The organism is Listeria immobilis, from assembly GCF_014322845.1.
In the GTDB taxonomy this organism is placed as follows: Bacteria; Bacillota; Bacilli; order Lactobacillales; family Listeriaceae; genus Listeria; species Listeria immobilis.
Genome location: NZ_JAASUA010000008.1, coordinates 57,672 through 107,569, shown reverse-complemented (window position 1 = coordinate 107,569; position 49,898 = coordinate 57,672). Strand labels below are relative to the sequence as shown.

The 49,898-nt window shown below is 34.8% G+C and carries 54 protein-coding genes and 1 tRNA gene (1 of these 55 only partly in view); 37 read left to right on the top strand and 18 right to left on the bottom strand.

The genetic code is table 11. From position 1 onward, the window contains the following. Positions 1-510: 510 nt before the first annotated feature. A complete protein-coding gene (locus tag HCJ45_RS11215; RefSeq protein ID WP_120236599.1) occupies positions 511-2,253 on the bottom strand; it encodes a hypothetical protein in 1,743 nt (580 codons plus the stop codon). Beyond that, complete coding sequence (locus tag HCJ45_RS11210; RefSeq protein WP_120236601.1) at positions 2,243-5,422, bottom strand: serine/threonine-protein kinase; 3,180 nt, start codon at positions 5,420-5,422, stop codon at positions 2,243-2,245. The genes HCJ45_RS11215 and HCJ45_RS11210 overlap by 11 nt, the downstream gene beginning before the upstream one ends. Before the next feature lie 522 nt (positions 5,423-5,944). Here HCJ45_RS11210 and HCJ45_RS11205 point away from each other — a divergent pair. Next, a complete protein-coding gene (locus HCJ45_RS11205) occupies positions 5,945-6,526 on the top strand; it encodes a recombinase family protein (protein ID WP_120236603.1) in 582 nt (193 codons plus the stop codon). Positions 6,527-6,600: 74 nt separating this feature from the next. Then, positions 6,601-7,464, top strand: coding sequence for a hypothetical protein (locus HCJ45_RS11200; RefSeq protein ID WP_069011807.1), 864 nt, complete (start codon positions 6,601-6,603; stop codon positions 7,462-7,464). Positions 7,465-7,521: 57 nt separating this feature from the next. Here the strand turns inward: HCJ45_RS11200 and HCJ45_RS11195 are convergent, their stop codons facing one another. Continuing rightward, a complete protein-coding gene (locus tag HCJ45_RS11195; RefSeq protein WP_120236605.1) occupies positions 7,522-8,466 on the bottom strand; it encodes a tyrosine-type recombinase/integrase in 945 nt (314 codons plus the stop codon). A 141-nt stretch (positions 8,467-8,607) separates the two neighbouring features. Beyond that, positions 8,608-8,691, bottom strand: a tRNA-Leu gene (locus tag HCJ45_RS11190). A gap of 275 nt (positions 8,692-8,966) precedes the next feature. On the opposite strand from HCJ45_RS11190, the gene HCJ45_RS11185 reads away from it, so the two are divergent. The 13 genes from HCJ45_RS11185 to HCJ45_RS11125 all read left to right on the top strand — a co-directional run bounded on the left by HCJ45_RS11185 (position 8,967) and on the right by HCJ45_RS11125 (position 18,234). Further along, positions 8,967-9,593 (top strand): GyrI-like domain-containing protein, encoded by a 627-nt coding sequence (locus HCJ45_RS11185; protein WP_187124859.1) that lies wholly within the window; start codon positions 8,967-8,969, stop codon positions 9,591-9,593. A gap of 105 nt (positions 9,594-9,698) precedes the next feature. Beyond that, entirely contained in the window at positions 9,699-10,088 is a 390-nt protein-coding gene (gene crcB / locus HCJ45_RS11180; protein WP_187124858.1) for a fluoride efflux transporter CrcB, read from the top strand. Then, positions 10,078-10,434, top strand: coding sequence for a fluoride efflux transporter CrcB (gene crcB, locus HCJ45_RS11175; protein WP_187124857.1), 357 nt, complete (start codon positions 10,078-10,080; stop codon positions 10,432-10,434). Before crcB (HCJ45_RS11180) ends, crcB (HCJ45_RS11175) begins: the two co-directional genes overlap by 11 nt. Positions 10,435-10,529: 95 nt before the next feature. Then, positions 10,530-10,910: a hypothetical protein gene (locus tag HCJ45_RS11170; RefSeq protein ID WP_187124856.1), complete on the top strand. Its 381-nt coding sequence runs from the start codon at positions 10,530-10,532 to the stop codon at positions 10,908-10,910. A gap of 134 nt (positions 10,911-11,044) precedes the next feature. Then, complete coding sequence (locus HCJ45_RS11165; protein WP_187124855.1) at positions 11,045-12,187, top strand: Lmo2079 family surface lipoprotein; 1,143 nt, start codon at positions 11,045-11,047, stop codon at positions 12,185-12,187. A 104-nt stretch (positions 12,188-12,291) separates the two neighbouring features. Then, on the top strand, positions 12,292-12,753 hold the full coding sequence (gene tsaE, locus HCJ45_RS11160) for a tRNA (adenosine(37)-N6)-threonylcarbamoyltransferase complex ATPase subunit type 1 TsaE (protein ID WP_185346147.1): 462 nt from the start codon (positions 12,292-12,294) through the stop codon (positions 12,751-12,753). Then, a complete protein-coding gene (tsaB, locus tag HCJ45_RS11155) occupies positions 12,750-13,448 on the top strand; it encodes a tRNA (adenosine(37)-N6)-threonylcarbamoyltransferase complex dimerization subunit type 1 TsaB (protein WP_187124854.1) in 699 nt (232 codons plus the stop codon). The genes tsaE and tsaB overlap by 4 nt, the downstream gene beginning before the upstream one ends. Beyond that, complete coding sequence (gene rimI, locus HCJ45_RS11150; RefSeq protein WP_187124853.1) at positions 13,445-13,900, top strand: ribosomal protein S18-alanine N-acetyltransferase; 456 nt, start codon at positions 13,445-13,447, stop codon at positions 13,898-13,900. The genes tsaB and rimI overlap by 4 nt, the downstream gene beginning before the upstream one ends. After that, the gene (tsaD, locus tag HCJ45_RS11145) at positions 13,897-14,919 is read left to right on the top strand and encodes a tRNA (adenosine(37)-N6)-threonylcarbamoyltransferase complex transferase subunit TsaD (RefSeq protein ID WP_187124852.1); all 1,023 of its coding nucleotides are present in this window, start codon (positions 13,897-13,899) and stop codon (positions 14,917-14,919) included. Before rimI ends, tsaD begins: the two co-directional genes overlap by 4 nt. A gap of 237 nt (positions 14,920-15,156) precedes the next feature. Beyond that, entirely contained in the window at positions 15,157-15,846 is a 690-nt protein-coding gene (locus tag HCJ45_RS11140) for a response regulator transcription factor (protein ID WP_185346155.1), read from the top strand. Further along, positions 15,843-16,886, top strand: coding sequence for a sensor histidine kinase (locus tag HCJ45_RS11135; RefSeq protein ID WP_187124851.1), 1,044 nt, complete (start codon positions 15,843-15,845; stop codon positions 16,884-16,886). The genes HCJ45_RS11140 and HCJ45_RS11135 overlap by 4 nt, the downstream gene beginning before the upstream one ends. A 105-nt stretch (positions 16,887-16,991) precedes the next feature. After that, on the top strand, positions 16,992-17,768 hold the full coding sequence (locus HCJ45_RS11130) for a DM13 domain-containing protein (protein WP_187124850.1): 777 nt from the start codon (positions 16,992-16,994) through the stop codon (positions 17,766-17,768). Positions 17,769-17,781: 13 nt separating this feature from the next. Beyond that, positions 17,782-18,234 carry a DoxX family protein gene (locus HCJ45_RS11125; RefSeq protein ID WP_187124849.1) on the top strand — a complete coding sequence of 151 codons (453 nt, stop codon included), beginning with the start codon at positions 17,782-17,784 and terminating at the stop codon, positions 18,232-18,234. Positions 18,235-18,271: 37 nt separating this feature from the next. Here the strand turns inward: HCJ45_RS11125 and HCJ45_RS11120 are convergent, their stop codons facing one another. Continuing rightward, positions 18,272-19,231, bottom strand: coding sequence for an alpha/beta hydrolase (locus HCJ45_RS11120; RefSeq protein WP_187124848.1), 960 nt, complete (start codon positions 19,229-19,231; stop codon positions 18,272-18,274). A gap of 24 nt (positions 19,232-19,255) precedes the next feature. Beyond that, complete coding sequence (locus HCJ45_RS11115) at positions 19,256-21,208, bottom strand: ABC-F family ATP-binding cassette domain-containing protein (RefSeq protein WP_187124847.1); 1,953 nt, start codon at positions 21,206-21,208, stop codon at positions 19,256-19,258. Positions 21,209-21,517: 309 nt separating this feature from the next. Between HCJ45_RS11115 and HCJ45_RS11110 the strand changes: the two genes are divergently transcribed. Beyond that, positions 21,518-22,165 (top strand): redox-sensing transcriptional repressor Rex, encoded by a 648-nt coding sequence (locus HCJ45_RS11110; protein WP_187124846.1) that lies wholly within the window; start codon positions 21,518-21,520, stop codon positions 22,163-22,165. Between the two features lie 34 nt (positions 22,166-22,199). Here the strand turns inward: HCJ45_RS11110 and HCJ45_RS11105 are convergent, their stop codons facing one another. Further along, positions 22,200-22,400, bottom strand: a complete 201-nt coding sequence (locus HCJ45_RS11105; protein WP_187124845.1) for a DUF4305 domain-containing protein — start codon at positions 22,398-22,400, stop codon at positions 22,200-22,202. A 1-nt stretch (position 22,401) separates the two neighbouring features. Next, the gene (locus HCJ45_RS11100; RefSeq protein WP_187124844.1) at positions 22,402-23,088 is read right to left on the bottom strand and encodes a CPBP family intramembrane glutamic endopeptidase; all 687 of its coding nucleotides are present in this window, start codon (positions 23,086-23,088) and stop codon (positions 22,402-22,404) included. Between the two features lie 234 nt (positions 23,089-23,322). Between HCJ45_RS11100 and groES the strand changes: the two genes are divergently transcribed. From groES to HCJ45_RS11080, 4 genes are all read left to right on the top strand, one after another. Then, positions 23,323-23,607: a co-chaperone GroES gene (gene groES, locus HCJ45_RS11095; RefSeq protein WP_185346172.1), complete on the top strand. Its 285-nt coding sequence runs from the start codon at positions 23,323-23,325 to the stop codon at positions 23,605-23,607. A gap of 31 nt (positions 23,608-23,638) precedes the next feature. Then, positions 23,639-25,267: a chaperonin GroEL gene (gene groL / locus HCJ45_RS11090; RefSeq protein ID WP_187124843.1), complete on the top strand. Its 1,629-nt coding sequence runs from the start codon at positions 23,639-23,641 to the stop codon at positions 25,265-25,267. Positions 25,268-25,574: 307 nt separating this feature from the next. Continuing rightward, the gene (locus HCJ45_RS11085) at positions 25,575-25,784 is read left to right on the top strand and encodes a hypothetical protein (protein WP_187124842.1); all 210 of its coding nucleotides are present in this window, start codon (positions 25,575-25,577) and stop codon (positions 25,782-25,784) included. A 44-nt stretch (positions 25,785-25,828) separates the two neighbouring features. Next, a complete protein-coding gene (locus HCJ45_RS11080) occupies positions 25,829-26,224 on the top strand; it encodes a hypothetical protein (RefSeq protein ID WP_185346178.1) in 396 nt (131 codons plus the stop codon). Between the two features lie 26 nt (positions 26,225-26,250). Here HCJ45_RS11080 and mscL read toward each other — a convergent pair whose 3' ends face one another. Together mscL and HCJ45_RS11070 are read right to left on the bottom strand one after the other, a co-directional pair. Next, complete coding sequence (gene mscL, locus HCJ45_RS11075; protein WP_185346180.1) at positions 26,251-26,637, bottom strand: large conductance mechanosensitive channel protein MscL; 387 nt, start codon at positions 26,635-26,637, stop codon at positions 26,251-26,253. 63 nt (positions 26,638-26,700) lie between these two features. Continuing rightward, positions 26,701-26,892: a hypothetical protein gene (locus tag HCJ45_RS11070; protein ID WP_187124841.1), complete on the bottom strand. Its 192-nt coding sequence runs from the start codon at positions 26,890-26,892 to the stop codon at positions 26,701-26,703. 139 nt (positions 26,893-27,031) lie between these two features. On the opposite strand from HCJ45_RS11070, the gene HCJ45_RS11065 reads away from it, so the two are divergent. Genes HCJ45_RS11065 through HCJ45_RS11055 form a run of 3 tightly spaced genes read left to right on the top strand, consistent with a single transcriptional unit; the run spans position 27,032 to position 29,950 of the window. Continuing rightward, positions 27,032-28,660, top strand: coding sequence for a copper resistance CopC/CopD family protein (locus HCJ45_RS11065; protein WP_187124840.1), 1,629 nt, complete (start codon positions 27,032-27,034; stop codon positions 28,658-28,660). Positions 28,661-28,672: 12 nt separating this feature from the next. Then, a complete protein-coding gene (locus HCJ45_RS11060; protein WP_185346186.1) occupies positions 28,673-29,290 on the top strand; it encodes a YcnI family copper-binding membrane protein in 618 nt (205 codons plus the stop codon). 18 nt (positions 29,291-29,308) lie between these two features. Beyond that, a complete protein-coding gene (locus HCJ45_RS11055; protein ID WP_187124839.1) occupies positions 29,309-29,950 on the top strand; it encodes an MOSC domain-containing protein in 642 nt (213 codons plus the stop codon). Positions 29,951-30,019: 69 nt separating this feature from the next. On the opposite strand, the gene HCJ45_RS11050 is transcribed toward HCJ45_RS11055, so the two are convergent. The 3 genes from HCJ45_RS11050 to msrA are packed head-to-tail and all read right to left on the bottom strand — an operon-like array spanning position 30,020 to position 31,467. Further along, complete coding sequence (locus HCJ45_RS11050; protein ID WP_187124838.1) at positions 30,020-30,460, bottom strand: nuclear transport factor 2 family protein; 441 nt, start codon at positions 30,458-30,460, stop codon at positions 30,020-30,022. Between the two features lie 30 nt (positions 30,461-30,490). Next, positions 30,491-30,928, bottom strand: a complete 438-nt coding sequence (gene msrB / locus HCJ45_RS11045; protein WP_187124837.1) for a peptide-methionine (R)-S-oxide reductase MsrB — start codon at positions 30,926-30,928, stop codon at positions 30,491-30,493. After that, positions 30,928-31,467 (bottom strand): peptide-methionine (S)-S-oxide reductase MsrA, encoded by a 540-nt coding sequence (gene msrA / locus HCJ45_RS11040; protein WP_187124836.1) that lies wholly within the window; start codon positions 31,465-31,467, stop codon positions 30,928-30,930. Before msrA ends, msrB begins: the two co-directional genes overlap by 1 nt. Before the next feature lie 313 nt (positions 31,468-31,780). Here msrA and HCJ45_RS11035 point away from each other — a divergent pair, with 313 nt between their 5' ends. After that, entirely contained in the window at positions 31,781-33,685 is a 1,905-nt protein-coding gene (locus HCJ45_RS11035) for an alkyl/aryl-sulfatase (RefSeq protein WP_187124835.1), read from the top strand. Between the two features lie 191 nt (positions 33,686-33,876). Further along, complete coding sequence (locus tag HCJ45_RS11030; protein WP_343068894.1) at positions 33,877-34,479, top strand: cyclic nucleotide-binding domain-containing protein; 603 nt, start codon at positions 33,877-33,879, stop codon at positions 34,477-34,479. A 315-nt stretch (positions 34,480-34,794) separates the two neighbouring features. Here the strand turns inward: HCJ45_RS11030 and HCJ45_RS11025 are convergent, their stop codons facing one another. After that, entirely contained in the window at positions 34,795-35,535 is a 741-nt protein-coding gene (locus HCJ45_RS11025; RefSeq protein ID WP_187124833.1) for a potassium channel family protein, read from the bottom strand. Between the two features lie 112 nt (positions 35,536-35,647). Further along, positions 35,648-36,565, bottom strand: coding sequence for a COX15/CtaA family protein (locus tag HCJ45_RS11020; protein WP_187124832.1), 918 nt, complete (start codon positions 36,563-36,565; stop codon positions 35,648-35,650). A gap of 235 nt (positions 36,566-36,800) precedes the next feature. On the opposite strand from HCJ45_RS11020, the gene cyoE reads away from it, so the two are divergent. From cyoE to HCJ45_RS10985, 7 genes are all read left to right on the top strand, one after another. Further along, positions 36,801-37,706 carry a heme o synthase gene (gene cyoE / locus HCJ45_RS11015; protein WP_185346203.1) on the top strand — a complete coding sequence of 302 codons (906 nt, stop codon included), beginning with the start codon at positions 36,801-36,803 and terminating at the stop codon, positions 37,704-37,706. Between the two features lie 146 nt (positions 37,707-37,852). After that, on the top strand, positions 37,853-38,908 hold the full coding sequence (locus tag HCJ45_RS11010; RefSeq protein WP_187124831.1) for a CAP-associated domain-containing protein: 1,056 nt from the start codon (positions 37,853-37,855) through the stop codon (positions 38,906-38,908). A gap of 47 nt (positions 38,909-38,955) precedes the next feature. Continuing rightward, positions 38,956-39,405, top strand: a complete 450-nt coding sequence (locus HCJ45_RS11005; protein WP_185346207.1) for a YlbF/YmcA family competence regulator — start codon at positions 38,956-38,958, stop codon at positions 39,403-39,405. Between the two features lie 30 nt (positions 39,406-39,435). Beyond that, the gene (locus HCJ45_RS11000) at positions 39,436-39,717 is read left to right on the top strand and encodes a YlbG family protein (protein ID WP_187124830.1); all 282 of its coding nucleotides are present in this window, start codon (positions 39,436-39,438) and stop codon (positions 39,715-39,717) included. Between the two features lie 96 nt (positions 39,718-39,813). Then, a complete protein-coding gene (gene rsmD / locus HCJ45_RS10995) occupies positions 39,814-40,371 on the top strand; it encodes a 16S rRNA (guanine(966)-N(2))-methyltransferase RsmD (RefSeq protein ID WP_187124829.1) in 558 nt (185 codons plus the stop codon). 2 nt (positions 40,372-40,373) lie between these two features. Then, complete coding sequence (gene coaD / locus HCJ45_RS10990) at positions 40,374-40,859, top strand: pantetheine-phosphate adenylyltransferase (RefSeq protein ID WP_185346213.1); 486 nt, start codon at positions 40,374-40,376, stop codon at positions 40,857-40,859. 16 nt (positions 40,860-40,875) lie between these two features. After that, on the top strand, positions 40,876-41,916 hold the full coding sequence (locus HCJ45_RS10985; protein ID WP_187124828.1) for a SepM family pheromone-processing serine protease: 1,041 nt from the start codon (positions 40,876-40,878) through the stop codon (positions 41,914-41,916). A 79-nt stretch (positions 41,917-41,995) separates the two neighbouring features. On the opposite strand, the gene HCJ45_RS10980 is transcribed toward HCJ45_RS10985, so the two are convergent. Both HCJ45_RS10980 and HCJ45_RS10975 read right to left on the bottom strand, forming a co-directional pair. Next, positions 41,996-44,236 (bottom strand): ATP-binding cassette domain-containing protein, encoded by a 2,241-nt coding sequence (locus HCJ45_RS10980; protein ID WP_187124827.1) that lies wholly within the window; start codon positions 44,234-44,236, stop codon positions 41,996-41,998. An 83-nt stretch (positions 44,237-44,319) separates the two neighbouring features. Continuing rightward, positions 44,320-45,492 (bottom strand): nucleotidyltransferase, encoded by a 1,173-nt coding sequence (locus HCJ45_RS10975; RefSeq protein WP_187124826.1) that lies wholly within the window; start codon positions 45,490-45,492, stop codon positions 44,320-44,322. A 130-nt stretch (positions 45,493-45,622) separates the two neighbouring features. Between HCJ45_RS10975 and HCJ45_RS10970 the strand changes: the two genes are divergently transcribed. The 4 genes from HCJ45_RS10970 to HCJ45_RS10955 all read left to right on the top strand — a co-directional run bounded on the left by HCJ45_RS10970 (position 45,623) and on the right by HCJ45_RS10955 (position 47,855). Continuing rightward, the gene (locus HCJ45_RS10970) at positions 45,623-46,159 is read left to right on the top strand and encodes a YceD family protein (protein ID WP_187124825.1); all 537 of its coding nucleotides are present in this window, start codon (positions 45,623-45,625) and stop codon (positions 46,157-46,159) included. A gap of 90 nt (positions 46,160-46,249) precedes the next feature. Further along, positions 46,250-46,423, top strand: coding sequence for a 50S ribosomal protein L32 (gene rpmF, locus HCJ45_RS10965; RefSeq protein ID WP_003726143.1), 174 nt, complete (start codon positions 46,250-46,252; stop codon positions 46,421-46,423). Positions 46,424-46,570: 147 nt separating this feature from the next. Next, positions 46,571-47,476 carry a 2-dehydropantoate 2-reductase gene (locus HCJ45_RS10960; RefSeq protein WP_187124824.1) on the top strand — a complete coding sequence of 302 codons (906 nt, stop codon included), beginning with the start codon at positions 46,571-46,573 and terminating at the stop codon, positions 47,474-47,476. Next, positions 47,469-47,855, top strand: a complete 387-nt coding sequence (locus HCJ45_RS10955) for a DUF3397 domain-containing protein (RefSeq protein ID WP_185346224.1) — start codon at positions 47,469-47,471, stop codon at positions 47,853-47,855. The genes HCJ45_RS10960 and HCJ45_RS10955 overlap by 8 nt, the downstream gene beginning before the upstream one ends. Here HCJ45_RS10955 and HCJ45_RS10950 read toward each other — a convergent pair. Beyond that, positions 47,827-49,599: an ABC transporter substrate-binding protein gene (locus HCJ45_RS10950; RefSeq protein ID WP_187124823.1), complete on the bottom strand. Its 1,773-nt coding sequence runs from the start codon at positions 49,597-49,599 to the stop codon at positions 47,827-47,829. The two genes, HCJ45_RS10955 and HCJ45_RS10950, sit on opposite strands and share 29 nt — an antisense overlap. A 115-nt stretch (positions 49,600-49,714) precedes the next feature. Here HCJ45_RS10950 and HCJ45_RS10945 point away from each other — a divergent pair, with 115 nt between their 5' ends. Further along, positions 49,715-49,898 carry the start of an MDR family MFS transporter gene (locus tag HCJ45_RS10945; protein ID WP_187124822.1) on the top strand. 1,064 nt of this gene lie beyond the right edge of the window, so the window shows 184 of its 1,248 coding nt (coding positions 1-184); its start codon is at positions 49,715-49,717; the stop codon falls past the right edge of the window.

Genomic DNA, 49,898 nt, shown 5'->3' with positions numbered 1-49,898 from the left:
TATTGTGAGTTAGTAGTGGTCCCTTTTTCAACCATCGCACCTATAAAAAGTGGCCCCTTTTTAAATTAGCATAAACAGCAATCTTATTTATTATTGATAAGTGAAACAAGTCAAGTCTCCATTAATAAGGGACTTGACTTGTTTGTCATTCATGTAAATAATATGCTATTGCTTATAAATTAAATCTAACATAATACCATTGTGTTGGATTTATTATTCGGTTTTGAGTATCACTCCATGTCATTAAGTGATACTCAAACAAAGCATTAATAGTAGCTAATTAATACCATCTTGTCTATTATGTTTGAAAGCTGTTCTTTTATCTTCTCCTCCCACCAATTTTATTTTTGTGCAACGTATCTTTATAAATTATGCAAAATAAAATTTAAAATATAACATCTTTTATCTAGAATCTTTTTGGGACTGCCTTATTAGACATTTTTTAGCGCACAAAAAACCGCCGCGGAAACGGAGTAATCACAACGTCCAAAAAGGAAGTGAACGTATGATTTAGTTTCTTATTTTTTCTAGCTCATCTCTAAGTGCTTGTTGAAGTTGATTTAATAATAAATATTGCATTGCTCCATACCCGTTATTAAATAACCCTGGATATCTCCCTTCTGTATCCTGACTTAAATATTGGGTTAGTTGGTCTCTATCTTCTTGCTTATCCAAGCAGGTATGCTGGATTGCATTTCGATATAGTCTATTCTTATTTATAAGGGCAAATAATTCCGGATAAAGATCTTTGAAATCTCCAAAAAAATATTTAGCCTTATATTTATCTTTTAAAGACTCAAATAGGAACTTGTTAATAGCGGTCAACATTACTTCATAATTATTTCTATTTGTTACTAATGGAATATTTTCAAAGCTTGCATGATCTTGAGCGGTTGAAGATCCACTAGGGACCCAAGTTTTTCTGCTAAGTAATCGCTGAGCTTTATCAAATAGATAAAAATCATCTAATATTTTTTTCAGCTTTTCTTTTACTACTTTTACTGATTTAAATACTTCTGTCGGAAATCCTCTCTGTGGACTATCAATCATTAGTTGTCTATACTGATCTTGAGACAACTCATAACAAAGTGGTTCCAATAGCACTAAATCTCCATTGCTATCTTTTATTATTCTCCGATCGAAATCAATGATACAGTTTTGATAGTTATCCACATTCACACAATATGCAGAGTAGTTTAAATCATGATGAATTTCAAAGTTTGGATAATCATTAGCTAACTTTTCAAGCTGGCTAATTCTCCGCATAACATAATTGGATGGTAAAAGATCACCTGTTAAAGTGAGCTCAATTTTCAAATTGCTTTTCAATTTATTTTTTATCATATTAAGCATATTTAAATTTGGTATTGTCCATTGGATAAAAGGTATAAACAATTGGATTTCATTCTTAGCTTCAAATAAAAGTCGATCAAACCTTTCAAATGCATCCTCTTTAACAACTTTTTCAAACTGTTCAGAAATACCTTTAAAATTACTCATACTGTCCGAAGAGAAGAAATTCCCATCCTCCATATTTAGACTTATCAAATCCGAAAGTTGAATTTCATCAATCAAATCATCATATTCTGATAATTGAATCGCACGATCAAACAGCAATACTTGGACAGAATTTTGCGAAGTTGTTGACACATAAACTGCTAATTGAGCCCTTTTATAGTTTACGGCTGTATGATTAACTTTAACAATATCTATGACTTGCTCTTTATCATTATCTTCATTCAAGATTTTTTTAACCTTATAAAAATCTAGTTGTTCTAAAGTAGGCCTCTTAATCTGCGTTTTTAATGTTAGAGTCCCTGTTTCTCGCAGATTGCGATCATTCACATAACGTTGATTGCTCAAAAAAATGTCTCCTGAAAGTCCATCCACACATATTCTCTTATCTAGTTTGACAAAACGGTTCAGCTGATCATCTTTTAAATAGTCTCTTCCAACCTCGCTTATTACTCCATTTTTCTTGATTACCTCATAGTATAATAAATCATAAAATGCTTTTTCAAAAATTTCCATATCATTTTCTAACCCCATAATTTTAGGGATATCTATCAATTTGAACTTTTGATCGATCAACCTTAATAGTGTATCTTGAATAATTGGTAAAGTTTCAACTTTATTGCAAAAACAACTAATCTCTAAGAAATACACTGGAATCGCCACATCTATAAGAGCAATTTGTTTATAGCCAGATAATAGTTCCTTGCCCATCTGACCAATGTCACTTCTATACCCCACTCTGAATCACCTCTAGTTCGCAATCTGTTTTATATCGGTTTATATAAATTAGAACATCTTCAAAATAATTATGTTCTAATTTTGATGCCTCCTTCATAAAATGTGCATTCCCAACAATAATTACTTGAGTTCTTGCCCTTGATAAAGCAACGTTTAATCTTCGTTGTTCGCTTAAGAATCCGATTGCTTTACTAGCGTTAGACCTAACTACACTATAAATAACAACATCTACTTCTGCCCCTTGAAAAGCATCAACATTTTCTATCACAACTTCCAAATTAACCCATTTATTATTATTCGGTTTTATCAATTTTTCCAAAAGCGACTTCTGCCCACTATAGGCTGATATGACCCCTACTTTTATTTTCCCCTCAGTATTATTAGCTTCTAGATATTCCAACTCTTTGAGAATAATATCTGCTTCACATGTATTATTAAAAGATTTTGAGGTTGTTTCTTTTTGCTGATTCTCTGGCAAACGTTCTGTCGACAACCATACTATCGGTTTTGCTATCCTATAACTAAGCATTCTTTCCTCTGGGGTTATATCAGTTGTAATCACTACACCATCATCTGAATAGAAAACATTATTAATCATTTTTGAAATGGAAGGATGCATTCGAAACTGCTTATTTAAAGTAATTGCTATATCAGTATTCTTTGCTAATAAAAATAAATCCTCAAAAAGACTTTCAGATAATTTTTTTGAACTTTTCCCCTTAATAATATCATCGTCAAATTCATTGATTATTGGAGGTAGCTGTTTGTGATCACCTACTAAAACAATTTTTTTTCCTTTTATCATTGGAATCAATACTTCGGGCACAGTTGATTTAGCAGCCTCATCAATGATGACCCAGTCAAAATTAATCTGCCTCATTACTGTATTTGATGACACACCAACACAGGTAGAGGCAATAATAGAAGCTTTTCCTAATAATAAATTATCAAAACCATCTAAAGAATCTAAGCCTCTGTACCATTGCGCCAAAGTCTTCGTAAAACTTTTATCTTCATTAGAGAAATTGCCTTTGAAGATTTTCTCATATTCTTCCACAAAACCATTATCCATCTCGCTAATATTAACTAAAATTTTTCGCAGTTTAATATCTTCAACGAAATCATTCATATTCTGAATGGAATTTTTCTTGATTTCGGTTGTCCATTTTTTTGTTTGATTGACTACTTTGTTTGCTTCAGACTCTTTTGAAATACGCTCACTTTTACCAATTCTGACTAACAGATCTTCTGGAAAATATTTTTTTAATTTATTAAAGATATGATCCACGGCAACATGAGATTGCGACGCTAAAAGAATTTTTGAATCTTTTTCAGATTGTCTAATTTGATAAATAAGCTCGTTAATCACTGTTGATTTTCCAGTTCCTGGCGGTCCTTGAATTAAAAAGATATCTTGTGTCCCTAATGCAGAAATTACAGCTTGACCGTTAACAAGGTCAATACTCTCATTTGCAAAATTAACATTTCTTGTAATTGTTTTCATTCTTCCAACTGAGGGATCTATGATGATATCAAGCAAATTTTTATTTTCAGCCATTCCTTGTTTAAGAGTATCAAGAGCATTTTTAGCACGCTTTGTTACCTTCAGACTATCTGAGTAATCAATCCCAAAACAACCGGATTGATTGTACTTTTCAGGCTCAAAATTACTTACAGGTGAAATATAAATTACTTCGTCTGAGTATTTTTTAATTTCACCTATTTTTTCTAGTTTTCCAGTTAATTTATTCTGTAATGCAATATTTTTTCCAATCTCTAAATCATCGACATTATCAATACTCTCAATAATAAAATGATAATAGCCTGACTCTACATCATATTCAATTTGACTATAATCCCCAATATTTTTCTTTTTCTGTAGTAAATGTTCTTGTTGTTTTATTTTTTTACTCCAAATTGATATTAATCGATCTTCAATTTGCTTATTCTTCTTTTGATTCATAAAATCTCGATACTCAGCATCTACTTTCTCTAAAAACTGATACAAGTACATGAGGTCTTTATCACTCACTAATTGAGACCCAAAATTAATTTTTGTTTTTATAGGAAATGACCGAGCAATTATTTTTTCTTGAACCGAGTAACTTTCTAACTCATCTGCTCGGATTAAAACTATAAGACCTTTTGATTTTTCAACTGCACAACTGAACTTAATTAAACCACAAACAATATGGTATTGTTCATTTTTTGTTCGATAGATATAGTATTCAAAGCCGGTTTGAGATAGAAACCTTTTTGCAGCATCTTCCCTAGGAAAATCGATTATATTCATGTGAAAAAGATCTTTAATAGCAGTTTTGGTTAGTTTGAAAACAAGTTCAGAGTCGTGACTCTCTAGTTTATCAATCTCACTATCTAAAATGCCCAACAAACTTTCGACTGATGAATATCTAGAAATTACATCATATTCAGTCGCTTTTCTTATGATATTTTGCAATGCATCATCAACTTCTAAATCCTTAATTTGATTTAGAAACACTTCCGAATTTTGATCTGGATTCTTCCCAGATATTAGAAAAAAAAGGACTCTGCCGAGAGAATAAACGTCAGTAAAGCTTGATACATATTTTTTAGCGATTTGTTCAGGTGATGAATACATATAGTTGAAATAATGATTTACAGTAGTCTGCTCCTCATAAATCAAAGATTTGATTTTACTAATACCAAAATCAATAATTTTAACTTGCATTCTGTCTTCAGTTCTAGTAATCAAAATGTTATTTGGTGCAATATCTCGGTGAATAATTTCTTTCTCATGAGCATGTTGAATACCAAGAAGAATATCACGAAAAATTTTGAGTTTTTCTATTAAAGTTAGACTGGTATTTTTCTCTATAAATTTTTCTAATGTTTCTGATCTAGCAATGTAGTCAATCAATATGTAATAAAATGTGTCTGTTTTTCCAGAATCATAATATTCCACGATATTTTCATGATTGAGACTTTTTAACGCCTTCCACTCACGATTAAAAATTTCTGATACTTCTTTTTCTAGATTTGTATCTTTCATAATAATTTTCAGTACATATAAAGTCTCATCAAAAACATTTTGAACTAAATAAACTTCAGATGGAAGTGTTCTCGATGCATGAAGCTGCTTAATCACCGAATATTTCCCATCTATTAGCTGATTCATTTTTAAATTCATTAACAACACCTCTTAATTAGTTAGTATTAGAAATATATACAGTTTGAAATTCAACTTATACTACAATATCTCTATTATATCAGATTAGGTACATAAATATTCGTGGTCCTTAAGAAATTTTAGAACAAGCTGTTGCAAATGTATATTATTTGTTTTCGTCAGTAGGGCAAATCCTATTTGAATTTAATTTCGCTTTGAAAGTGTCAACTTAATGATTTTATTTCAGATACAAATTTTCGATAAACAAAAAGTACTAGGACTCTATTGCCACATTTTAGATTTGTAGTGCTTTAAAAAAATCCTTCCATACATCACAACATTTTCATTATTGATGATAAAATAGACATTAATCAAACGCTTTCCGTCGGAAAAATACATCTATTTCAGACGTGTCTATATATCTTAAAATCGAGACTCTGAATTTTGGCTTATTAATAAGTGTTTTTTAACTTGAATAAAGTCTAATAGATAGTCTATAATAAAAGTATATATTATTGTGTATTATAGACAAGGAGTGTTTTTATGAAATTAGGATATGCTCGAGTTAGTACTGTTGGTCAAGATTTAAAAACCCAACAAGAAAAATTGCTCAAACAAGGTATTGAAGAAGATTATTTATATATTGAAAAAAAAACTGCTACCACTACAAGAAACCGAGAAGCTTTAAAAGATTTAATCAAAAATTCACGTAAAGGTGATATTGTTTATATAACAAAAATAGATCGTTTAGCACGATCCATAATTGATTTAAACAATGTAATGAATGAATTTTTTAAAAAAGGAGTAACTGTTGTATTTATTGATAATAATATGACTTTTAGTGCAAATGCTAAGAGTGATCCTATGCAGAAATTATTATTTAATGTTCTAGGTGCTTTTGCTGAGTTCGAAAGAGATATGATTGTCAATCGAACCACTGAAGGAAAGATAAGAGCACAACAAGCGGGGAAAAAATTAGGGCGTAAAGGGCAACCTGAAGCAAATATTCAACAAGCCTTATATTTGATGCATAATAGAGGTTCAAATAATTTATCTGTTGCAGATATAGTAAAGATTACAGGGGTTCCTAAGGCTACAATATACAAAAAGATGTCTTACAAATGAATTAAAAGAAAGCGCTTTATCACCGCGTTTAAATATGGTATGATTGAATTATCACATACGGAGGTGGGACATTTATGAATTTTAAGATTTATGACTTATTTACTGATTTAAAACCTAACGGAAAGGAAGAGCAACTTGTAAACTATTTAAATAATTTAGATGTTTTTGATGCAGGTCATAATTTACGTTATTTAATCAATAATGATGTTTTTTATGAGCGCGGAGTCTTAGTAGGTAGCTTAGGTCAGGAATATGTGGCCTCATCAAATACAATTAAAGATAAACAATGGGTTCCTATAGATGGTATTGAACCCTTTGAAAGGACTATTTTTGCAATTGATTTTTCGTCAAATACTTTGCTTGTACAAAATAGAAAGTATCCTCAAAAAAATTTAGACACTGGTATTGCATATAGTAGAATTAACGCTATACTTACTGAGGCCTGTAAAATTATCTTTAATACCGACTTCATACCGATTGTTGTAAATATACCTGCAGGTAACGAAGTATTTCTAAAATTTTTTGAACATTCTCGTGTTCTTGAGTTAAAAGTTAGTAATTTGAATACTCGTCATATATTACAAGGAGAAAATATTTCAAAAAATAAACAGTTTAATTCAGATCTTCTAAAATATTGGAATACTGAAGACAAAAATACCAACTTCATACATATCAAAGCTAGTGATGATGGGGAGTTAAATAATAATCCTTTTGCTTTACTTGCATCAAAATCACCTAACGCAAAAATCGATTGTCTTAGCTATTACAATGAGAACGAGGGGAAGAGCATTCTTGTTGAACGAAATAAATTTGATAAATTTGATGTTCCTAAAATCACAAAAGATGAGGAATCAATCACTGTTTATGAAGCCACGATTGATGAAATAAATAACAAACGTGGGTTACTTCGAGCAGTGAAGCAGGTTATTAAGGAATAAAAATAATTCGTTTCTACTGTTTTAGCAAAGATTTCAGCTTCTCAAGCTCGAATAAATTTAAAATAAATTACTATAATCTTTTTTTAGGTTAGACTGTTTTTTTAAATCATTTCCCCATATCTGAACATATCGTTTAGTAACTTCCAAGGATGAATGACCTAACAATGTAGCTAGTGAAAAAGCATCCATACCTGATAAAATTGCATTTTTAGCGTAAGTCCTCCTACAAACATGAGGGCTTACTTGCTTTTGTATCCCGCATAGAACCCTAGCCTCTCTAAGGTTCTGTTGAAACGTATTTTTACTGTAAGGAAGCTGATCTCGATTGATAAATACTTTAGTATGTGAAAGATTACCCCGTATCTTTAAATAAGAAGTTAGTTTCTCTCTCATTCTCTTTGAAATATAAACTATCCGCTGTTTAAGATTTTTTGATTCGACAACAATAATGTAATCACTATGGATATCTTGTATATTAATACCAACTGCTTCTGAAATACGTATTCCTGTATCTAATAACAATTGAAAGATAACCAAATCTCGATAGGAGCTAAACGTTTCTTTTTTCTTGAAATGGTTAGCTATTTTTTTGATTTCATCTGGATTTAAAGTCTCTCTTATTTCTTCTCTGACTCTCAATAAACTGAGATTTTCACAGGGGTTTATCTTTATAAAACCTTGCTGATAAAGAAAGTTATAATACGCTTTAAAAGCCTTTATTTTGCTGTTAATTGTATTAGCCCTCATAAAACCTTTCCAATACATAATCATGTCTTCAAGGTCTCTCTGTGAAAGATGCATGATAGGCTTCTGAACATGAATATATTCCCTATCTCTTTTTAGTACATTGATTGCATCCGTATAATACTGAATAGTTGTTTCTCGTACATTTCTAATCCTTCTTGATCTTATAAATTTCTGAAACACAAAATCATCATCAGGCACAATCGTTTGATAAACGATTGCCTTTTCTTCTAAACTTAAGTGATTACTTCTTCTCATAAAAAAAGACCTCCCAACTAGACTTATCCACTAGATTAGAGACTCATTTAGCCTATCAAAAAAGCTTGCGGTCGTGGCGGAATTGGTATACGCGCAGGACTACAAACTTATTGATATTACAGTATTCTTAATTTTAATTGATGCGGCCGAGAGGACTTGAACCTCCACGGGTTTTACCCCACTAGGCCCTCAACCTAGCGCGTCTGCCGATTCCGCCACGACCGCGTGTACGTAGCAAAATTAATTATAATATTGAACGCTTTCTTTTGTCAATATTTTATATGGATATTGCTAGTGGAAAGTAAGTATCTTCTTGTATAATGAGTTTTATTGGAAAGAAGAGGAGACTTTGGAACTAAAATCTATTGAAATGTTGAAAGATACGAATATGATAGTAGAAATAAAGAGGGGCTTTTCCGTTATGCAAAAAAGACGGCAGAAAGTCATGAAAATTTTCGACAGCAGATTCCCAAATGGATGACTAACTAGGAGGAATATAAATGACGACAGAAAAAATAGATTTTAAAAAAACAGAAAAGAATCTTTATGCTCCAAAACGTAAACCTGAACGTGTATTTGTCCCAGAAATTAATTTTTTAATGGTAGATGGTAAAGGAGATCCTGATGGAGTGGAATATCAAGAAGCAGTTCAGGCACTTTATACTATTGCTTATACGATAAAAATGAGTAAAATGGGTGAGACTCGTTTAACTGGTTATATCGACTATGTTGTTCCGCCACTTGAAGGTCTTTGGTGGTCTGAGGGAATGTTTGATCTAGAGGACCGAGATGCTTGGTTATGGACTTCACTTCTTCGACAACCAGATTTTGTAACGGAAGAAGTCCTTCAGTGGGCAAAAATGCAAGCTAAGAAGAAAAAGCCAACAATTGATACAAGTAATGTGAAATTAGAGCGATTTTTTGAAGGGGATTGTGTTCAAATGATGCACATTGGCCCGTTTAGTAAAGAGATTGAAACAACGACAAAGTTACATCAATTTATGAAAGAAGAAGGACTACAAAATGATACTGGTGCAATTCGAAAGCATCATGAGATTTATCTAAGTGATCCTAGAAAAACAGCACAAGAAAAGATGCGTACAATTTTAAGACTTCCAGTGAGTTGAATAATAGGAATTGTTTGCGTTATAGTATAGAAGAAAAGGAACGATGATAACTGTCCGAAATCATTTTATTTTAGGGTAGTTTTTGATAAAGTGGGGTTTTTGAAAATGTATTTTTTGTATGTTGGTTTGTTTGGTGCGTTGGGTGGAATGTGTCGCTATGCGATTAATTTGTGGTTGACTGGAGATAGCTTTCCATATGCGACTTTAACAGTTAATCTAATTGGTTGTTTTTTATTGGCCTTTTTAATGCAATTTTTGGCGAAAAAATCACGTCTTTCACAAGTGGTCTTAAATGGTATTGGAACTGGTTTTGTAGGCGCATTTACAACATTTTCCGCATTTAGTGTGGATGCTATTCAATTGTTCCAAAATGGGGAAGTATTACTGTCACTTACTTATATAACTGTGAGTTTAATCGGTGGACTCTTGATGGTAAAGCTTGGATATATGCTAAGCGGTTACCTTTTGAATAGGGGGAGTCACGATGTTCATTAATTTCTTGCTGGTTGGTATTGGCGCTGGACTTGGTGCGATGCTTCGTTATGGCATTTCTATACTAATTAAAAGTAAATGGAAAACGAACTTTCCATATGCGACATTTTTTATAAATATAACAGGTTCATTTTTATTAGGATTTCTTGTTTCTTCAGCTGTAGGTCCCGTTTGGCAACTATTATTAGGTACTGGATTTATGGGAGGTTATACAACTTTTTCTACCTTTAAAGTGGAAAGTATGGAATTAAAGTGGAAGGCTAATTTTCGGGTATTATTTTCTTATCTAGGTCTTAGTTATGTTTTTGGATTAATAGCTGCTTTTACTGGTATAATGATGGGTCTATAAGAATTGTTTAAGAAAATAAGAAAACGATTGCCTGTATATCCTCAAAATGCTATGCTAGAAAGAACGATAAGCTTCAGAGAGGACGAGAAAGTAAGATGACGGGTTTTAAAAAAGTAATTGTACCGATGTTATTAATCGTATTATTCTTGGCAGGTTGTAATCAAGAAACGGTGCCTGCTTTAGTGCTTGATGGGACAGTGACTGATGCTAGTTTATTAGAAAACAATAGTGAGCTAACAGTCAATGGTGTATTAACTTGGGACGGAGTAAAGAATGATTATTCTAGTGAAGTTATTATTACCGTAACGGGCAATACCGCTGTAACAAATGAATCCACTGGTAAAGAGATGAAATTGGCTGATATTAAAAATGGAGATACTATAAAAGCTGTATTTCCTGATGGATCTACTATTACTTCTCCTGCACCAGGGAAAATTTCTGAAAGCACAACTTCTATAAAAATAACACCAAAATAAAAGCATTTTCCGTTATTCGGAGATGTTTTTTATTTGGATTTGTGTCTGTCTAGTGAATTATCAAGAAAGCGCTTGTTTTTTGTACCATCTTTATGTTAGCTTTAATGTATTACATAAAAATTGGAGGACTTCATATGAAAAAAGGGATTTTATTTTCACTTTTGTTAGCAACATTGCTTGTTTTTAGTGCTTGTGGCGAGAGTGCCGAAGAAAAAGCAGCAAAAACACCACAAGGTCAATTTATTCAAACATTAAAAAATAGTTCAAACGTACCAGAGCAATCAACTTATACAACAACTTTTGGAGTAACAGATATAAACATAGATAGTACTGATCCTAGTGCAGCATCTATAAATCTGTTGAAAGATATTAAATTTTCAATGACGACTTCTACAGATGAAAAAACAGATAAATCTGAAACAAAACTAAATGTGACATCGTCTAATAGCCTTTTACCAATTTCGCTAGATTTAGATTTCTTAGTGAATACAAAAACTGGTGACGCATTTATCCCACTAAAATCTATTGTGGAACCAGATGAATCTTTACTTAGCTATTTAGACCAAGCAACTAATGGTATGTGGTCTAAACTCAATACACAATTTCCAGACTTAAAAAATAAATATATCAGCACAGAAGAACTAACTAGTACAATGACGGGTGAAACACTTCCTGAGACAGAAGTAGATACGAAGAAAATAGAAGCAGCTTCAAAAGATTTAAACAAAAGAAGCTCCAAACTATTAAATGACTATTTTGCTGGACTAAAAGAAGATCGTTTTACAAAAGCGGATAATGGTACGATTTCAGTAACATTAACAAAAACAGATATTGTTAATTTAACAACCGAAGCAGTTAAACTGTTGGATGATGAAAAAGTAAAAGAAGATTTTAAAGTAATTATTGAAAGTCAAGGTGCGAATAGCGTAACTGACTTTGAAACGACCTATGCGGATATGAAAACAAGCCTAGAAAAAGCTTCAAAAGAATTAAAAGATAACAAAGATATAGCAATAAAATTCAAGGTTTCCATTAAACCAGGTAAAGACAACTCATTAGATAATTTAACATTAAACGCAAAAGTGGAAGATAAATCAACAGCTGATGCACCACAGTCTATTGCATTCAAAGTAGAAACGAAAGCAGAAGAATTTATTCCAATTGCTGACTTCCCTACAAAAGATCAAATTATTACAAGTGAAGAAATATCAAAAATTATATCAGATTTTTACACACAAATGTATAGTGGAATGGACTTAACTGGTTCAGGACTATAATGTTTCTAAAAGACGTAGTGACTCAGGTCATTGCGTTTTTTGTTTTTTATTTTAAGCCTGCTTTGTGGTATGATATGTAGAGAAAATGATGGACGGGTGAGATAATGGAATTCGAATTAGTTTTAACAAAAGAAAGTGACACAATACTTCTAGCAAAACAAATCGGGGAAAAACTTCAAGCAGGTGATGTGATTTTACTTGAAGGAGATCTTGGTGCTGGAAAAACCACCTTTACAAAAGGTATTGGTAAAGGGTTATTGATTCCACAAATGATAAAAAGCCCAACCTTCACGATAATTCGAGAATATAAAAAAGGACGATTGCCACTTTATCATATGGATGTATACCGGTTAGAAGATGCTTCGGCTGACGAACTGGGTCTAGAAGAATATTTTTATGGTGATGGAGTGAGCGTGGTGGAGTGGGCCCAGTTTGTTGGGGAAGACTTGCCAAATGAATACTTAGAAATTCAACTTTTTCATATAGATGAGAATACACGGAAAATAGTTGCGAAACCAGTTGGGAAAAGGTATGAGCAACTAGCGATGGAGGTTTTTCAGAAATGATACTGGGAATAGATACATCTTCTGATACGATGACGATAGCACTTTTTAATAATGGGGTAGTTATTGGGGAATATACAACAAATTTGAAAAAAAATCATAGCGTTCGACTGTTACCTGCGATTGCTGCTTTAATGGATGAATGTTCAGTAAAACCAACTGATTTAAAGAAAATTGCGGTTGCAAAAGGACCAGGTTCCTATACCGGACTACGAATAGGTGTAACGGTGGCGAAAACGATGGCATGGGATGCAGGAATCCCAATTGTAGGAATTTCTTCTTTAGCACTTTTAGCTGAAAATGGTTTGTATTTTTCTGGTAAAGTGGTTGCTTTAATGGATGCGCGTCGTGGTAATGTTTACGCAGGTGTCTACCAAGCAATTCAAGGGGAAATGAGCAATATCCTACCTGACAGTCATATAGCACTTGCTGAATTACTGGAAAAATTACAACAAAGTGGCGAAAACGAAGCCATTTTCTTTACGGGTACATTGAACGAGCAAATTTGCTTAATGATTACTGAAACCCTTGGCGATCGAGCGATTTTTGCCAGTGCAGATTATACTTACGCTCGAGCGGGTTCTTTAGTAAAATTAGCAGAACAATTAACCGGAGAGCCAGCAGACACTTTTATTCCTGATTATTTAAAACTTGCAGAAGCGGAAAGCAAATGGCTGGAATCGAGGAGTTCTGAGTGAGTTTGAAAGAAGGACTATTATTTAAAGAAGCGACAATTGCTGATTTAAAAAGTATTATGCATGTCGAAAAGGCTTCATTTACAGTACCTTGGACGGAAGCCGCTTTCCGAAATGAATTTATTATTAATCAATATGCTTCCTATATTCTAGCAACATATAATGGGGAAGTAGTAGGCTATGCTGGAATTTGGCTGGTGCTTGATGAGGGGCATGTAACGAATATTGCAATTCATCCAGATTATCAGGGAAATCACTACGGGGAAGCGCTTCTTCGTGAAATAATACGAATGGCAAAAGAGCGCGGTGTTATTCGAATAACTTTAGAGGTTCGCGTATCAAATGATGTAGCACAAGGACTTTACAAAAAATTAGGATTTCAAGATGGCGCCATTCGGAAAAACTACTATCCGGATACGAAAGAGGATGCGCTAGTGATGTGGGTGGACTTATGATGAAAAATACATTAATTCTTGGGATAGAATCAAGCTGTGATGAAACAGCTGCATCTGTCGTGAAAAATGGAAATGAGATTATTTCCAGTGTGGTGGCTTCACAAATAGAAAGTCATAAACGTTTTGGCGGGGTAGTACCTGAAATTGCTTCAAGACATCATGTGGAACAAATTACCATAGTGATTGAAGAAGCGTTGAAAAAAGCAAATGTAACAATGGATGACCTAGATGCGGTCGCAGTTACAGAAGGACCGGGTCTTGTTGGTGCGCTTTTAATTGGTGTAAATGCAGCTAAAACGCTTGCTTTTATGCATCAATTACCATTAATTGGTGTACACCACATTGCGGGGCATATTTATGCGAATCGTTTTGAAACAGAGCTAGATTTTCCGTTACTTGCTTTGGTCGTTAGTGGCGGGCATACAGAGCTTGTTTTAATGCGCGCTGAAAATGATTTTGAAATTATTGGCGAAACAAGAGATGATGCGGCTGGAGAAGCGTATGACAAAGTGGCGCGAACACTAGGTTTATCTTATCCTGGTGGCGTACAAATTGATAAACTCGCAAAAGACGGCGAGGATACATTCCATTTTCCAAGAGCGATGATGGATGATGATTCGTTTGATTTTAGTTTTAGTGGCTTAAAATCTTCCTTTATAAATACGTTGCATAATTTAAGACAGCGCGGCGAAGAGCCAAATCCAAATGATATGGCAGCAAGTTTTCAAGCGAGCGTGATTGATGTATTAGTGGCGAAAACAATTCGAGCAGCTAAAAAATATGAAGTTAAACAATTGCTACTAGCTGGAGGTGTAGCAGCCAATCAAGGGTTACGCGCACGTCTTATTCAAGAAGTTGAAATCGAACTTCCCGAAACAGAATTAATCATTCCACCACTATCATTATGTGGTGACAATGCTGCGATGATTGCCGCTGCTGGTACTGTAAGCTTTTTACAAGGAAAACGCGGTAGTTTTGAGATGAACGCTAATCCAGGCTTATTATTAGAAGATATTTAAAGAAATAGATCATTTTTTCCAAGGCTTTTTGGAAGGAAATGGTCTGTTTTTTATTAATAATCCAAATTAACCGATACACATCTGTTGGTATATCTAAACTTAAGAATTACATAATTATTAGGTAAGTAATAAACAACCTTTTTCTAGTATGATAATAGTGTAAAAATGTCTTTTTATGCATACTAAGATACTGTTTTCTAACCAATTTTTGAAATAAAAACATGAGGTGATAGGCTTATGGATACAATTTTATTAGTAGACGATGAAGAAACAATTGTTGATGTATGTAGGCGTTACCTGGAAAAAGAAGGATTTCGCGTCTTAACTGCAAACAATGGTGAAGCTGCTTTACAACTTTATAAGTCAGAACATGTAGATTTGCTGGTGGTCGATATTATGATGCCCAAAATGGACGGACATACATTAGTAATGGAACTTCAGGAATTAGAAAAAGACACACCATTTTTATATTTAAGTGCTTTAACACAAGAAAAAGAGCGGTTATATGGATTAACTTTAGGGGCAGATGATTATATGTCAAAACCCTTTAGCCCAAGAGAGTTAGTACTACGAGTGAAAAATATTTTAAGAAGATCAAAACGTAGCTCCGAACCAGAAACATTAAAACACGGCTCATTATTTTTAGATAAAAGTAAACGTATTGTGCTTGTAAACCAGCAAGAATTGGAGCTAACCATTAAAGAGTTTGACTTGCTTTGGCTTTTAGCTAGTGAGAATAAACGAGTTTTTTCGAAGTCGGAACTATTGGAACGTGTTTGGGGCTATGAATATGATGGAGACGCTAATACAATTAATGTGCATATTCATCATTTACGAGAAAAATTACAAGCGAATGATGAAAAAGCAATTTTTATCAAAACGGTATGGGGGTTAGGCTATAAATTTGAAATGGCGGTGGAATCATGAAATTGCGCACACTTAATTTATTTTCATATGGCATCGGTGTTCTGATAGTTACTATTGTTTTGGGAGTTAGCGCATATAAAATGATTTTTAAAACAGAATTAGTTGTATTTACTATTTTAATTACACTTGGGGCGAGTACGCTAGCTTTTTTTATTAATTATTTATTGATGCGTCCTGCCTTTCAGTCGATTGATACGTTAAGCAAAGAAAGTCGTAAAATCGCTAAAGGAGAGTTTTCCGGGAAAGCAAAAGTGCAAGGTCCAAAAGAAACTCGAATGTTAGCGGAAGATTTTAACGAAATGGCCGTGAAATTAGATCAGATGTTTCGACAAATTAAGGAAGGCGAAGAAACGCGTAAGGAGTTAATTGCAAATTTGTCCCATGATATTAAAACTCCAATCGCCTCGATACGTTCCTTTTCCGAAGCACTTTTAGATGAAATGATTGTGACTGAAACAGAGAAGCAACAATATTTGCGAACCATTCAACGAGAAACTATCCGGCTGACTGATTTAGTGGACGAGCTAATGGATGTAGCAGCTATTGATAAAAAACAACCGATATTAAACCGAAGTCGAATTTGGCTGGATCAATTAATAATTAATGTATTGGAATCCTTTAATGTACAGTTAAAACGAGAACATCGGGATATACATGTAACGATAGAGCCAGGTTGTGACACTCTATATGCTGATCAAACCTTTGTAACACGGATTTTATGCAATTTAATAGAAAATGCATTGAAGTTTTCGGATGCTGGGACGGAGATAGAACTTACTATTACTAGCACAGAAGAAGCCACATTATTTTTTGTGAAAGACTATGGCCAAGGGATTTCAAAAGAAGATATACCGCGGATTTTTGAACGGCTGTATCGTGTAGAAAAATCGAGAAACTTAGCGCATGGCGGTTCGGGGTTAGGTCTTCACATCGCAAAAAACTTAGCAGAGCTTCACGGAGGGACTTTACAGGTTGAAAGTGAGCGTTTTGTTGGAAGTACTTTTATTTTAACGATACCGTATTGGGATGGAAATGAATAAATAAGCGAAAATTTAAGAAATACCTAAGAAATCCATAAAAGTTACCTCACTTTTACTTGCTATGATGAACTAGTAGAAAAAATTAAAGAAGAGGGGTAATTAATTATGAAAGCAAAAGTAGCATTATTTTCTGTAGTATTAGGAGCGGCATTAGTTTTAGGGGCATGTGGTGAGGCTAGTTCTTCTAGCAGTGACAGCGAAACCAAGGAAAATAAAGTCACGATGTCTGATAAGAAAGAAATGCTTATGAAAGAAAATGAAAAAGTGAATTTAATGGGAACACTGACCGGAACAGGGAGTCACAAAGTAAGTGGTAATGTAGAAATTAAAGATAATAAATTAATGTTAACAGATTTTATGACAGATGAAGGACCAGATTTACATGTCTATTTAGTTAAAGGTAATAATGTAGAAGACGGCGTAGAAGTAAGTAAAGTAGACTTAAAAGCTAAAAACCAAAGCTTTGATGTATCCGATAAAGATCTTTCAAAATATGATCATGTGTTGATATACTGCGAAAAAGCGCACGAGGAATTTGGAGCAGCAGCATTAATGGATACGATGGATGAAAGTGCTATGACGGATAGTATGCTTACAGGAATGTTTTCAGGTGCAGGGAGTCATAAGGTTAGTGGAGATGTGACAATGACAGATAATAAGTTGATGTTCACAAATTTTGTGACAGATGAAGGACCAGATCTTCATGTATATTTAACCAAAGATGGTGATATTGAATCTGGAAAAGAACTAGCTAAAATTGACTTAAAGGCGAAGGAACAAACTTTTTCATTAGATAATATTAATTCAGCAGATTACAATACAGTCGTAATTTATTGTCAAAAAGCGCATGAAACATTCGGGCAAGCAATGTTAAATAGCTGAGGGGTGAGGTTCGATGTTAATTGTCAAACTTAGCGCTAATATACTTTTTTCCATTATTCGAGTGGGACTAGGTATTAGTTGGTTGTATCAAGGATGGTTTAAAATACAGGCTCACTTTGATATTTCTGGACTAGTACCAAGTGTCATTGGAAATACAGATTCGCCAGACTGGTATAAAGCTTTTATGGAAAATGTTGTTGGTCCAAATACAGCGTTATTTAATATTTTAATACCTTGGGGAGAACTTTTAGTTGGTCTTGGTTTAATAGTTGGGGTTTTAACTCTCCCAGCATTAATAGCGGGAATATTTATGGGAATTAATTATTGGTTAGCAGATATGATTTATATTTATCCTACACAATTAGCGATTGGTATAGTTTTACTTCTTTGTTTAAAGCAAGCAAATTATGTTAGCATAACAAATCTATTCATTTTTTTTCGAACAAAACAAAGGAATAAAACATAAGTAAAAAAGTAGCGCCCAACTTAATGAGCGCTACTTTTTACATTGTTTTATCTAAAAACTTCCGTACTTTTTCTTCATAGGTTGTTGGATCTACTGTAAAAGCTTGTCCGTGTTCAGCCCCTTTTACAATCCATTTTTCTTTATAACTATTAGTGGCTTCGTATAGTTCGTCTACCATATAGGTTGGGACAAACGCATCTTTGTCACCGTGAATGTAGAAAATGGGTAAATCAGTTTTTGCAACAGCATTCGTCGCGCTAGCTTCACTAAAGTAAAACCCTTCTTTGAATTTATTAATTAAGCTGGCGGTTGGGATAATTGGGAAACTTGGTAAATGAAACATTGCTTTTAGTTGATAAGAAAGTTCTGCATCCATGGAAGTGTAGCCACAATCGGCAATAATACTTTTGACTTGTTTTGGCAAATTTTCCCCACTAGTCATTAAAACGGTGGAGCTACCCATGGAAACCCCATGTAAAGCAATGGATTCATCTTCCCCATTTCTATCAATCACTTGATTAATCCATTGTACATAATCTTTTCGTTCTGGCCAGCCAAAACCAATATTTTCGCCTTCACTTTCCCCGTGCGCTCTGGCATCGGGCATTAACACGTTATAACCAAATTTTTCATGATACATCTTTGCAAGTCCCGCCATTTCGACTTTACCACTTTTGCCGCGGTAGCCATGGGCAAGAATAATAGTTGTATTAGAAGGTTGAGCAGCTTCTAAATAATTGGCTTCTAGTTTTAGATTATCACTTGATTTTTCTGTCCAATGAATGAGTTTTTGGTTTTCCATCCACGCTTGATTTTCTACTCGATTTTTCTTGGCTAGTTTGGCAGTAGCACTTGTCACATCGGTTGTCGGCTGATCATCCATACTTGTATTATCGCGAGCTAACGCATAGCTGTATAAATAAAAACTTGCGCTAATAGTAATAATAAGAAGTAATCCAATCAAAATAGAACCAGAAATAATTAAAATCTTTTTCATTGTATGCTCCTTTTTTTATGCAGATTAGATAGATTCTAGTTCTTCACTTATTTCTTCCCATTCTTCCATTAATTTTTCTACAATCTCTTTTGCAGCATCTAATTTCCCAGTGATTTCAAGCGTTTTTTCATGATCTTGAAAAATTTCTGGTTTGGTTAACTCAAGTTCGAGTGCAGCGATTATTGTATCTGTTTCTTCCATTTGTTGCTCAATTTCTTCTAGTTTGCGTTTTCTTTGACGAAGTAATTTTTGCTGTTCTTTTTCTTCTTGGTAATTTCTTTTGCGCATCGAAGCAGTGGCAGCTACTTCTTCGCCGTTTTCCCTGCGTTCTTCTGCCTCTAATCGTGCGAGTTCTTTCATTTCAGCTAATTTTTCTTGATAATAGTCATAGTCGCCGAGGAAGACAGTTGCTTTTTCGGGCGCTAGTTCGACTACTTTGGAAGCGATACGGTTAATGAAGTAACGGTCATGGGATACAAATAAAATCGTTCCTTCAAAATCAATTAAAGCAGCTTCTAAAACTTCCTTACTTTCAATGTCTAAATGGTTGGTAGGCTCATCTAGAATAAGGACATTTGCTTGAAGTAAAGTGAGTTTTGCGAGTGCGAGCCTTGCTTTTTCGCCACCACTAAGCGACTGGACATTTTTTAAAACATCATCATCCGAAAATAAAAAATTACCAAGTGTTGTACGGATATTAACTTCATTTAGCTCTGGATAATCGTCCCAAAGCTCCATTAAAACGGTTTTATTCGATGTGAGTTTTGCTTGTTCTTGGTCATAGTAACCAATTTTTACACCAGCTCCAAAATGAAAGTCACCACTAAGCGACGGAAGATCACGTATAAGTGTTTTTAAAAGGGTAGATTTGCCAATTCCATTTGGGCCAACCAGCGCTAGGCTATCTTGACGTTTCATTTCAAAAGTAAGGTTAGCGGCGACTTGCTTATCTTTGGCATAACCAATACTAAGCTTATCTACCATGAGAACATCTTTACCTGTTTGTTTTTCAAAATGAAAACCAAAATGAGCAGCTTTTTCATCGCCTTGAGGTCGGTCTAAAACATCCATTTTTTCTAATTGTTTTCGTCTGCTCTGCGCTCGTTTTGTGGTGGATGCACGGACAAGGTTTCTTGCAACAAAGTCTTCTAATTTAGCAATCTGCTTTTGTTGCTTATCAAACTCTTTCCACATTTGCTCTAATTTTGCTTGTTTTTGGCTAACAAAAGAACTGTAATTACCTTTGTAATGTTCTATTTTCGTTCGACTGATTTCATAGACTTGATTAACTACTTTATCTAGAAAATAACGGTCATGGGAAACAATCAGCAGGGATCCGTTGTAATTTTGCAAGTAGGTTTCTAACCATGATAAAGTTTCAATGTCTAAATGGTTAGTTGGTTCATCCAGCACAAGGATATCCTGTTTAGCAAGTAGCAGTTTGGCTAGTGCCAGCCGCGTTTTTTGTCCCCCGCTTAACGAGGCGATTTCTACTTCATAATCGGCAGGATAAAAGCGAAGACCATTTAAAACGGAACGAATTTCTGCTTCATACGTATACCCGCCACTTTCTTTAAATGTATGTTGCAAAGTGTCATAGTCTTTCATTAATGCTTGATAATTTTCAGGATGGTTATAAAGTTCTGGTTCACCCAGCCGAACTTCCATTTCATGTAGATCTTGTTCCATTTTTCGAAGGGATGCGAAAACACTCAGCATTTCGTCCCAAATCGTCTTAGTAGATTCTAGCCCGGTGTTTTGTGCTAAATAACCAATTTCTACACTTTTAGGTTTGGAAATCATGCCGCTATCATAGCTCATTTTTCCAGCAATAATTTTAAGTAGCGTTGATTTTCCAGCACCGTTTCGACCGACTAAAGCTATACGGTCACCCGTTTTTACTTCTAATTTAATATTATCCAAAATAACTTCTGCACCGAAGAATTTAGAAATTTGCTGAACTTGTAATAAAATCATATTCTCTCTCCTCGAATGTTCTCTATACCAGTTTATCTTAAAAGTTAAGTAATCGCAATGTAACCGCCGTTTGTTTAATATTAGGTTAGTTTGTGAAATCGCTCGCATTATTTGTGATTTTAGCGTAAAATAGAAAAGAAGGATAAGACAAGATATTTTGCAGGACAAAACTTTGCTCTAAAGTCGTGAGCAAAAAGTTTGTGCATTCCTTGTGAAATGTTTATAGTATATAAGCAAGCATGTGAAAGGAAGTACAGTTCACAAAAGCTTCAAACTTCAGAAAAAATTTAAGAAGAAGGGACAGAAGGCATGATGGAGGAAACAACAAAAATTCCACAAGCGACAGCAAAGCGCTTACCATTATATCATCGTTACTTGAAATACCTAGATGAGTCAGGTAAGGAACGAGTATCATCAGCAGAACTGAGTGAAGCTGTGAAAGTTGATTCAGCGACGATTCGACGTGATTTTTCATATTTTGGCGCATTAGGCAAGAAAGGATACGGGTATAACGTTGCATACATACTCGACTTTTTTAGTAAAACACTTAGTCAAGACAAACAAACAAATGTAGCATTAATTGGTGTTGGTAACCTTGGTACAGCACTATTACATTATAATTTCATGAAAAACAATAATATCAAAATCGTTGCTGCATTCGATGTAGATCCAGCGAAAGTAGGTAGTGTGCAACAAGATATTCCTATTTATCACTTAAATGATATGGAAGAAATTGTTCGTGAAAATGGTGTAGAAGTAGTTATTCTTACGGTTCCAGCTGACGAGGCGCAAGTAACTGTGGATCGCTTAATCGAAGCAGATGTAAAAGGGATTTTAAACTTTACACCAGCTCGTATCAGTGTTCCAAAACAAGTTCGTGTACACCACATCGATCTTACAACCGAATTACAAACATTGATTTATTTCCTAGAAAACTATCCGGCGAAAACCGAATAAAAAAATCTGTAGAAGGTAAGCAAAAACTTGCTTTCTACAGATTTTTTTTATGCCGCCTTTTAAGCCCAACAATAATTAAGCCAATACCAATGCCAAAATCAATCATCGTCATGACAATTAAAATATAGGCCAAAATATCATAGCCATATTCTACTATACGATCAAAAGTAAAAAAGCCAAATACCAATCCAAGTGCAAAATAAAGAAAACTTTGCTTGATTAATGAATTTTTCATATCAACCTCCAATAAAACCTAAACTTATTAATAAAACAATCGTATTCATTAAAATATGAGCCCCCATCGAAACGGAAATTCGTTTTGTTTTCGTATAAAGAAAACAAAGGATTAGCCCGATAACAAAATAAGTAAGTAAGAAGGAAATATCCCCATGAAGCAAACCGAAGAAAAGCGAACTAATCACCGCAGCGACATGAATATTCATCACATTACTTAAACCACCAAAAATCACTTTTCTAAAAACAAGTTCTTCTAAAATAGGTCCAAGAATAGAAATAAATAACAAGAAAATCGGAGCTGCTTTTGTTAAATTCACAAGTCGTTCTGTATTAACAGATTCATTAATACTACCGGAAATCAGCGAAATAATAATACTACAAATGATTTGCGCAAAATATAAACCAATGACTCCACCAATAACCCAAAGGAAACTACGTAGCGGCGGCATTTTTTCACCAAGAATGATTTTATTTTCCTCAGGCTTTTTATAAAGAAGTGCGAAAATAATAATCAGCGAAAGAATATTAGAAAAAATCGACCAAATAATCATACTATAGGCATTGGCATCTACACTGGAAATGGAAGTAGTGCTCATAAAAATATGATAAACAATTGGAATCCCAACAGAAGCAGAAAAAAGTAGTAATAAATAAACAAAAACAATCGTCAAATAACGTTTAGCCAAAAAAACGCATCCTCTCTATATAAATCAAATTCAGCTAAAAGTGCTTAAAATAAACAGAAATAACTCTCCTTATTGTACAAGTTATCTGACACTAGCGCAAATTAGAATTCTCTCATTTTTGAACGTTTATACTTGCATTTTTTGTCAGGTTTGGTATCATAATAACTGTGTTAGCACTCTAATGTGTCGAGTGCTAAAATGAAAGTTCAACTATATCAGAGGAGGTCATTTACATTGTTAAAACCATTAGGAGATCGTGTTGTAATTGAGGTACTGGAAGCAGAGGAAAAAACAGCAAGTGGTATTGTATTACCAGACTCTGCGAAAGAAAAGCCACAAACAGGTAAAATTATTGCAGTTGGCTCAGGTCGTGTCCTTGAAAACGGATCAAAAGAATCACTTGAAGTAGTCGAAGGTGACACAGTTATTTTTGCAAAATACTCTGGAACTGAAGTGACATATGAAGGCACGGACTACTTGATTTTACGTGAAAGTGACATTTTAGCAATTACCAAATAATAAAACTTAACTAATCGGAGGGAAATATAAAATGGCAAAAGATATTAAATTTAGTGAAGATGCTCGTCGTGCCATGTTACGTGGTGTGGACCAATTAGCAAACGCAGTAAAAGTAACGCTTGGCCCAAAAGGTCGTAATGTTGTTTTAGAGAAGAAATTCGGTTCCCCATTAATTACCAATGATGGTGTAACGATTGCGAAAGAAATTGAATTAGAAGATCCATTTGAAAACATGGGAGCAAAACTTGTTTCAGAAGTTGCTTCTAAAACAAATGACGTTGCTGGGGACGGAACTACTACAGCTACCGTTTTGGCACAAGCAATGATTCAAGAAGGCTTGAAAAATGTCACTGCTGGAGCAAATCCAGTCGGTGTTCGCCGCGGTATTGAAAAAGCCGTAGCAACAGCTATTGAAGAACTTAAAGCTATCTCTAAACCAATTGAAGGCAAAGAGTCTATTGCGCAAGTAGCAGCTATTTCTTCTGGTGATGAAGAAGTTGGTAAATTAATCGCTGAAGCAATGGAACGTGTTGGTAATGATGGTGTTATTACTATTGAAGAATCTAAAGGCTTTGCAACAGAATTAGATGTAGTAGAAGGTATGCAATTTGACCGCGGTTATACTAGTCCTTATATGGTAACAGATTCTGACAAAATGGAAGCTGTTTTAGAAAAACCATACATTTTAATTACTGATAAAAAAATCAATAATATTCAAGAAATCTTACCAGTTTTAGAGCAAGTAGTTCAACAAGGTCGTCCAATGTTAATTATTGCTGAAGACGTGGAAGGCGAAGCACAAGCAACTCTTGTTCTTAACAAACTACGTGGCACATTTAACGTGGTAGCAGTAAAAGCACCTGGTTTTGGCGATCGTCGTAAAGCAATGCTGGAAGATGTAGCTATTTTAACAGGTGGACAAGTAATCACAGAAGATTTAGGTCTAGAACTTAAAACAGCTTCTATTGAGCAACTTGGAACAGCTAACAAAGTAGTCGTAACAAAAGACGATACTACAATTGTTGAAGGAGCAGGCGATTCCACTCAAATTAGCGCTCGTGTGAACCAAATCCGTGCGCAAATGGAAGAAACTACTTCTGAATTCGATAAAGAAAAATTACAAGAACGTTTAGCAAAACTTGCAGGTGGGGTAGCGGTTGTTAAAGTCGGTGCTGCAACTGAAACCGAACTAAAAGAACGTAAATTACGTATTGAAGATGCTCTTAACTCCACTCGTGCAGCTGTAGAAGAAGGTATTGTAGCTGGTGGTGGTACAGCGCTTGTAAATATTTACAATAAAGTGGCTGAACTAGAAGCTGAAGGAGACGTAGAAACAGGTATTAACATTGTTCTTCGTTCCTTAGAAGAACCAGTACGCCAAATCGCGCATAATGCAGGTCTTGAAGGTTCTGTTATCGTTGAGCGCTTGAAACATGAAGCAGTTGGCGTTGGCTTTAATGCAGCAAACGGCGAATGGGTGAATATGATTGAAGCTGGTATTGTAGATCCAACAAAAGTAACTCGTTCCGCATTACAAAACGCTTCATCTGTTGCAGCGCTGCTATTAACTACCGAAGCAGTCGTAGCAGACCAACCAAGCGAAAATGGCCCAGCAGTTCCTCCTGACATGGGCATGGGTGGCATGGGCGGAATGATGTAACCCGTCTATTGAAATGGATTTATTTAAGAGATCTCTGATTTTTTCAGAGATCTTTTTTTATGCAAATATACAATAATAAAGCTAAAGTTGTTTTATATTTACGATTAAAAAAGGGCACAAAGCCTTCAATGGAATAAGCTAGAGCAAAATAAACCAACAAGAATTATAACAAACAATACTTTATTATTCTCGTAATTCTTTTACCAAAAACCAATTCTTGTCACACACTTAACAACTTTGGGACCAAAACACATGTAAGTAAATCCCATCAGCTTGTTATAATAAAAGAAAAGGAGATGTGCTTGTTATGAGAGAAAATTCTATTATCGGTCGAATTATTGCATTATTAGCCATTTGCTTTGCATTTTTCAATCCGAAAACAGTCAGATATTGGCTTGATGTACGTCCGGAATCTGGTCCTGCATGGTATCTTACAACAATTGTGGCATGCGGAATTGCAGTGTATGTATTGATTGATTTGGTGAAAAAAATAAAACGAAGAAAAACAGCAGAATAATCTATTTCATGGTATACTACTAAAAAAACGATTAGGAGCAAACCATGAACTGGATACGCATAAGTAGTATAATAATAGTTGGTTTTACAGCAATTGGAGCAATTTATGGAGGGCTAACATTTATTTTTACGCCAAATGGAGATTTATTATCACTTTCGCCAGGATTATTAGAAGGCTCTCCATTTGTAGATTACTTAATACCAGGAATATTTTTACTTGTATTTATTGGCATATTCCATTTTGCAGCACTTATTTACTTATTAAAAAAATTACCTCGAACGAAAGAGGTTATGTTTGCGGCCGCGCTAGTTTTTGCTGTTTGGATGATTGTGCAGTTATTTATAATCGGTTATATTTTTATTTTACAGCTCATTTTTTTAGCTGTCGCAATAGTTGAAATGATTTTAGCAGTACAACTAAAAAAAGGAATCAATGCCTAATTTTACAGACATTGATTCCTTTTTTATTACTTCTGTTGTTCTTTTAATAAATCGCGAATTTCTTTTAAGTATTCCTCGGTTGGAGGTACGGGTGTTTCTTCAACAGGCTGTTCTTTTTTCTTCATAAAACGAGTAAGTATTTTGACAAAAAGGAAAATAGCAAAAGCGATGATGATAAAGTCAACAATAGATTGAATGAATGCCCCATATTGGAAAACAGCGTCACCAACTTTAAAGCTTAACTCACTGAAATCAAGCCCTCCAAGTAAAACGCCAACAAAAGGCATAATGATGTTATCTACTAATGATGTAACAATTTTACCGAATGCAGCTCCAATAACAACAGCTACAGCTAAATCAAGAACATTCCCTTTTAAAGCGAAGTCTCTAAATTCTACTAACATTTTTTTCATAAATTTTTTACCTCCCATTTACTTAGTATAAAACATCTAAGAATGATGTGAAAGTAAGTGAGCTTATTTCAGCAGCAAACTACCAATATAAAGCGTTGGCGCCATTAAAGCATAACCGATAATAATGAATGTTAATACTCGCAGCCAAAAAGAACGAAGAATAGCTGGCTTCCATTTAGCTAAAAGTGATTGAAGAGCCGTCGTGATAATTGTAACAAACGCAAACATAAAAAATAATTCTATATATCGAAGCATAATATCCCACCTTTTTCTTTTACTATGACATAAGAGTAGGTATTTTTGCAATTAGAAATGAGCCGATTATTTCCATTCAATTCTCGCGCATGATAAGTTAAAAAGAGTAAAAGCGCATGTTATCACAAAGGAGTCGTAAATGAAGTATTTAAAAAAGGGTATCTTTCTTTTTGTTTTTCTATATTTTCTTATTTTACCAACTGAATTAGTATCAGCGCATGCTTATTTGGAACACGCTAATCCTGCTGATCAGTCACATATTCAAACCGCACCTAAAAAAGTAACGCTAGTTTTTAACGAAGCAATTGAAGCTGATTTCCCTTTAATTGAAGTAAAAAATTCTAAAGGGGAGCAAGTGAAAACAGGGAAGACGGTAGTTTCCAAACAGAATAATCATAGCGTTGAAAGTACTTTACCGGCTGACTTGAAACCAGATGTATATGCCGTTTCATGGCGAGTTGTTTCAGCAGACGGACATGCGGTTTCTGGTGTTCTTTCTTTTAAGTTAGGGGATACGAAAGCAAATTTTCAAGAAGTGACAGTGCCAAATAGCGGAGCAGACCTTCCAATTAGTTCTCTTCAAAAGGCATTACTTTATATAGGCCTGTCATTATTTATTGGAATGCTCGTTTTTGGTTTTGGTTTATATCCGAGAAAGGAATCCATGCCAGAAGTAGTAGTTTTGCGATTGAAAAAATGGACCATTGCCGCACTGGTTTTTCTCGGATTAGCAATTGTTCTTCAACTTTTTGTTCAAACAAGTATTACGACTGGAGTATCCATTGGAGAAAGTATACAGCCTGCAAATCTTTTCTCATTTTTAACGGAAACAAAAGCTGGTTATATTTGGTTTAGTGAATGTATCGCTTGGCTTATACTGGTTGTTTTTACGATGATTATGTTTGGCAGAGCAACACAGTGGAGCTGGTTTGCTTTATTAACCGAGAGTGTTTTAGTGGTTTATCTTATTTTTATAAAAGCACAGAATGGACACGCAGCGGCTAGTACCGATAAAATAGTAAGTATTACAGCGGATATGTTGCATATGATAATGGCTAGTGTTTGGGTAGGGGGGCTTATAATTTTGTTATGCGTATTGCCGCGAACAAAAGAGAGCAAGCACATTTGGAGTCGTTTTGCAGTCATTGCAATTATTGCGGTCGTTTCTATTTTAGTAAGTGGTTTACTGATGGCTGTTATGAATATTGGCCAAATGACGAATTTATTTACAACCAATTATGGCAAATTGCTTCTTTTCAAAATTGGCTTATTCCTATTGATGGCAATGCTTGGTTTAGCACACTATATATACTTAAAACTAAAAAAGGAAAAACTTCCTTTTAAAACGATTTTGTTGGAATTAATAATTGGAACAGTTATTTTGCTAGTGGCGAGCATTCTAACAAACGTACAAACGCCTCCACCAGTAGCACCAAAAGCATATAATGAGACTATTACGGCAGAAGGAGAAAAGGCAAAAATTAATTTAAAAATTGAACCGGCTACAGTAGGGCAAAATCAGTTTATTGTTACATTTCTTACTGAGAGTGGTGCAGTAAAAACAGATTTACAACAAGTAACAATTACGACAAAATCAGCTAAAACAGCTGAAAAAGCTACTTTTCAAGCAAAACTTGTCACTGATAATCAATATTTTGCAGAAGGGTTATACCTTAATCAGACAGGAAATTGGGAAGTGACAGTTCACGGATTAACAAATGATTTCACTTCTATTGACCAAACATTTACCATCCAAATCAAACAGTAAAGGGGAAAAACAATGAAAAAAATGATAAGTTCATTTAGTATTTTGTTAGCTGTTTTATTTATGCCATTTCAAGTAAGTGCGCATGTTTCGGTGTTGCCAAGCGAATCTACAGTCGAAGCATGGGAGACCTATACGATGAAAGTCCCTTCTGAAAAAGCAGTTGCTTCAAAGAAAATTGTTTTAAAAATACCCCAAAATACTTCTTTTGAATCGTATGAACCTGTTGCTGGCTGGAAAACGACGATAGATAAGAAAAATCATACAGTTACTTGGCAAACAGAAGGTGACGGAATTGAAGCAGGGCAATTCCAGCGGTTTAGTTTTATTGCTAAAAATCCAAGTGAAGTAGGAGATATTGCTTGGAATGCTTTCCAATATTACGAAGATGGGTCCATTGTTGAGTGGATTGGGGCGGAAGACTCGGAAACTCCACATGCAACTACGAAAATAATGAAAGAAAGCACTAAGACAGCATCTGGGTCTCATGGTGAGGTGATGGCGGGCGCTGAAAATACATCTAGTGATAGTACTACAAAAAATGACAATACCATTTTATTATGGACAGCAATTGCTATCAGCGTATTTGCACTAATTATTAGCAGTTATGCCATTATTAATCGTAAAAAATAACATCAAAGGGGAAAACAGATGGAACAAAAAATAGTGCATTTAGCAGTCGGAAAGCCAAAAGAATTAACCTTTGGAAATAATAAACAGATGATTTCAGGAATTGAAAAGCAATCTGTGGACGAAGTTTATTTAACAATGAATGGATTAGAAAATGACCGTCCGCACAATTTAAAATATCACGGTGGGGTAGACCGAACAGTTTGTATTTATCCCGCAGAACATTATCAAAAATGGGCGGAAATGTTTGGTGATAAGCTACAAGTTGGCGCTTTTGGAGAAAATTTAACAGTGACGAATATGCTAGAAGAAAATATCCATATTGGCGATAAGTTTCAAATCGGGGAAGCGGTTATCCAAGTATCTGAGGCAAGAAATCCATGCAGTACAATCGAAAAATTCAATGATATACCCAATTTATATCAAATCATTCGTGAAACCGGATATACCGGCTATCTATGTCGAACGATTACACCGGGAAAAATAAACCGCAATGCTAAAATAAAACAAATTCATCAAGAAAATCATGAAGTAACGGTGGCTTATTGTCATGATAAAGTACTACACAATAATGGGACAGAAAAAGATTATTTACAGATTCTTTCAGTAGATGCCTTGTCTGAACGTTACCGTAAACAAGTAGAAAAAACACTAAAAAAATAAACTAGTCAAGTCTTTCAAATGAGAGGCTTGGCTAGTTTATTTAGTTGGTTGTTAAAAATCACTTATAAACTATTTTACTTGGCTTTCAATAGTAGTTGGAGTTAAACCAGAGTCATTAATTTGTCTGATTTCATATACTTTTCCTTCATCGTTGAATTCAAAAAATTCTACAGAACCATAGCTGAACTTTTTCCCAGTTTTACTTGCTCGAGCGCCGGTTGGAAATGTAATATCACCAGTTAATGTACCTGATAAAGTATATCGACATACAGCAACATTATCATCTGCATAAATTTCTTGATCTTCTATATGCGCATCCTCCGAAAATAAGGCAATTCCTTGGAGAGCAACGATAAAGTTATCTGCTCCTTCAATAACTTCTCCATTTTTATAGAATTTAATATCTGGAGTAATTAGGTCATACTGTTTTTGAAAGTCTCTATTATTTAAATTGGTATGAAACTGGTGTGGAATTGCTCTTTTTTCTTCTATTGACATAGCATTGTTCACTTTTATAGCCCCCGTAGATGTTTTTAATTTTTAGTTAAATAATTTTTTGTATTCAGGATAACCTTCTTTTTCTAAATCTTCCACTGGAACAAAACGTAAGGCAGCAGAATTAATACAATAGCGTAAGCCGCCGCTTTCTTTTGGTCCATCAGGAAATACATGCCCCAAGTGGGAGTCCGCTTCGACAGAACGAACCTCTGTCCGTCTCATACCATGACTAGAATCAAACTCTTCATGAATTTCATCATCATCAATAGATTTAGTAAAACTTGGCCAACCGCAATCTGAATCATATTGATCTTTAGAAGAAAAAAGTGGTTTTCCAGATACGATGTCTACATATATACCTGGTTCGAAATGATTATAGTATTCATTTTCAAATGGGCGTTCTGTTCCATTTTCTTGTGTTACAGCATATTGTATATCAGTTAACTCTTCTAAACGTTCTTGTTTTTGTTTTGGATCCATTATTTAGATTCCCCCCAATTAGACTCAATAAAATTGCTACGACCTGATCCTGCTCGGTATCCTTCGTAGTGCAATCTGTTTTTCTTATAAAAATCTTGATGATATTCTTCTGCTGGATAAAACGGCACTGCAGGCAAAATTTCTGTAACAATTGGCTTTTTAAAACGGCCACTGTTAGCTAGATTAGCTTTTGATTTTTCAGCAATTTCTTTTTGTTCCTTATTATGGTAAAAAATTACAGGACGATAAGAGTCGCCTCTATCAGCAAATTGTCCAGCTGCATCTGTTGGATCTGTTTGTTGCCAGTAAATTTCAACCAATTTTTCATAAGGAAATACATCCGGATCGAATGTGATTTGGACCGCTTCGGTGTGGCCTGTCTTTCCGTTACAAACTTCTTCATAGGTAGGATTTTCTGTATGTCCACCTGTGTAACCAGAAACTACTTTTTGAATACCTGGTAATGTATCAAATGGTTTAACCATACACCAAAAACAACCACCTGCAAAAGTAGCTTTTTCTACTCGTTCATTTGTCAATGTAACCACCGCTTCCTTATTTTGTATTGGTATCGTACGTATTAAGTATAACAAAATAACGCTTTCATTGAGTGACGGTTTAATGAATTTTATTGTAGATATAGTGCCTAATTATGTTTAAATTACACATTTATAGTTTTAATAAATTTAAGGAAAACTTAGTCATATTAAGGAAATAAAGAAAATATTTGTAAATAGAGCAAGTGATTTGATGTTTATCTATTTTGAAACAAGTAAATTAATCAGGTTTTAAAAAGAATGAGGGAGGTATACAGTTAGAGTTACATCAATTATTTTGAGAGGGGAAATGAACATGTCAAAAAAGATATTACCAAAACCAGCAACAAGTTTTACTAAGCAGGCTAATAACTCCGTAAAAGACGCATTACCTTTTGAAAACACGAAAGATTTTGAAGACTCAAAAAAAGGATTTATTGGTACCTGGGACGAAGTGAAAGTAAATGCTGAAAATGGAGAACAAGTGTGGAGTCTTGATGACTATCAATTTATCGATGACGGGGATGCACCAGATTCAGTTAATCCGAGTTTATGGCGTATTTCACAGCTTAATATGACGAATGGTTTATTTAAAGTAACCGAGCGAGTTTATCAAGTTCGTGGCTTTGACATGGCTAATACAACAATTATGGAAGGCGATACGGGTCTAGTTATTACTGATACATTGACTTCAGTTGAAACAGCTCGTGCTGCTCTAGAACTTTATTATGAGCACCGTCCGAAAAAACCAATCAAAGCAATTATTTATACACATTCACATGGTGATCATTATGGTGGAGTTGCAGGACTCGTTAGTAAAGAAGATGTTACTTCAGGAAAAGTAGCGTTAATTGGACCAGAAGGATTTATGGAACATGCAGTAAGTGAAAATATTTTTGCTGGTAATGCCATGGCTCGCCGTGCAGAATATATGTATGGAAGCCGTTTATCACGTAGCGAATTAGGTCAAGTTGATGCGGGACTCGGAAAAACGCTATCTACAGGTCATATGTCACTCATTGCGCCAAATGACACTATTACTTTTGATCATGAAAAGCGGGTTGTTGATGGTATTGAAATAGAATTTCTGATGGCGCCAAATACAGAAGCTCCATCTGAACACTTGATGTATTTTCCGCAATTTAAATTAATCAACATTGCAGAAGATGCTGTACACAATTTGCATAATATTTTAACGCTTCGTGGTGCACAAATTCGTGATGCTTATGCTTGGTGGAAAGATGTTGATAAAGCGATTCGTGCTTTTGGTGATGAATATGAAATATGTATAGGTCAACATCACTGGCCAACATGGGGCAATGCAGAAATTAATGATATGCTCATTCATCAACGTGATGCGTATAAATATATGCATGACCAAACATTACATTTTATAAATAAAGGTTTAACTGCAACTGAAGTAGCGGAAGCAGTCAAATTCCCACCATCTTTAGAAGAAAAATGGTATGTTAGAGGATATTATGGAACATTAAACCATGATGTAAAGGCGATCTATCAATTCTATCTTGGCTGGTATGATGGAAATCCAGCAAATCTTTATCCGCTACCTCCTGAAGAAGTTGCCGAAAAGTATGTGGAATTTATGGGTGGCGTTGATGAAGTATTGAAAAAGGCTCGTGTATGTTATGAAGCTGGAGAATATCGTTGGGTAGCAGAAGTAGTAAAACATGCAGTGTTTGCTGATGATAAAAGCGAGGAAGCAAGAGAGTTATTAGCAGATGCTTTAGAACAATTAGGTTATCAATCTGAATCGGCTTCATGGCGGAATGTGTATTTAGCTGCTGCAGATGAGCTTCGGAATTCATTACCAACAGAAGTTATATCAACTGTAACTCTTGATGTTGTAGAGGGTATGCCATTTGAATTAATTCTAGATTACTTAGGTATTCGTTTAAACGGTGAAAAAGCCATTGATAAACGAATTTCTATGAACTGGAAATTAACTGATGTGGATGAAAAGTACCATGTATTATTAAATAATTCCGTACTAACATACCGAGATGAAGTAGAAGATGATAATGCTGATGTTACATTAGTAACAACACGAGATATTTTTAACCGTATCTTTAGTGGCGTGAAAACTTTTGAAGAATCATTTGCTGATCAAAGCATTAAAATAACGGGAAGTTCAGAAAAATTTGATGAATTTGTTACCTTATTAGATGAATTTGATCCAGTATTTAATATTGTAACACCATAAAGCAAAATTAATAGTTAAGCAATAGTTATAAGCGCCTTCTTTCAAATTTATGTAAACTAAATTTGAGAGGAGGTACTTTTTTTATAACTTTTTTATGGAAAGAGGTGAGGAGCTTAATAGCTGACATTGTGTGAAAGGGATACAACAGTAGAAAGGAATGAGGCAATTTGTTAGCGGATGAGGTTAGGGAAATGATTGCTGAGTTAGACAGAAATAAATTAGACGAATCTTGGGTGAGGAAGGAGCGGTTTGCTAGAAATGAAGTGATACAGAATGAGACGTTTAGAAAAGAATTTTTTATTGTGGCGAGAGGAGTGCTCCATCTAGAAAATAAAAATTTCCGTATTATTCATTTTTTCTTCAATGGTGATGTTGTAAATAGGCAAATTGCCATGATTAACATAGATAAGGAGCTGGATTTAGTATGTGATACAGAAGTTTTACTAATTTATGTTAATAGAGAATATTTTTTTGATTTTGCAACGAAAAAACCGCTTTTTTTAAAATGGCTTTTAGAAGAAACATTATACAATAACAAAAAGCTGTATCATGAATTAATAAAAAAAGAATTGCCAATTGAAAAGCGAATTATACAATCGCTACAATATATTTGTGAAAGATCAAACGAAGAAACGGACAGTGAGTCTCAACAAGTACCAATTTACATGAATAAAATGAAAATAGCCAAATATGCTGGCGTATTCTGCACGGAACTGTTTGAAAAATGGTCTTTACTAATAAATGAGAATGTAGTTGAAGAAAAGGACGGGTTACTTTTTATAAAGAAAAAATGAACAGAATTTATTTTAACTAAAATGCTTTTTAGGTCTTATCTCTAAGACCTAAAAAGTAGACTTTCTAAGTAAATACTATTTTAGAAGGCAACAAAGAGTCGAAAAGTAAACAAATCAATGATAAAATTGTAGTTAATCTTTCTTTGAATTATTTAAAGCCCAAGATAATAGTAGATTATAGCTGCCGGGATAACGTCTATTATTCCGAATTTCCTTAATAAATCCTCCTCGCGACCAACCGAAAGTGAAGTAGAATTGGTATTCACTTTAGCAAGGTTAGCCAAAATTTATTTTAACCAAAAAAAGTGATGAACCTCATGGGTTATCACTTTTTTTGGTTGTTACTGTTTCATTTTTTCTTAATGCTAAAAATTGTTCAATTATGGCTATTTCTTCTTTTGTAAGGTCAGGTGTTTCGGCAATTAGTTGTGTAATTTTACTAGTTCGTTGTGTACTCGTAGTAGGGTTTTTTTTAGCTCGAAAGAAATTAGTAATTGTACTAGTAATCATCCCAATAAATGCAATGCCAAATAACATCATAATCGCAGCTAAAATTCGACCAATTGGCGTTACTGGAATAATATCACCATATCCGACAGTGGTAGCTGTCACAATTGCCCACCAAAGAGCATCGGAATAACTATGTATATCCGGTTCAATAAATACCATTGGAACAGGGATTAGAATAACTAACAAAATAAAAATCATTAAGAAACGATTTAATCCATTCGAACGGAAAAAGTTATAAATGGGAATAATGTAGCGTTTTCCCATAGCAGTAATACTTAAAATATGAACAAAACTTGCAATGCGAGCCGCCCGGAACCCACTGTAAAATGGAATAATCGCAATTAGTTGGAAAGGGTGTGTTTTAACATAGTGCCATTTTTTTTCAGCTCGGTACAACCTGACTAAATAATCTAACGTAAATATACTCCAAATAATCCAATTTAAAATAAATGTAAAAGAATTTTGATACGGTAAAAGAGCAAGTGATAGGATTATGAGCACAAGCATAAACGACTCATAAATTATTCTTCTCCTAGTTTTGTCCAATTTATTCACCTCGTTAATATATACTCTTATTCATTTTAGCATAAAACAATAAAAAAACTGTATGTAATTTAAAAAAGCTAACAACCCAATAGGAGTCGCTAGCTTTAAGTTATTATTTTATTCGTAGGCGATTGCTTTTACTTCTAGAAGCTAATAAACATAAATAGCATAACAAGGCGAATAGCATGGTTATAATTAAACTATGCGCAAGAGCGATATAAAGATTTACCCCAGTATATACGGATAAAGCCCCCGTTACTGCTTGAAGCGCAATAAATATTAGTGATAACACCATACTAAATGTCAAAACTCGGTATCTTCTATAGTCGCGGAATACGAGCCAAGTAACATAGAGTAGCCAAACAATTAAGATAAAAGCTGCTAATCGGTGAAAATACTGGACATAATCTTGTACAGAATCAGGCATAATAAATTTTCCGTTTTCAAACGGCCACACTGGGACAGCTAGGCTTGCTTTCTCATGACGGACAAGCGCGCCAGTATAAACAGCTAAGTAAGTATAAATGGTTAGTGCGTATATGTTTATTCGCAATTTGGTTTCCATTACGAGGTTTCTAGCATCGAATTTTCGGTCGACTTCAAAAATCATTAACGCAAGTAATACAATAGAAGCGTAACAAATAATTGAAATACCAAAATGTAAAGCCATGATATACGGATTTTGTCCCCAAACAACAGCCGCCATACCCATTAACGCTTGAATAACTAAAAACAGCACCGCAATAATCGCAAGTGGTTTAGTTTCTCGACGATCCTTCATATAAATCCAGGCACAAATTGCTAGCACGATAACAAAAATAGAACTAATACCGGTTGTCATTCGGTGCATAAATTCAATCAGTTTTTCAGGTGTTACATCAGTTAGTCGAACTAATTGTCCATTACACAATGGCCAACTATTACCACAGCCATCTGCAGAACCAGTTTTTGTTACAAGTGCACCACCAAATACGACAATGGTCATACAAATAATAGTTAAGACAGACCAAATTTTCAAGAATTTTTTCATTATCTACCTATCTCTCCTTTAGATGCGTGTGAGATTTTTCTAATATATGTTTTTATGTATAAGTTCATGAGTACACATCAGATTAATTGTAGCGTGTTTAATTCAAGAAGTAAAGCTTACAAATCTAGAGCCGATTTATTGACAAAAGGGGCGTATTTTTCACATAATAAGGGTATAAGATATCTATCAGTTCGCAATCACTGGTTAATATCAGCAAGTGTAAGGGGGAGAAAATGTGAATCAGATAGAAAAAACTGGGGAGCTTGCAGTAACTAGGTTTACTGTTCGCGATTTTACCGAGCTTGTGAAAATTGGTATCGTGAATTCTAATACGATTACCGCTTTTACAGGAATGTGGTTAGCTTTTCAGTTAAATGGTATTTCTTTTATCCAAAATGTCGATGTAATATTTTTTACAATCGTCGGTTCAGCACTTATTGTAGCTGCTTCGGGCGCTTTTAATAATGTTATTGACCGAGATATTGATGGAATCATGGAACGAACTAAAAACAGACCAACAATGACTGGAAAGATTTCTGGTAAACGTGCATTAATGGTCGCAATTGTGCTAGGGCTTATCGGGACGATTATGCTGTTTATGACAACTTGGCAGGCAGGCGTTCTCGGGGTTATTGGTGTCTTTTTATATGTAGTCGTTTATTCACTTTATGCAAAAAGAAAATTAGTTAGTAATACAATAATTGGCAGTTTCTCGGGAGCTGTTCCGCCGCTTATTGGTTGGTTTGCTGTAGAGCCAAGTTTTAGTATTGTACCAATTATGTTATTTCTTGTGATGTTCTGCTGGCAACCGCCACATTTCTATGCAATAGCAATTAAGCGGAAAGAGGAATACGCCGCTGCTGGAATCCCAATGCTTCCAGTTGTTAAAGGCATTGAACGTACGAAAAAAAGCATGTTCTTCTGGGTTATTTTATTAACAATCTTGCCATTTTTCATGTTCGATTTAGGTATTGTATATGTTATCCTAGCAACCTTACTAAATATTGGCTGGCTAGCACTTAGCATTTATGGTTTTAAAATGGAAGACAGCATCAAATGGGCTAAATGGATGTTTGTGTATTCATTAAACTATATGACAATATTATTTGTTGCGATGGTCGTTATTTCGATTTTCTTATAAAATAAAAGCAATTACGAAGCGGTGTGGTTTTTATAGCACTAATTTGTAATTGTTTTTTTGATTTTAAAACTTTTCAAATGATAATAGAATTGGTAAAATGGAAGTTACACCAAGGGATTGCAAAATAATGCCGAGGAGGGCAAAGTGTGAAGTTTATTATGAGAGTAGCTGTGCTATTAATCATTTGCCTATTCATTGGATATAACACAGATTTATTTTTTAGTAAATCAGTGGAAAAAAACACCGCAGAAGATACAGCTACCAAGTCAAATTTTCCCGATGATAAAAAAACAACAAATGAAAATCCCGAACAAATGGAAGATAGCTCTAGTTTGGCACGATTTATTAATAAAAGCGTCAATGATGTAACAAAAGAATTTGGGGAGCCCGTACGTGTTGATAAATCAGCGTATGGTTATGATAGTTATATTTATAGTCAACCAGGTACAAGCTATATGCAAGTGGGAGTTACAAATAATGTCGTACAAACAATTTATGCTCTAGGACAAGATTTAAATGTTATGCCGTATACAATCGGAATGTCCGCTGAAAAAGTATTTACAGATGCTAATTTACAATCTGAAATATCCTTCAATTATAAAGATAGCTACTATAAATTTGAACTTTCGGAAGAAGACTTAAACGCTAGACCAATAGTAAATATTGGCAGTGGTGTTTATGCGCAACTGAATTTTGATAAATTTAAAGCAAAATTAGTAAGTGTGCGGTATTTAAACAAACTTTCATTAATTAAAACCCGTCCGTATGAACTATCTTACCAAGGGGAAATCTATGAAGAAAAACTTTCCCAAGCAGAATGGGATGCAGTTGATAAAGCTTCAAGCAAACAAGTATTAGAGATTACCAATGTTATTCGCGACCGTTATGGAGTAGAGGAAGTTGCTTGGGATGATGCTGTCGCCAAAGTAGCTTATGGACATAGTGTAGATATGAAGAAAAATGATTACTTTGACCATAATTCGCCAACACATGGGGATTTAAGTAATCGACTTAGTGCTGGAGATGTCAAATACACTAAAGCGGGAGAAAATATCGCATTTAATTATATAGATAGTGCAGCTGCTGTAGAAGGCTGGCTGAATTCTAAAGGTCATCGTGAAAATTTACTAGATGGTTCTTATACCTACATGGGTGCCGGAACATACCAAAAATACTATACGCAAAATTTTATTATTAAATAATGGTTATATGGTATAATAAAACAAGTAAGTGATATGGAGGTGGCTAGATGCTCGCTACAATGGAAAATATGGCATTACTTGATTTATCAGATGAGCTTGCTGGCATGATTCTAGACTCCGAGGAAGTGCAAAATTACCAACAATGCAAACAAGCCTTACTGGATGATGCAACAAGCCAAAAAAGTATTCGTCAATTTATACGAATAAAAGAACAATATGAGGAAGTACAACGGTTCGGCCGGTACCATCCTGACTATAAAGAAGTAACTAGAAAAACGCGTGCTTACAAACGCGAAGTCGATATGGATCAAAACGTGGCAGCTTTTCGCCGAGCAGAGATGGATTTGCAGTCTCTTTTAGACGAAATTAGTTTGCTTCTCGCAAGTGCTGTTTCAGATAATATCAAGGTACCAACTGGTAACCCGTTTTTTGAAACAAAATCAGCTTGTTCGAGTGGAAGTTGTAGTACCGGTGGAGGTTGCGGTTGTTCAGCATAATGGTTATTCTAAAAAGAAGGGGCTTAAACAATGGAAAATGACAGACAGGCAATTGTCGTTTGGATGAATCATTTAAAGCAAGTGAGATCTTTGAAACGATTCGGGAATGTTCATTATGTATCGCGTAAATTGAAATATGCCGTTTTATATTGTGATATGGCGGAAGTAGAAGATATTTCCAACAAAATTTCGCGTTTTCATTATGTGAAACGTGTGGAAATGTCGTTTCGTCCGTTCTTAAAAACAGAGTACGAATCCAAAAAAGAGCGAATGTATGAACATAAAAACGAAGACGTACAAATCAGTATTTAAAAAATACAGCGGGACTATTTTAACTAGTCTTGCTGTTTTTTTGCATCTATTTATGATAAAGTAAAAAGACATTGAAGTAAAGGTTGTGCGAAAAAGATGAGAGTCATTGCAGGAGAACGAAAAGGCCATGCTTTAAAAGCTGTTCCTGGAAATAATACTAGACCAACCACAGATAAAGTAAAAGAGTCGTTATTTTCTATTATTGGTCCTTTTTTTGATGGGGATATAGTGCTTGATTTATTTGCAGGTAGTGGGGGACTTGGCATTGAAGCGCTAAGCAGAGGAGCAGAACGGGCTGTTTTTATTGATCAAGCTCAAGCTGCCATTAAAACAATCCATCTTAATTTAGAAAGTTGCCATTTTACAGATAGAGCAGAAGTTTATCGAAATGAAGCCGAACGGGCATTAAAACTGTTACATAAAAAGGAATGTAAATTTGATTTAGTTTTTTTAGATCCGCCATATAAAAAACAACAATTAGAAAAATTACTAGCAATGCTGGAAAAGTTGGCATTAGTTAGCCAAAACGGTAGAATTATTTGTGAACATGATAAAGAAGCAGTTATGCCAGAATCAGTAGGTAGTTTTACAAAAATCAGATCTGCTTCATATGGAATTACTGTTTTATCAATATTTGAATTTCAGGAGGCGTAGATATGGGAGAAAAAATTGCAGTTATTCCAGGAACATTTGATCCGATTACCAATGGTCACTTGGACATCATTGAACGTGCAGCGAAAATTTTTGACGTATTGTATGTTTCGGTTTTAAATAATTCCTCCAAAAAACCGCTATTTACGGTAGAAGAACGAATGGAAATGATTAGAAAAGTAACTGCTCATTTACCGAATTTACAAGTTGAAAGCGCTAGTGGTTTAACGGTTGAATATGCAGCTAAACGCAATGCTACAGCAATAGTTAGAGGGCTTAGAGCTGTTAGTGACTTTGAATATGAAATGCAAATTGCTTCCATGAATAGAACGCTAAATGCAACAATCGAAACTTTCTTTATAATGACAAATACCAAATATTCTTTTTTAAGTTCTAGCATGGTGAAGGAAGTTGCGCAGTATCAAGGGAATATTAGCGAACTTGTTCCAGAAGTTGTGAACAAAGCCATTCAAGCAAAATATAATAAATAGGAGATGGACAAGGAAAATGCGTAAAGAGTGGAAAAAAATAACGGCGATAATGCTGTTAGTAATTATTATAGCTGGCTTTTTTATTCCAGTTCCGTATTATATTTCAAAACCTGGTGGAACGGAGGAACTTGCGCCACTCGTTACAGTTGAGAATCATCCTAATAATAAAGATGGTTCATTAAGTCTAGTGACAATAGCGATGGGAAAAGCGAACATTTATACATATATGGCAGCTAAATTTCTTCCATATCGTGAACTCGAAAAAGATAGCGAAATTAAATATGAAGATGAAACCGATGAGGAATATAACGTTCGTCAAATGCAACTGATGAATGAATCAAAAAACAACGCCATCCAAGTAGCTTATAAAGCAGCCGGTCAAGAAGTCAAAGTAACCTATGATGGGGTGTATGTTTTAAGTGTGATGGAAGATGTTCCAGCAGCAAAAGTGTTACATGCTGGTGATTTAATTACCGAAATTGATGGTCATAGCTTCCAATCAAGTCAAGAATTCATTGATTATATTCATAGCAAAAAAGTCGGTGATACAGTTAAAATAAAATACAAACATGGTGATAAAAAAGAAGAGGCAAGCATTAAACTTACCGCAATTGACAAAAAAGGAACACCAGGTATTGGAATCACACTTGTTGATGATGAAAAAATTACGGCTGTTCCAGAAGTGAAAATCGATTCCGAGAAAATTGGTGGGCCTTCCGCGGGCTTAATGTTTAGCTTAGAAATCTATAGTCGCTTCCAAAAAGATGATTTAACCGATGGCAAAAAAATTGCTGGTACTGGGACAATTGATACTGATGGCACGGTTGGAAGAATAGGTGGCATTGACCAAAAAGTGGTGGCAGCAGATAAAAGCGGCGCGAAAATTTTCTTTGCACCTAATGATATGATTACGAAAGAAATGAAAGAAAGCGATGCAACCATTGAAAGCAACTATGACACAGCAGTAAAAACAGCTAAAGATATTGACTCTAAAATGAAAATTGTTCCAGTGAAAACTTTCCAAGATGCGCTGGATTATCTAAATAAATTACCATAATTAAAAGCCATCACCCGAAACATTATTTTGTTTCGGGTGATGGCTTTTTTAAATTATATCCAAAAGGAAAGAAGAAGTTTTATAAATATTTTGCGGTTAAAGATACTTTGTTTGAAAGCAAATCCATTGGAACTCCTTCAAAAATAATTTGACCGCCAGCACTTCCGCCTTCTGGACCAAGGTCGATAATCCAATCGGCATTACGAATAATATCAATGTTATGCTCAATGACAACAACAGTATTTCCTTTATTAACGAGTGTGTTAATAATAGTTAAAATATGTTCGATGTCAGACATATGAAGACCAGTTGTTGGTTCATCCATAATATAGATGGAGCCTTTTTTATGGAGTTCATTAGCTAATTTAAGCCGTTGACATTCACCACCAGAAAGCGTACTAAGTGCTTGACCTAATGTTACATAGCCAATACCAACTTCCTCCATTGCAGTAATCTTCTTTAAGATTTTTTTATCAGTAAAGAAATCAAGTGCTTCTGAGACAGTTAGCTCTAACACATCACTAATAGATTTACCATCTAATTTATAGGCTAGGACGGACTCTTGGAACCTTTTACCATGACAGACATCACAAGGAGTACGAATGGAATCCATAAAAGCTAAATCCATTGTAGTAAAACCAAGCCCCTTACAGTTTTCACAAGCACCTTTGGAATTATAACTAAATAAGGAAGGACTAACATCATTAGCTTTACCAAATGCTTTTCTGATAGGATCCATAATTCCGGTATAGGTCGCTGGGTTAGAACGAATATTTGCATGGGCGGCAGATTGGTCAATCACAATGGCATCAGGATGTTCTGCTAGAAAAACAGAATTAATCAATGTGCTTTTTCCAGAACCAGCTACTCCAGTAATAACAGTGAGAACTTCTTTTGGAATGTTTGCTTGGATATTTTTTAAATTAAATTGGCTACTTTTGACGGTTGTTAAGAATCCGTTTGGTGTTCGTGGTTTATCATTTATAGGTAGATGACGATTTAAGAATTGACCAGTAAGCGTATCTGACTTAAGTAAATCAGGATAGCTACCAACAAACTGAATTTCTCCACCATGTTTACCAGCATGTGGACCAACATCAACAATATGATCTGCAATTTTAATCACATCTGGGTCATGCTCTACAACAAGAATGGTATTCCCTTTATCACGCAATTTAACTAATAATTCATTTAATCGATGTACATCACGAGGATGCAGTCCAATACTTGGTTCATCAAAAATGTAAAGCAAATCAGTCAAGCTGCTATTTAAGTGACGAATCATTTTAACTCGTTGCGACTCTCCACCAGAAAGGGAGGCGGTTTGTCGATCAAGTGTCATATAACCTAAGCCAATATCCATTAAATGTGTTAGACGTTCCGTTATACTTTGCACCATGGGAACAGCTATTGGGTCAGTAATTGCCTCGACAGTTTGTTTTAATTCATCTAGTTGCATTGCGGTATAGTCTGCAATGTTAGCGCCATTTATTTTACAGGACAGTGCTTGTTCAGAAAGTCGTGTTCCTGAGCAGGTAGTACAATGAGCAATATGGGTAAATTTATCGACACGTTTTTTCGTTGATGCCGACATACCTCCTTCTTTTTGAATATAAAGGCGATTGAATTTTGGAATTAATCCTTCATAGGTTGCATTCATACTTCCCATTGGTGTTTCTAAAAATACTTTTATATCTTTTCCATATAAAAGAAGATCATATTCTTCTTCTGTATAGTCTTTTATTTTTTTATTCACATCAAAAAAGCCGGAATAAGCATAAGAATTCCAGTACCATGAGTCTACAGAGAAGGTTGGGAAAAGGATGGCACCTTCTTTGAGTGATTTATTTGGATCGAGTAATTTGACTAAATCTACTGTTACTTTTTGACCAACACCATGACAATCGGGACACATACCAGCTGGATCATTAAATGAAAATAAATTTGCTGTTCCAATACTCGGTTTGCCAACTCGAGAAAATAGTAAGCGCAAAATAGAATTAATATCAGTGATTGTTCCGAGTGTTGAGCGAGAATTACCACCTAGTCGCTTTTGGTCGATAATAACAGAAGTAGAGAGGTTTTCAATGGAATCGGCATCAGGCTGCTTATACTTTGGTAGAAAATTACGCAAATAAGCACTATATGTTTCATTTAGCTGTCTTTGCGATTCCGTGGCAATAGTTTCAAATACAATAGAAGATTTCCCAGACCCAGACACACCAGTAAAAATAGTGATTTTTCGTTTGGGAATATCAAGGGAAATATTTTGGAGATTGTTTTCACGTGCTCCTTTTAATCGAATATATTCTTGTACCATACACAGACCTCCTGTTTTTTTGAGTCGAATAGCTATCATAGCAAAGTTGCAATGAAGAAGTCAACTAAAGACCTAATAAAAATTTACAAAGTTATCATTGGCGGAATTTGGAAATCGCCTTTTTGATACGATTCTAGACCATTGACAAGTGTATAAATGGTGGTCGCTTTTAAATCTTCTGTTAATAATTCTGAAGGTGCTTTTGATGCAGTAGTAACAACAGGAAGTGCTATATTTTTTTTGTGTAAAGCTAAGTATTTTTGCCCGACTTTATTCATGCCAAGAATGCGGATATAAGGGCTACTTGGTTTATCAGTGGCATTCAATAAAATTTGTAAAGCAGTGCGCTGAATTCTTGCATTACTATAACGTTTTGTTTTTGCTTGCTCAATAAAGGCGCTAAAATCTGTTGCAGTAATAGCTGCTCGTTGCATCCGATTTTGAATACCTTCACTAACGCTACGAATATGGCTTAGTTCTTCGGAAGTTGCTTGTAAAAGTCGAAATCTTAAGAATGACCAGTAGTTCTCCCATGATAAAAAAGGACCTGAATAAGCTTGTAAAATTTCCATGGAAGTGGCAGGTAAATAGTTAGCAGCTTGATGAAGATCCCCAGCTAGTATTAATTTTCGAATGGCTGTAGCACTGGCGATTTGGTTGTGAGAAGCAAACTCATCATGATAATTAGCATGTTCTCGCGGTATGGATTTTAGTTGGATAGCTGGATTTTGTTTTTCTATAGCGAGTGCATAATGAAAACCAAGAATATTATTTGGTTTGGTCACATCTATTATATCTTTTCCAAGCAATGTCTGGAGGGCAAGCGTATAAGCAGTAGCATAAGAAACTTTCTTGTTTTCCAAAGCTTGTTTTATCATTTGATTGAAAGTGGTTTTTTGATTAGTTACCATGTGTGCAGCTTTTGAAAAATCACTCGCCATTCCGTGTTCGCTACCGAAAAACAAAGTGTTTACGTGAAGTGCGTCTAAAATTCGAACGGATTCCTCAGCGAAAATCGTTGCATGTTGAGTTGCAAATGAAACGGGTAGTTCAACGACTATATCCACACCAGCAGCGAGTGCCATCTTGGTTCGTTCCCATTTTGGAAGGATAGCAGGTTCGCCACGTTGAACAAAAGAACCACTCATAACAGCGATAACTACATCGGGTTTTGTTAATTCACGTGCCTTATTTAAATGAAGTCTATGTCCATTATGAAATGGATTATATTCTACAACGATTCCGGTTGCTTTCATACCTGTTCCCTCCTTTAGATATTCCTATTTTAGCATAAATTATTGCTAGTGTTTGGATGACTTGAAAAACCATTGACAAAAGCCTTTAAAAAAGCTATAATATTTTGTGTTGCGCTTGGAGTGATGTAGGATGAAATGGTCTATCAGCCAATTAAAAAAATATCGTGACAGCAACTTCACGATTAACGAAAAAGCTGACTTAAAAAAGTTCTTTCAAGAGAACAATATAGACGTTCGTGATGCAAGCCCCGTAGAAGTAACTGGGGAACTAATTGTACACCCAGAAGAAGTTACTGCTAACCTTACAATGAAAGGTGAGTGGACGCTTCCATGTGCCCGTACATTAGAGGATGTTATTTATCCTTACGAAGTGCATGCGACGGAAACTTTTGTGAAATCCAAAGAACAAGTTTTAGATGAATCTTGGCATGTGATGGAACAAGATATGGTTGATTTAACACCGGTAGTAGAAGAACTTTTACTAGTAGAAATTCCAATGCAAGTTTTCAGTGATGAGGCGCTAGTTATGAATAAGCTTCCACGTGGAAATGAATGGGAAATGAAAACAGAAGAAGATAATCTACTCGACCAAAAAGCAAAAGAACCAAAAGTGGATCCTCGTCTTGCGGGATTAGCCAATTTTTTCGATGAGAAAAAAGAAGACTAAAATCCCCGTGAAGCTGGAATATATTAAGAAATTTATTTTTCTTAGATTAACGATACAAGTACTTAGTTATCGTCAAGGAGGTGTAAGGAAATGGCAGTACCTTTTAGAAGAACTTCAAAAGCCAAAAAGCGTAAGCGTCGTACACACGTTAAACTTCAACTTCCGGGCATGAACGAATGCTCGAATTGCGGCGAATACAGACTTTCCCACCACGTATGTCCTGAATGTGGACAATATGATGGTAAAGATGTAGCAAACAGCTAATCATGTTAAAAACAAGTGACGTTTCACTTGTTGAAAACGAACCTCGAAAGACGCCATGGGTCTTTCGAGGTTTTTGTTTGTCTAAAAGTGCAAACTGTCAGTAGTTCTGCTAAAATAAAAGCATTAACCTATATGGAGCTGAAAGAAATGGAAAACCAACTAAATATTGGTATTATTGGTGCAGGAGCAATGGGGCTTTTATATGCAGCTAATTTTGCAAAGGAGTCGAACCTCACACTTTTTACACGAAGAGAAATACAGCGAAACACCTTAAAAGAGAATGGTATTTTACTAATAGATAATGAAAAACGAAACACCATACATATTAATGCAGTGGCGGTCGATAATCTAGCAGAATTAAATAAACAACAGCTAATTATGGTTGCAGTTAAACAATATTCTTTAGATAAAATTGTCCCATTATTACAAAAGATAACTACTGATATACCGATACTATTTATTCAAAATGGCGCAGCACACTTAGAAATTTTATCTTTACTTGGTGAAAAGCGAACAATCTTACTAGGGATAAGTGAACACGGTGCTGGTCGTGAAAATGACACAACGGTTGTTTGGCGCGGACATGGACGGACTAAATATAGCGTTTATCAAGGAACGCTAGATAACTCTATAGAAACATGGCTAGATGCTATTCCGGATTTTCCTGTAGAAAAACATCCAAGTTACTTAGAAATTATGCAAGAGAAATTGTTTATAAATGCAGTTATTAATCCCTTGACTGCTGTATTAGGTGTACAAAATGGCGCGCTCTTAGCAAATCCAGAGTGGCATATTTTGTTACGCACATTAGTAGACGAGATAGAAAGAATTATTCCCATCAAAAGTGGTCTTGAAAAAGTGGAGCAGATTTGTCGGGTAACTGCGAATAATTTTTCTTCGATGGCGCTTGACCAAAAACATGGGCGTAAAACCGAGATTGATGGGATAGTGCTGCCAATTTTAGAAAAAGGAGCGCAAGAAGGGGAACAGCTCCCTACACTTCAAACGTTATACCATATTATTAAAGGCTCGGAAGGAGAAAAAAATGTTTGATTGGCTAACTAATTCAGTAGCGATAATTATTATCTTACCAGTATTAATATTTATTTTAACAATGTTTATTTCAAGTCTTTGGATTCGGAAAAGACAACGCAGACTTATGTTAGCGGCAGATGTATCAACTCTATTTCTTATTATTGCAGTTCATTACTTTATGATTGTATTGTTTGGGTACTCTTTTTTACTTATTATTTTGCTATTTTTATTTATACTCGGCATTGTTATTGTTCTTCTTGCTGCAAAAAAAGAAGGCGAGATTCAATTTCGCAAAATCATCCGTGGTTACTGGAGACTTTGTTTTTTCATCTTCGCCTTACTTTATGTGGGTTTGTACCTTTACGGGATTATTTATAGTTTGATTTTAATGTTGTAACTGGTTTTGTTTCCATCCATACTTTACTTAAATCAAAATAGCCATAAGGATTTTCGGAAACTCCTTTTATCATCGAATGGAGTGATTGACTTCTTTCTGGGTGATGTAAATAAATTAAATGATAATTGCTAGTCAACCAATCATCTATTTCTGTGCGTAAGACGTCTCTTTTAGTGGCGTCTTTTTCTAATTTCATTTTTTCTATACGTCTAGAAATTTCTTGGAGAATTTCCGAGCTTAAAAGATGTTGTGGTAATAAATTGGGGTTGTTTAAGAAATCTAGGTAGGCTACTTCCTTATCAGAAGAAGGAATTTCACCCATCATCATCATATCTGTTTCATCTTCAGGAAGAGTTGAATAAGAAGCATCTTCATGAGAAATGATTTTTATTGCTAATTGAATTCCAAATTCAGCAGCTCTGTTGCAAATCCATCGTGCTTCTTGTATAGCAGAGGGATGCTGCGTTGTTCCTAAAATTACTTTTTCCCCTTGATAATTGGCTTTTTTTAATAAAGTGGCGATTTTTTCAGGATGTTTTTCAGGTATAATTGATTTTTCAGGATAATAGTTAGAAGCGATAGTACCGTAATTTTCAAATAACTCATTACTCGCTATTTGGCAGTCAATCAAATGGTACATTGCTTCACGAAAAGCTTTGTGTTGTGGAGTAGCATTTCGATAACTATTAAAACAGATAAAATTAACACCAACACCAGTTTTACGATGTTCTACATAAGCAGGGTTTTCTTCATAATCTACAGAAGTGAATTGAATTGGAATAACTTGAAGAGCTTGGTCATTTTCAGCCGTCCAAAATTCGACACGGTCAAGAAGCGGACGCTCTAAAAAATAACCATCAAAGGCTTCTAATATTAAGTGATCATCACTTCTTTGCACCATTCGAAAGGGACCGGTGGAAATCCATTTATATTCGTCAAATGGTTCATCATGTGGCAAAATCGCCATATTAGATGTACATAAATAACGAATGAAAAATGGATCTGCTTTTTTTAAATGAATTGTAACGGTAAATTTATTAACGCAATCAATCATTTGAATATTTTCCATTTGCCAAGATGATACGGCTTTCGGGTCTTTTGCACGAAGCAAAGTAAATTTAACATCTTCGCTATTAAGCATTCGACCATGATGGAAAAGAACACTTTTGCGAAGATAAAAGGTCCATTCTCGGTGATTAGCAGATGCTTTCCAGTGATGGGCAATATGTGGGATTACTTTTTCTTCCTTTTTATCATATTTTACTAATGGATCACCAATTTGGGTGAGTAAAAAAGCTTCTAGTGATACGGATGTATGTAGTGGGTCAAGAGTAGTCAACTTGCGGCGAATAATGGAACGCAATACTTCTTGTTGGTTTTCAGTTACCTGCAGTCCAAATAATTGTTGAATTTCACTAGACGTGCTTGCAAACCAACTTTTAGGAATGGCAAGCCCAGATAAAAACAAAATATTGCTAAATAGTTCTTCGTCAAGACTATTCTTTAAAGCAGTTAAAACCTCGTCTTCCAATGGTTTTGAAAATGTAATAGTGGAAAGGTTGCCACGACCTAGTCCGGGAGAATAGAGAAGTTTATTTCTTTTTTGATATTGTTGTAATTTTCTTTTGGCATTTTTGGGGGTGCAAAACCAAATGCTAGCTAAATCGCTTAGTTTAAAGCGAACTTGCAATTCAGGAGTTAGACCATAAAGATACGCGCGCATACTAAAATAATCTTTATCCACTAAAATCCTCCATTCTAAAAGGGGACATAAAATTAATTTAAATACCCTTTTTATATGTAATGATCCCTTTTATACTAACAGAGTAGTCAGAAAAAAAGCAAATGGAGGAGATGGCATGTTTAGAGAATTGCACCCAAATATTCGTGCTCGGATATTAATTCAATTTTTAAGCAAAGTAATTGGTTCGATGATTTTCCCGTTTATGGCAATTTATTTTTCAATGGAAATAAATAGTGGAGTTGCAGGAATTCTTTTGATGATAAATGTCTTTGTTCAGTTTGTTGCGGGTATCTATGGTG

What these genes read in the sequence shown, in the direction of transcription:
- HCJ45_RS11210 (WP_120236601.1), bottom strand. Translation starts at nt 5,422, where the DNA reads ATGAATTTAAAAATGAATCAGCTAATAGATGGGAAATATTCGGTGATT.
- HCJ45_RS11205 (WP_120236603.1), top strand. Translation starts at nt 5,945, where the DNA reads ATGAAATTAGGATATGCTCGAGTTAGTACTGTTGGTCAAGATTTAAAA.
- HCJ45_RS11200 (WP_069011807.1), top strand. Translation starts at nt 6,601, where the DNA reads ATGAATTTTAAGATTTATGACTTATTTACTGATTTAAAACCTAACGGA.
- HCJ45_RS11195 (WP_120236605.1), bottom strand. Translation starts at nt 8,466, where the DNA reads ATGAGAAGAAGTAATCACTTAAGTTTAGAAGAAAAGGCAATCGTTTAT.
- HCJ45_RS11185 (WP_187124859.1), top strand. Translation starts at nt 8,967, where the DNA reads ATGACGACAGAAAAAATAGATTTTAAAAAAACAGAAAAGAATCTTTAT.
- crcB (WP_187124858.1), top strand. Translation starts at nt 9,699, where the DNA reads ATGTATTTTTTGTATGTTGGTTTGTTTGGTGCGTTGGGTGGAATGTGT.
- crcB (WP_187124857.1), top strand. Translation starts at nt 10,078, where the DNA reads ATGTTCATTAATTTCTTGCTGGTTGGTATTGGCGCTGGACTTGGTGCG.
- HCJ45_RS11170 (WP_187124856.1), top strand. Translation starts at nt 10,530, where the DNA reads ATGACGGGTTTTAAAAAAGTAATTGTACCGATGTTATTAATCGTATTA.
- HCJ45_RS11165 (WP_187124855.1), top strand. Translation starts at nt 11,045, where the DNA reads ATGAAAAAAGGGATTTTATTTTCACTTTTGTTAGCAACATTGCTTGTT.
- tsaE (WP_185346147.1), top strand. Translation starts at nt 12,292, where the DNA reads ATGGAATTCGAATTAGTTTTAACAAAAGAAAGTGACACAATACTTCTA.
- tsaB (WP_187124854.1), top strand. Translation starts at nt 12,750, where the DNA reads ATGATACTGGGAATAGATACATCTTCTGATACGATGACGATAGCACTT.
- tsaD (WP_187124852.1), top strand. Translation starts at nt 13,897, where the DNA reads ATGATGAAAAATACATTAATTCTTGGGATAGAATCAAGCTGTGATGAA.
- HCJ45_RS11140 (WP_185346155.1), top strand. Translation starts at nt 15,157, where the DNA reads ATGGATACAATTTTATTAGTAGACGATGAAGAAACAATTGTTGATGTA.
- HCJ45_RS11135 (WP_187124851.1), top strand. Translation starts at nt 15,843, where the DNA reads ATGAAATTGCGCACACTTAATTTATTTTCATATGGCATCGGTGTTCTG.
- HCJ45_RS11130 (WP_187124850.1), top strand. Translation starts at nt 16,992, where the DNA reads ATGAAAGCAAAAGTAGCATTATTTTCTGTAGTATTAGGAGCGGCATTA.
- HCJ45_RS11125 (WP_187124849.1), top strand. Translation starts at nt 17,782, where the DNA reads ATGTTAATTGTCAAACTTAGCGCTAATATACTTTTTTCCATTATTCGA.
- HCJ45_RS11120 (WP_187124848.1), bottom strand. Translation starts at nt 19,231, where the DNA reads ATGAAAAAGATTTTAATTATTTCTGGTTCTATTTTGATTGGATTACTT.
- HCJ45_RS11115 (WP_187124847.1), bottom strand. Translation starts at nt 21,208, where the DNA reads ATGATTTTATTACAAGTTCAGCAAATTTCTAAATTCTTCGGTGCAGAA.
- HCJ45_RS11110 (WP_187124846.1), top strand. Translation starts at nt 21,518, where the DNA reads ATGATGGAGGAAACAACAAAAATTCCACAAGCGACAGCAAAGCGCTTA.
- HCJ45_RS11105 (WP_187124845.1), bottom strand. Translation starts at nt 22,400, where the DNA reads ATGAAAAATTCATTAATCAAGCAAAGTTTTCTTTATTTTGCACTTGGA.
- groL (WP_187124843.1), top strand. Translation starts at nt 23,639, where the DNA reads ATGGCAAAAGATATTAAATTTAGTGAAGATGCTCGTCGTGCCATGTTA.
- HCJ45_RS11085 (WP_187124842.1), top strand. Translation starts at nt 25,575, where the DNA reads ATGAGAGAAAATTCTATTATCGGTCGAATTATTGCATTATTAGCCATT.
- HCJ45_RS11080 (WP_185346178.1), top strand. Translation starts at nt 25,829, where the DNA reads ATGAACTGGATACGCATAAGTAGTATAATAATAGTTGGTTTTACAGCA.
- mscL (WP_185346180.1), bottom strand. Translation starts at nt 26,637, where the DNA reads ATGAAAAAAATGTTAGTAGAATTTAGAGACTTCGCTTTAAAAGGGAAT.
- HCJ45_RS11070 (WP_187124841.1), bottom strand. Translation starts at nt 26,892, where the DNA reads ATGCTTCGATATATAGAATTATTTTTTATGTTTGCGTTTGTTACAATT.
- HCJ45_RS11065 (WP_187124840.1), top strand. Translation starts at nt 27,032, where the DNA reads ATGAAGTATTTAAAAAAGGGTATCTTTCTTTTTGTTTTTCTATATTTT.
- HCJ45_RS11060 (WP_185346186.1), top strand. Translation starts at nt 28,673, where the DNA reads ATGAAAAAAATGATAAGTTCATTTAGTATTTTGTTAGCTGTTTTATTT.
- HCJ45_RS11055 (WP_187124839.1), top strand. Translation starts at nt 29,309, where the DNA reads ATGGAACAAAAAATAGTGCATTTAGCAGTCGGAAAGCCAAAAGAATTA.
- msrB (WP_187124837.1), bottom strand. Translation starts at nt 30,928, where the DNA reads ATGGATCCAAAACAAAAACAAGAACGTTTAGAAGAGTTAACTGATATA.
- HCJ45_RS11035 (WP_187124835.1), top strand. Translation starts at nt 31,781, where the DNA reads ATGTCAAAAAAGATATTACCAAAACCAGCAACAAGTTTTACTAAGCAG.
- HCJ45_RS11030 (WP_343068894.1), top strand. Translation starts at nt 33,877, where the DNA reads ATGATTGCTGAGTTAGACAGAAATAAATTAGACGAATCTTGGGTGAGG.
- HCJ45_RS11020 (WP_187124832.1), bottom strand. Translation starts at nt 36,565, where the DNA reads ATGAAAAAATTCTTGAAAATTTGGTCTGTCTTAACTATTATTTGTATG.
- HCJ45_RS11005 (WP_185346207.1), top strand. Translation starts at nt 38,956, where the DNA reads ATGCTCGCTACAATGGAAAATATGGCATTACTTGATTTATCAGATGAG.
- HCJ45_RS11000 (WP_187124830.1), top strand. Translation starts at nt 39,436, where the DNA reads ATGGAAAATGACAGACAGGCAATTGTCGTTTGGATGAATCATTTAAAG.
- rsmD (WP_187124829.1), top strand. Translation starts at nt 39,814, where the DNA reads ATGAGAGTCATTGCAGGAGAACGAAAAGGCCATGCTTTAAAAGCTGTT.
- coaD (WP_185346213.1), top strand. Translation starts at nt 40,374, where the DNA reads ATGGGAGAAAAAATTGCAGTTATTCCAGGAACATTTGATCCGATTACC.
- HCJ45_RS10985 (WP_187124828.1), top strand. Translation starts at nt 40,876, where the DNA reads ATGCGTAAAGAGTGGAAAAAAATAACGGCGATAATGCTGTTAGTAATT.
- HCJ45_RS10980 (WP_187124827.1), bottom strand. Translation starts at nt 44,236, where the DNA reads ATGGTACAAGAATATATTCGATTAAAAGGAGCACGTGAAAACAATCTC.
- HCJ45_RS10975 (WP_187124826.1), bottom strand. Translation starts at nt 45,492, where the DNA reads ATGAAAGCAACCGGAATCGTTGTAGAATATAATCCATTTCATAATGGA.
- HCJ45_RS10970 (WP_187124825.1), top strand. Translation starts at nt 45,623, where the DNA reads ATGAAATGGTCTATCAGCCAATTAAAAAAATATCGTGACAGCAACTTC.
- rpmF (WP_003726143.1), top strand. Translation starts at nt 46,250, where the DNA reads ATGGCAGTACCTTTTAGAAGAACTTCAAAAGCCAAAAAGCGTAAGCGT.
- HCJ45_RS10960 (WP_187124824.1), top strand. Translation starts at nt 46,571, where the DNA reads ATGGAAAACCAACTAAATATTGGTATTATTGGTGCAGGAGCAATGGGG.
- HCJ45_RS10955 (WP_185346224.1), top strand. Translation starts at nt 47,469, where the DNA reads ATGTTTGATTGGCTAACTAATTCAGTAGCGATAATTATTATCTTACCA.